This is a genomic window from Streptomyces sp. NPDC030820, from assembly GCF_055572075.1.
The window spans coordinates 485907-541082 of record NZ_JBVIEB010000004.1 but is presented as its reverse complement, the minus strand read 5'-3'; the positions used below and the strand labels follow the sequence as shown (position 1 = coordinate 541082).

Here is a 55176-nt window from a genome sequence, read left to right as displayed (position 1 = left end):
GCGCCCGGTCGCCGGCGCCTACGACGAACGCCCCTACCCGGGCGCCGCCTTCGAGCCGTACGAGAGCCACGACGGCTACGACGGCCACGGCCAGTACGGCGAGTACGGCGACTACGACGACTACGCCGACCCTTCCGACCCCGACGCCCCGCGCAGCGCCCGCCGCCACGGGGAGGACCCGGCCCGGCACGCCTACTACCCCGGCCGCCGGATGAACCTGGGCGTCGTCCTCCTCCCGCTCCGCATCTTCCTGGGCTTCATCTCCATCTACGCCGGCATGGGCAAGCTGTGCGACCCCGTCTACTTCGACGGCGGAAAGCGCGGCTCGATGGTCAAGTGGCTCAACACCCTGCACCCCTGGGACGTCGCCGAGCCACTGCGCCAGTTCGCCCTGCACCACCCGGTCGGCTCCGGCCTGGTCATCGCCTTCCTCCAGGTGGTCGTCGGCGTCCTGACCGTCCTCGGCTGCTGGCAGCGCGTCGCCGCGGTCGTGGGGGCACTGCTGTCCGCCGCCCTGATCGTCACCGTCAGCTGGAAGACGGTCCCCGCCTACGACGCCCCCGACATCATCTACCTGGCCGCCTGGTCGCCGCTGATCATCGCCGGTGCCCCCGTCTACTCCGTGGACGGCCGCCTCGCCGCGGGCGCCTGGCGCCGCCTCGGCCCCCGCGCCGACATCTGGGACCTGCGCCGCTACGTCCTGCGCCGCGGCGCCCTGATCACGGTCGTCACCGTCGGCGTCACCCTGCTCGTCGGCTCCCTGCTCGGCGGCGCCGTACGCGACTCCAGCCGCGTCATCGTCCCCGGCCCGGGCGACGCCCCCCGCAACAACCTCCCGGGCTCCCCGCTCCCCCAGCAGCCCGGCCAGCGGCACAAGAAGAACCCGGCCGCCTCCACCTCGCCCTCGGGCGGCGCCACGGCCGGTGCGAGCCCCTCCGGCGCGGCGACCCCGGGCGCCACCCGCAGCGTCGGCGGTACGACCACGACCCCCAGCCAGACCCAGGGCACGTCGGGCCAGATTCCGCCCCGCCAGTCCTCACCGACTGGCGGCGCCCCGAGCACGACGGCCGGCCCGACCAGCTCCGGCGGCGCATCCACCTCCGGCGGCTCGTCCGGCTCCGGCGGTTCCAGCAGCTCGGGCGGTTCTTCGTCCAGCGGACAGCCGGGCTTGGTGGGCGGCCTGCTGGGCTAGCTCATCCAGCAAGCAGAGGGCCCCGTACCGCGAAAGGTACGGGGCCTTCGGTTACCGACCCAACGAGGCGAGCTCCTTGGCCGCTTCCGTCAGATCCTTGGCCGTGTCGATGGCCCGCCAGTACGCCCCCTGCGGAATGGGGAACCCGGCGAGCTTCCGCTCACGAGCCAGCCCGGGAAACGTGGTCCGCTCGTGATCCCCACGCTCCGGCAGCAGCGAGGCGAACTCGGGCGAGAAGACATACACACCCGCGTTGATCTCGAACGTCGACGGCGGCGCCTCGATGAAGTCGGTGATGTGCCCGAACCCGTCGGTCTTCACCGCTCCCCAGGGGATCCGCGGCCGAGCCAGGGCCAGGGTCGCGACGGCGTCCCGCTCGGTGTGGAAGTCGGCCATCTCCCGCAGGGAGAAGCGGGTCCAGATGTCGCCGTTGGTGGCGTACCAGGGCCGGTCCGGGCGGGGGAGATGCGCGGCGGCGTACTTGAGGCCGCCGCCACGGCCGAGGGGCTCGGTCTCCACGACGGTGGTGACCGAGAGGGGCAGGTCGACGGAGTCCAGCCACTTCTGCAGGACGTCGGCGAGGTGGCCGCAGGAGACCACCACGTCGGTCACGCCTTCCTCGGCGAGCCAGGTGAGCTGATGGCCGATGATCGGAGTGCCCGTGCCGGGGATCTCGACCATCGGCTTGGGCCGGTCGTCGGTGTAGGGACGCAGCCGGGAGCCCTGGCCACCGGCCAGGACCACGGCCTGAGTGGGGCGCGACGCGGCGTTGGGATGGGTCATGACCGCACTGTACGTGGCGCGCCCCTGAGGCCGGCCGACGGCGGCGCGCTCCTTGCGGAGCCGTCACCGGCGTCCCGGCGCACCCGGCGTCAGCTGTGCGCGGCGAGCACGCCCGAGGCGAACGCCGTGTCGCAGACCGGGCGGGCGTAGGACTGGGCGCGCGAGGCGCCGTAGATGCGCACCGCGGCCTGGCCCAGCGCGCGGGCGATGGCGGAGCAGTGCCGGGCCAGCGCGGGGTGTCCGTTGACGGCCTGCTGGAGGTGGGTGAGGACGACCCCGGGGTTCTTGTCCTGCAGCTCGCCCATCAGCTGGTCGCGGAGCACGTCCTGCGGGGCCCGGGAGACCGTCCTGGTGGAGACCTCGGCCGAGGAGATGTCCGAGGCGGCCAGCACCGAGCTGGAGGGGCTTCCCGTCCAGTTGACCCGGGTGACCGCGAGGGTTCCGGAGAGCACCAGGACGACGGGCAGGACGAGGGCGAGAGTGCGGCCGATCCGGCGGGCAGGGCCGCCCCGGTGGCCGCGTCGCATCTGAGAGGTGGTGGAGTGCTTCACGCGTGTGAGGGTAGCGCGGGGTAATGATTTGGCGACATTTAGTCACCCCTTCGGGGGATGAGGTGGCGCCATTTTCTGGGTAGGGGGTTGACCTGCCTCGCCCGAAATGATGGCTGTGCCGGGGTATTTCCGGGCGCGCGGACGGCACGCAAGGGGCCCTGCGGCACTCCGCAGGGCCCCTTTTCGTCAACTCGGCGCAAACGCGCAGCTCAGTCGGCGTGCACGTGCTCAGTCGGAGAGACGCTCACCCGTGGACGTCGAGAACACGTGGGTCTCGCCCGGCCGCGGCACCACGTGCAGCGTGGAGCCCTTCTCCGGGACCTGGCGGCCGTTGACGCGGACGACCAGGTCCTTGACCTCGCCGCCGACCTCGGCGGTGCCGTAGACGTAGCCATCGGCGCCGAGCTCCTCGACGACGTTCACGGAGACGGCGAGACCGGCCGGCGCGTCGGCGCTGTCCTTCGTCAGGGCGGCGGCCGCACCGCCGCCCAGCTCGACCACGTCGAAGTGCTCGGGCCGGACGCCCACGGTCACCGTGCGGTCACCCTTGTCGCCGGCGGCTTTGAGCGCATCCCGGTTGACCGGGACGACGCTGTTGCCGAACTTCACGCCGCCGTCGGTGATCGGGACCTCGACCAGGTTCATGGCCGGGGAGCCGATGAAGCCGGCGACGAAGAGGTTCGCGGGCTTGTCGTACATGTTCCGCGGCGAGTCGACCTGCTGGAGGATGCCGTCCTTGAGCACGGCCACCCGGTCGCCCATCGTCATGGCCTCGACCTGGTCGTGGGTGACGTAGACGGTGGTGATGCCGAGGCGGCGCTGCAGTGACGCGATCTGCGTACGGGTCGAGACACGGAGCTTGGCGTCCAGGTTGGACAGCGGCTCGTCCATGAGGAAGACCTGCGGCTCACGCACGATGGCGCGGCCCATGGCGACACGCTGGCGCTGACCGCCGGAGAGCGCCTTCGGCTTGCGGTCCAGGTACTCGGTGAGGTCGAGGATCTTCGCGGCCTCCTCGACCTTCTGCCGGATCTCCGCCTTGTTGACGCCCGCGATCTTGAGCGCGAAGCCCATGTTGTCGGCGACCGTCATGTGCGGGTAGAGGGCGTAGTTCTGGAACACCATGGCGATGTCCCGGTCCTTGGGCGGCAGGTGGGTGACGTCGCGGTCACCGATGCGGATGGCGCCGCCGTTGACGTCCTCCAGGCCCGCGAGCATCCGCAGCGAGGTGGACTTTCCGCAACCCGACGGGCCGACCAGGACGAGGAACTCGCCGTCCTCGATCGCGATGTCGAGACCGTCGACGGCGGGCTTGGTGGAACCCGGGTAGATCCGGGTCGCCTTGTCGAACGTGACAGTGGCCATGGTGAATGGGCCCCCTTCTACCGGCAGGAACGTGCCGGACGATCCGTTGTAGGAAGGTGGTTGGTGTAGTCCACGCGAGTGAACTGGCTCAGGACGGTACCTGGCGTTCACCGGGTCTGTCAGTACCTCGACGACTGTGAACTTCGCGGAAATTTTCGACGGGACCCGCCGTGGACCTGGGTACACTGCACGAGCACCCAGGTGCACGCCTCCTTAGCTCAGCTGGTCAGAGCGCCGCTCTTGTAAAGCGAAGGTCGTCGGTTCGAATCCGACAGGGGGCTCTGGCTCCACCTGCACCAACGTCCTCACGACCCATGATCGTGAGGACGTTGACGGCAGTCTTTGACGGCAGTCCCGCCTAGCGGCGTCGTCTGAGCAGGCGATCCATGTGTCCCATGGCCTCCCGCCGGTCGCCATCGCTGACGTGCGTGTAGACGTTCATCGTCACCGCGATCTGCGAGTGACCCAAGATCTCCATGACGGTCCGGGGCGCGACCCCGGCAGCGAACAGCAACGACGCGCACCCGTGGCGAGTGTCGTGCAAGCGGATCTGCGGCAGGCCGGCGGAGGACGCGATCCGGAGGAACGACCGGTACAGGTTCCGCGGCTCGATCGGTCGACCACTGCGCGTGGTGAACACGTGATCACTCGGCGAGCAGGGACTCAGCCAGGGGATAGGCCCACTCCGTCAACTTCGGCAAGCTACGAACGCCCCTCTCGCGTCGGCACTGCGCGGACTGTCCGCACCCTGCCCTGTCCGCCCCCCGCCAGCACGCCGGCGGCTTCCAGTTTCTCCAGCGCCTTCGTCACCGTGGGACGTGAGACGCCGAACCGCTCGGCAAGCGCCGAAGCACTCGGGAAGGCTTCCCCTGCTTCGAGCCCGTCAGCCGTGATGACGTCCGCGATCCGCTGGTGCAGTGGACGCCGGTCGACTTGCGTGCCCGAGCGCACGACGCGCCACCGCTCGCCCGGTGCCGGTTCGGCAACGCCTTCCTGCTTCAGCACGCCGAACGCGCGGACAGCGACGCCACGCGAAACCTTCTGGTCGCGCACGACCTCGGTCAGTGACGGCAGCACCGTCATGTCCGGGTCCCCTTCAAGCCGCGTCTTCAGCGCATCAGCGACCTTCAGAAAGGTCCCCCGAGGGTTGGCCTGCTGCGACACCCGGCCAAAGTCGTTCCGCCGACCTTGCGGGCCCATGTGCAGGTAGTCATGCCGCCCTGGGCCGTGGGTGCCATTCACCGCAAGCCAGCCAGGTAAATGGTGTCATATCGCAAGAAATGACTTGTCCGTGCATAAGCTGACGCCTGGTCACAATGGTGACAGCGGCTTGCTTTCGGCGCCATCGGCGCGCTGAGGCAAGCCGTACTAATGTGCGAAAGAGGTGCCGGTGATCAGGCGCGAGAGAAAACAGAGTGGGCCGTATCGAGGTCCGGGGCCCGAGAAGAACGAGCTTCGACTCTTGCCGTGGGCGTGGGTGCGGGCCTGCATGGCGGGGCTGGCCATGCTGGCGGGGCTGGCCCTGCCGGCCGTTGCGCCGACTCCGGCGCGGGCCGCCACGTCCACAACCGCCTACGTCAGCAACCAGACCGACAACACGGTGTCGGCGATCGACACCGCAACCAACACCGTCACCGCCACCATCCCCGTGGGCACGAGGCCGTTTGGCGTCGCGGTCACTCCGGACGGCGAGCACGCCTACGTCGCCAACGAGGGCTCGGACAGCGTGTCGGTGATCGACACCGCCACCAACGCCGTCACCACCACAATCCCCCTCGCCCCCGGCGCCGGTCCGAATGGTGTGGCGATTACCCCCGACGGCACGCACGCCTACGTCGCCAACACAGGCAACCCCTTTTCACCCAGCCCGGGTAACACGGTGTCGGTGATCGACACCGCCACCAACACCGTCACCACCACCATCACCAACACCGTCAGCGCTCCGTTCGCTGTGGCGATCACCCCGGATGGCGCACGCGCCTACGTCACCGGTTACCAAAACACCGGCGCCGTATCGGTGATCGACACCGCCACCAACGCCGTCACCGCCACCATCACCAACGGCATCGGCAACTTCCCGGCCGCTGTGGCGATCACTCCGGACGGTAGTCGCGCCTACATCGTCAACCAGGGCAACTCGCACAATGTGTCGGTGGTCGACACCGCCACCAACACGGTCACCACCGCCATCCTCGTCAGTACCGCACCGTCCGGCATCGCGATCACCCCCGACGGCTCGCGCGCGTACGTACCGGGGGACTCCGGGGTGGACGTGATCGACACCACCACGAACACGGTCACCGACCACGTGGGCACCAACTCCGCTGTCGGGGTGGCGATCACCCAGGACGGCACGCGAGCCTACGTCGCCGTTCCCGGGGGCCCCAGAGCCGTCGACGTGATCGATACGGCCACCAATGCGGTCATCGCCACCATCGCCGTGGGCAACAGTCCGCAACAGGTCGCCATCGCCCCCGCCGCCCCTCCGAGCGGGCCTTCCTTGACCATCAACAAGACCCACACCGGGACCTTCACACCCGGCAGGCAGGGCACCTACACCATCACCGTCGGCAACAACGGGACCGCTCCGACCGATGGCACCACGGTCACCGTGCACGACACCCTCCCAGCACAACTCACCGCCATCCGACTCGCCGGCTCCGGCTGGAACTGCGTCCGGTCCACCCTGACCTGCACCCGCAGCGACGTTGTCAACCCCGGGAACAGCTACCCGGCCATCACCCTGAGGGTTCGCGTCGCCCGTAACACCCCGGCCCAGGTCGTCACCAACACCGTCACCGTCACCGGAGGCGGTGACACCACCACACACACCGCCACCGACCCCACCACCATCGACCCGAATTGGTGCCACCACGAGCCGGGCCACCACGAGACCCACGACAAGAAGTCACCCGCACCGAACATGCCCCCTACCTGCGGTTCCGCCGCAAGTAGGTAGTTGACATCAGCGACGCCGGACAGGGGCGTACACCAGCGTCTCTGTCCGACCGTCGGACCAGTCGACGGCAGCAGCTATCAACAGCCGAGCCTGCCGTAGACAACCGCAACTTCCCAAGCCGAGAGCGCGAGTCGGTGATCGCTTGTCGCGCGCCGGATTCGTGCCAGATGGCTGATCGTCGGGGTCGGCAGGCTTCGCTTCTGGCACTGCCGCAGCTTTCCGGCGTGCCTAGCGGACGACGGCGTCCAGTCGGGCTGCAACCTCCTGCTGACCGTCGTCGTCGGACTGCAAGTCCACGATCGCCGCTATCGGCTCCGTGCTGCGGCCCTCCGCCCGGCGGACGGCGTCCCGCAACCGGTCGTGCAACTCGGCCGCCAGGACCGTAGTGCGCCAGCGGACGAAGAAGGCGTAGACCCGCGGCCAGGGCGGGAAGTCCGTCGGCATCGCCCGCTACCTGATGCCGTTGTCGACGAGGCAGCGCACGGCGTCGATCGTCTGCCGGTGGCAGTAGCCCTCCGGACGCCCGCCCCGCCCGCCAGCCACCCCGGCACCAGCAGCAGATCCCGCACCAGCGCCCACTCGGCATCACTCATGTCCGAGCCGTACCGGGGCCGACGCTCCGGCCTCCGTTCGCGTGGTCGGTCCAATTCGGAACGGAGTGCTGGATCGGGAGAGTTGGATGGTCGGAGGCATGACGGAAGGGCCTCTTGGTAGCTCGCGGTTGTCAGATCCAGCGACAACTTTGGGGCGAGCCTTGAAGATCACGACCCCAACGGAGCTCCTGACCAAAGTCGTTCCGCCGACGTTGCAGGGCAATGTGCAGGTGGGTCGTGCGCCCTTGGGCCGTGGGCGAGGCTCCATACGAAACAGGATAAATCGTGTCATGTAGCACGAAATGATCTATCAGTGCCTAAGCTGACGCGTGGTCACAGTCGGTGATCCCGCGGCTTGTTGTCGATGCCATCGGTGCATGGCCGGCGGAGGCCGCCCTTATGCGCGAGTCGGAGGTGCCGGTGATCAGGCGCGAGAGAAGACCGAATGGGCCGTACCGCGGTCCGGAGCCCGAGGAGAGCGGGCGTCGACCACGACCATGGGTGTGGGTGCGGGCGTGCTTGGCGGGGCTGGCCATGGTGGCGGGACTGGCCTTGCCGGCCGTCACCCCGTCCCCGGCCTGGGCCGCCTCACCCCCGAACGTCTACGTCGCCAACCTCAGCTCGAACACCGTGTCGGTGATCGATTCCACCACCAACACGGTCACCGCCACCATCCCGGTCGGCGGCGGCCCGTGGGGTGCCGCGGTCACTCCGGACGGTCTGCGGGTCTACGTCGCCAACTCGGGCTCGAACACGGTGTCGGTGATCGACACCGCCACCAACACGGTCACCGCCACCATCACCGGCTTCACCGCGCCGAGAGGTGTGGCGATCACTCCGGACGGTCTGCACGTCTACGTCACCAACTCGGGCGCGGGCACTGTGTCGGTGATCGACACCGCCACCAACACGGTCACCGCCACCGTCACCGTCCAAGCCGACCCGTCCGCCGACGCGATGGCCCCGGATGGTCTGCACGTCTACGTCACCAACGATCTCTCGAACAGTGTGTCGGTGATCGATACCGCCACCAACACGGTCACCGCCACCATCCCCGTCGGCGTCAACCCGATCGGTGTGGCGGTCACCCCAGACAGCGCGCACGTCTACGTCGGCAACGACAACTCGAACAACGTGTCGGTGATCGATGCCGCTACCAACACGATCACCGCCACCGTCCCCGTCGGCACCAATCCGTTCGCTGTGGCGATTGCCCCGGACGGCGCGCACGCCTACGTCGCCAACAACTCGAACCCCGGCAGTGTGTCGGTGATCGACACCGCCACCAACACGGTCACCGCCACCGTCCCCGTCGGCGTCAACCCGGCCGGTGTGGCGGTCACCCCGGACAGCGCGCACGCCTACGTCGCCAACTTCAATTCGGCCAACGTGTCGGTGATCGACACCGCCACCAACACGGTCACCACCACCGTCGGCGTCGGCTTCAACCCGCTCGGTGTCGCGATCATCCCGGCCCCCTCGGTTCCCAAGCCTTCCTTGACCATTTCCAAGACCCACACCGGGAACTTCGCACCCGGCAGACAGGGCACGTACACCATTACCGTCGGCAACAACGGGACCGCTCCGACCGACGGCACCACGGTCACCGTGCACGACACCCTCCCGGCGCAACTCACCGCCCTCAGCATCACGGGCCGCGGATGGAGCTGCACCCAGTCCACCCTCACCTGCACCCGCAGCAACGTGCTGGCGGTAGGCAGCAGCTACCCGCCCATCACCCTGAGGGTCCGCGTCCCCCGTAACACGCCAACCCAGGTCGTCACGAACACAGTCACCGTCACCGGCGGCGGCGACACCACCACCCACACCGCCACCGACCCCACCACCATCGACCCCGATCCGCCTCACCACAAGCCGCCTCACCACAAGCCGCACCACCACAAGCCGGCTCACCACAAGCCGCACCGCCACAAGCCGGCTCACCACAAGCCGCACCACCACAAGCCGGGCAAGAAGTAACCCGCAATGAAGAAGCCCCCTCCCTGCCGTTCCGCCGCAAGGAGGGGGCCTTTCAGCGGGCTGGGCCCAGCTCTGGGCAGGCAGCTGATTGATCGGACCGTCCGGCGACAGGGGCCAGAGAGTCCGGTGCCAGCGGCTATCTGAACCTCTGCCTACTTCTCCCGCATCGTGGAGATCTGTACAGCAGCGAAGTACAGCAACCACCGCGACCACAGGTAGCCATCAACGGCTGCCGATGACCGCACGACCAGCGCCCTGGACCGCAATGGCCGCCCGGCCGAGAGTTCGGGACGAAGAGGTCACCGTATCGGTTGTGGCGGGTGGGCAGTCCGGCCCTAGCCACGGCGGTTGGCGGGACCCGGTTGGCCTCCCATGGCCATCTGACGGCAGTTCTTGACGGCAACAGCGATGGACGGCTGCCGTACCCGAAGACACAGCCCCGTCCTTCGCAGGTCCGACAAGCTAGCCGTGATCCTGGCTTGGCCCGTCGCGGAAGGATCTTGTAAAGCGAAGGTCGTCGGTTCGAATCCGACAGGGGGCTCTGACGCTGAACAGCACGAACGCCCCGGCCGATGATCGGTCCGGCGCGTTCGACATCCACGGGTGACATCAACCGGGGCGGTCACTCACGATCGACACGGTGCCTGAGCAGGCGGACCATGTGACTGATGGCCTCGCGCTGTGTGTCCGACGTCACGTGCACCCTGCCCCTGATCACCATGACCCGGCAGCTCAGGGATCTTCACCTCCCCTGGGGGAGCCAGGCAAGAGCGAGTGCGAGGAAGCGAATGCCTAGCCGGGGACCGTGGCGGTAGCGGGGCACCCTTGAGCCCCTGGAGTAGCTGAACACGATGGTGGACCAGCTGTCGTGGTGTCGGCATCCGGGTGCACGAGGAACGCTTCCTCTAGATCAGCGGTTCGATGGACTGGCTGCTGGGGATGGCCGTGGTGTTGTGATCTCACTGACCCACGATCCTGCCAGCGTGGTGCCCAGCGCGGTCATCACCGCTACAAGGACGGTTGAGACCGGGAGCGCCACAGAGGAAAGGCGTCTCATGTCCCGGACTTGACTCCATTGGAGCCCGGCCGCCCGAGCTAGGCGTGCCTCCCAAGACAAACCCAGACCGAGAGAGAGCACGAAGCATTGCCCCGCCGTCACAGCGGCAAGTACGGCAACGCCTGTCCGACGGTCTGTACCAAGCCATGCCGTGGCTGAAGGGTCGAGTAGCGATGCAACCAACGGCAGTTCCGCAATGGGAACAATCAGGATAAGCATCCATGCAGCTTTACCTACGGGACTATTTCCCCGGATCCATGTATAGGCATAGCCAAAAATAAATCCAAACAGGACCCAAACGAGTAGCGCGGCCACGAGATCGTAGAGGGAGTGAAGGTTGACCAGATCACGAAGGGTTAGGCGCTCACTTCCCCATTGCACGTACAGTACCCAAGGGAGGGACAGCAGTCCGGCCGCACGCGCACCAGCAATCGCGTTTCTCGTCGCAGACGTTCCACCGGAGGATCCTAGGGCGGCCAGTCTCAGTTTCTCCAGCCGAGTGCCTGGATCACTACCTCCGATCCAACCACCCAATCTCGACCACCTCTTGTCCCATTGCCTGACGGTCAGTTTACCTTCCGCAAATTCGGCGGCTGTGCTCCGGAGCAATGCATTCTGGCCGTGACGTAGCACTTGTGCACGTACCAGGCGGCGCATTCGACCCGCATGCTCTGCACGGCTAACCCTGTGCAGCTCCTCCGCCTTCGCTTTGTTTTTGGCCGGTAGCAGGACGGTGGTGGCTATCGCTGCGACAAGAGCCGCCAGGACCGGCCCCCACTCTTTCAGATTTTCCAGGTAGGAGTCGAGAAAAAGGGTGGCAGCGTACCAGCCCAAAAGAATGCAACAGGAGCGAACCTCGAAGAACCACTGCCCGATTTTTCCGCCAGCCCTCAGCATCCGCGCCAACACAACGACTAGGACACCGATCCGAACCAGAAGGATGGGATTGGCGGGGTCTTCAGTGAACTGCAAGCCCCAAGTCCAGTCCGATAGCGGCAGCAGCAAGATCAGGAATGCAGCCCAGGCAGCGAACTGCCACCACAGACGCCTAGCAATTGATGGATGTGGTAGTAGCGCGGAAAGAGAGGACATCCAAGGCCAACTGGCGACCAGGATTGCAAATAGGAGTGCAATCCCGGAGCGGGCTGGGAATAGGCAAACGAGTCCGATGAAGAACGCGCCGGCCGCAATGGAAATAACCACTGACCAGCGCTTCCCCGCGCTGCCAAGAACCCCACGACTCAGCAGGAACCAGGTAAATGCGATCAATGCTGCCGACGCAATCGGCAGCATAACGCCAACCAGGAACAAACCGTGAGTGAGTGCCGCGATTACGCTCACGAGGACCAGCGCGGGCAGAGCGGCTGCCACCGCAGCCAGATCGAAGTCCTTGATATTCGGAGGCCGATCATTCCTTACGCGATAGGCGGTTGCTGCCACCAAAACAGGAAGAAGAAGCCAGAGCCATGCGGTAAGCAGTTCCGGGTATAGGCCGAAGGGAGAAGATGGTCCAAGCCACCAGAGGAACGATGTCACTATCACGCATGCGACCGCCAGCGCGGCCCATCGGTGACGACTTTCGCCGGGAAAGAAACCGCGCACGGGTGGCAGTAGAACAAAAAGCGCACTTGCCCCAAGAAGTGAGATGAGAAAGATGTAAGGAGCCCTTTGCTCGCGCGGGCTGAATCTCGCGGGCTCGCCTTGCACGAGCGTTACTGAATAATTCGAAAAAGGGCTGGGCGGTGGAGGCAGGGTCAACTCGACAGATTCTTTGTCCTGTTTGAGCACCTTTCCTCCGGTCACCTGGACGAGATTCCATCCAGGCGCCGTGATTGAGATCTTCCAGTTTTGGAATATCTCTCCGCCTTCGGATTGATCGCTGTAGACGCGCAGCGAAGAACTCTTTGCCTGGGTCGCGTCCATGATGTCAACACGGCTTCCGTGTACGTACACGTCGGACGTTGCACCAGCTTGCTCGATGACCGCCCTGGTCGAGGGCCCACTAAATGGATAGAGGAAGCTGCAGTAGGGCGCATCCGCTGTTTTTTGGTCAATCTTGGTCGGGCATGCAAACTTGAAAATTCCTGGCCTTACTCCGAATACGCCTGCGTCTGCTTGGCCAGACCGCAACTTCGTGGTGAGGTTGTCGCTGGCATGTAGGTGTAATCCCACTGTTGTTGTGATCTTCCAATCCCCGTTGCCCTCTTTAGTGAGTTTGATTGACGTTTCCCCTGTGCGATCCAGAACCTTTGGCGTTTCGTTGCCGTTCTTGTGCCGTCCCGGGAAGGGTTCTGAGGTCGCCTTGCCTTGGTCTTTTAGTTCGTTCTCTCCCCACTCGCGATCCCACCAATTGCGAAAGAAATGCCCGCCAATCAAAATCGCGACGGCCCATGTCAGCGCCAGTGCCGTGCGCAGTGGCAACTTCCAATTCACTCTGCGTTTCCCTCGGCATGTGATCCGTAGGCTAGGTGCCGGCTGGGCAGCCTGACCCGATGGTGGAACTATTTTGCAACGGTGAGTTCCGGTAACGCTCGTAGTGCTGCGGTAATTGGGTGATTGGTTGAATCCTGAATTCGGCTGGCGAATCCGACAGGGGACTCCAGACAACCGGGCCGACCTGGGGTTTCCCTCAGGTCGGCCCGCTCTCGTCGGCCTGCTCGGTGCCAGCCCAGCAAACCTCAGCGATCGTCGTGCCTGTAGTGGTTGCTGTTTTTGTTATGAATGTGCAGGCGGATGTGGTTGTTGTTGTAATTGTTGTTGCGGTTATGGGTGTGCAGGCGGATGTGGCCGTTCCCGCCCGAGCCGTTGCCCTGGTTGCCGTTGCCCTGGCCGCCACCCCAGCTGTTGCCCTGGCCGCCACCCCAGCTGTTGCCCTGGCCGCCACCCGGGCTGTTGCCCTGGTCGCCCCCCGAGCTGTTGCCGGATTGGTCGCAACCCGAGCCGCTGCCTTGCTCACCGCCCATGCCGTTGCCGGATTGGTCGCAGGCAGGCTGCGAGGCGACCGCTGGCACAGACACCGGTGACGTGGACGAGGGATAGTCAGCCGCGCTTGATGCGCCGGTGCCGGCTGCCATTGCGAGGATGGGCGCCGCGCACACGGCAGCGAGCATTGAGCCCTTCCCGGCCTTCTTTGCAAGCATGCCGACACCCCCTAAGGGGTTTTCAAACGATCTCTTTGAATCGACTGTTTGTCCTGGCGTCCGACGTAGATAGGGCCGGACGGCCCACAGCGTGCGGGGCGATTGGGCACAATGTCCGCGCACCGGCGGGCCGCTCAGTGCCGTCCCGCCACCCGGTCCGCAATCTTCGCCAGCCGTGCGGACTCCGTCCCCGGGCGGAGGCGTTCCCGCTGGTCGGCGGTGCGGCAGGTGGCGTACATGCCGTGGACGCCGAGCCAGCGCAGGGGTTCGGGTTCCCACTTGCGGACCTTGTGATTCACCCAGGGCAGGTCCGTCAGCTCGGTGCGGCCGCCCTGGCCGGAGTCCTGCTGGACCAGGTCGCGCAGGGTGCGGGCGGCCAGGTTGGTGGTGGCGACGCCGGAGCCGACGTACCCGCCGGCCCAGCCGAGGCCCGTCGAGCGGTCGAGGGTCACCGTGGCGCACCAGTCGCGGGGTACGCCGAGGACGCCCGACCAGGCGTGCGTCACGCGGACGCCGGCCAGGGCCGGGAAGAAGCGGGTCAGGATCTCGTGGAGGGCCTCGATGGTGGCCGCCTGGGTGCGGCCGTCGTTGTCCGTCCTCGATCCGAAGCGGTAGGGGACCCCGCGGCCGCCGAGTGCGATGCGGCCGTCGGCGGTGCGCTGGGCGTACATGTAGGCGTGGGCCATGTCGCCGAGGGTTTCGCGGCCGTCCCAGCCGATGGACGCCCACTGGTCATCGGTCAGCGGTTCGGTGGCGATCATCGAGGAGTTCATGGGGAGCCAGGTGCGCTTCTGGCCCTTCAGGGACGCGGTGAAGCCCTCGGTGCAGCGCAGGATGTAGGGGGCGCGGACCGTGCCGTAGGGGGTGACGGCGTGCTTGGGGCGGATCTCGGTGACCGGGGTCGACTCGTGGATGGTGACGCCGAGGGCCTCGACCGCCGCCGCGAGGCCCTTGACCAGCTTCGCCGGGTGCAGTCGGGCGCCGTGCGGGGTCCAGGTGGAGCCGACCGCGTCGGCGATGCGGATGCGTTCGGCGGTCTGGCGGGCGCCGTACAGTTCCCGGTCCTTCTCGCCGTACGACAGCTCGTGTTCGTGGAAGGCCCTGAGGCGGGCCAGTTGGGCGGGTGTGGTGGCCACCTCGAGGACGCCGCCCCGGTGGATGTCGGCGTCGATGCCCTCCGCCTCGGCCGCCGCGATCACCTCGGCGACGGTGTCGTTCATCGCCTTCTGCAGGCGTACGGCGGCTTCGCGGCCGTGCAGCCTGGCGTACCGTTCGCGGCCGGCGATGCCGTTGTAGAGCCAGCCGCCGTTGCGGCCGGAGGCGCCGTAGCCGCAGAACTTCTGTTCCAGGACGGTGATGCGGAGGAACGGGGCGGCCTTCTTCAGGTAGTACGCGGTCCACAGGCCGGTGTAGCCGCCGCCGATGATCGCGACGTCGGCGGTCGCGTCCCCGGGCAGGGGCTCGCGTACCGCGGGGAGGCCGTCGTCCGCGTACCAGAAGGAGATCCCGCCGTTGACGACACTGCTTGCCGTGCTGCTCATGGCCGGGACGTTAACCCCTTGGAGCGGCCAGTGTCTCCTTCGGATTCCATGCTTTTCCGCGGCCTCTGGTCAGGGGGTAACAGGCCAGTCCGATCAGTACGGAGACGAAGTGGCCGAGTTCGGTGAAGGTGCGTCCCGCGGCCAGGGGCAGGGTGAAGACGACCAGGATGACCAGGAGATACGCGTACCGCCAGGGGGCCGCGATGCGGTAGGCGAGGACGCCGATGACCCCGGCCAGGGCGTAACTGACGCCGATGTCGAGGGTGTTGACGGCCGAGTGCGGGGCCATGCCGTCCCGGATGGCCTTGAGCAGGGCGCCCTCGCTGATGAGGGTGGCCAGGACGTGCGCCAGGGCGCACACCGCGAGCCAGCGGGCCGTGCCGAGCCAGCGTTCGGCGGGCGCCTGGAACACGGTGTACAGCAGGACATAGGGAAGCCAGTGGCCGCTGTCGATCCACATCGCGCTGGCCACCAGGACCCGTACGGGATTGCGGGACAGTTCGTGGATGTTGGTCGACCGCTGCCGCAGGAAGTGCTGCTCGAACTCCGGCGACATCTGGTGCAGCGCGACGGTCGTCACGAACAGGACCGCCAGCCACACATACGTGCCGGGAGCACTGCGGATGTACGCCCACACATGGCCGAGGCCCCGGATGATTCGCATGAGGCGATTCACGCACGGCAGTATCGTCCGGTCCGTGATTGACATTCCCGGCGATCTCGCACGGGCCCAGGAGACGTACAACGGTGCGGCGGGGCGGGCGTTCGTCGCCGGGCTGCCGGACCTTGCGGCGGCCTTTCTGGACCGCTGGCGGCTGCGGCTCGACGGGCCTTCGATGAACGGCGTCAGCGCTCTGGTCCTGCCGGTCGTCCGGGCCGACGGCGGCCGCGCCGTGGTCAAGCTCCAGCTGCCGGACGAGGAGAACGAGGGCGAGCCGGTCGCGCTGCGGCTGTGGGACGGCGACGCGGCCGTACGGCTGCTGGACCACGATCCGGCGACGGGCACCATGCTCCTGGAGCGGCTGGACGAGTCGCGGGTGCTGTGCGCCGTGGCCGACACGCGTGCGGCCGTCGTGGTCATCGCCCGGCTGCTGGCCCGGCTGACGTCCGTCCCGGCCCCGCCGGGCATGCGCCGGCTCGGTGACATCGCCGAGGCCATGCTGGAGCGGACGCCCTGGGCGCTGGAGCGCATCCCCGACCTCCGGGTGCGCCGGACGGTCGCCGACTGCGCGGCCGCGGTGCGGGAGGTCGTCGCGGAGCCCGGTGACCGGCTGCTGCACTGGGATCTGCACTTCGAGAACGTGCTGGCCGCCGCTCGCGCCGAGTGGCTGGCCATCGACCCGAAGCCGCTCGCCGGCGATCCGGGCTTCGAGCTGTGGCCGGCGCTGGACAACCGTTTCGAGGCGGCCGAGGTGCGCCGGCGCTTCGACGCGATGACGGAGGTGCTCGGTCTGGACCGGGAGCGGGCGCGCGCCTGGACGCTGGGCCGGCTGCTGCAGAGGGCCCTGTGGGACGTGGCGGACGGCCGGCCGATCGAGGAGCGGCAGCTGGAGATCGCGCGCCGGCTCAGCGATTAGCCTCACCGCATGATTCGTACCGCGACACCCGCCGACCTTCCCGTCATCCGCGCCCTGATCCGTGAGCTGGCCGAGTACGAGAAGGCCCCGCACGAGGCGAGGGCGACGCAGGAACAACTCCGGGAGGCGCTGTTCGGTGAGCGGCCGGCGGCGTTCGTCCACATGGCTGTGGACGACGCCACCGGTCAGGCCGTGGGGTTCGCGCTGTGGTTCCTGAACTTCTCGACCTGGCGCGGGGTGCACGGCATCCATCTGGAGGACCTGTACGTCCGGCCGAGTGCCCGTGGCGGCGGGCACGGCCGGGCGCTGCTGACGGAGCTGGCGCGGATCTGTGCGGAGCGCGGGTACGAGCGCCTGGAGTGGTCGGTGCTCGACTGGAATCAGCCCGCGATCGGCTTCTACGAGGCGCTGGGTGCCCGTCCGCAGGACGAGTGGACGGTGTACCGGCTGACGGACGGGCCGCTCGCGCGGTTGGCGTCAGATCACTGACTCGGGTACCGGGGCGTCGGCCGGCACCCCGTGCTTCGGCGCCCTGGCCGTGACCATCAGGCCGGCGGTCAGGCCCGCCAGGAGCATCACGCCGGCCGCCCACCAGATGGCGACGGTGTAGCCGTGGACGACTCCGGCCGGGACCACGAGGGCCTTGGGTGCGCCGACGCGCAGGTGGGCGGTGATGTAGGCGGTGCTGGTGGTGGTGGCGATGGTGTTGAGCAGCGCCGTACCGATCGAGCCGCCCACCTGCTGTGAGGTGTTGACGGTCGCGGAGGTGACGCCGGAGTCGCGGGGCGCGACACCGGCGGTCGCGGTCGCGAACACGGGCATGAAGGTCAGGCCCATGCCGAGGCCCATGAGGATGAGGGCGGGCAGGATGTCCGTGGTGTAGGAGGAGTGGACCGTGATGCGGGTGAGGAGCGCCATGCCGCCCGCGGCGATGACCATGCCGGGAGCCATGAGCATGCGCGGGGCCACATGCTGCAGCAGCCGCGCGGAGATCTGCGTGGCGCCGGTGATGATCGCGGCGGTCAGCGGCAGGTAGGCGAGGCCCGTCCTGACCGGCGAGTAGCCGAGGATGATCTGCAGGTAGTAGGTCATGAACAGGAACAGCCCGAACATGCCGATCGTCGCGAGCATCATGGTCAGGAAGCAGCCGGCGCGGCTGCGGTCCTTGATGATGTGCAGCGGGAGCAGGGGGCTCGGGGCGCGGTTCTGCCACCAGACGAACGCGGTGAGCAGGAGCAGCCCGCTCGCGAACAGGGCGAGCACCAGGGAGTCGCTCCAGCCGCGGGGCTGCGCCTCGCTGAAGCCGTAGACGATCGCGACGAGTCCGCCGCAGCCGAGCAGGGCGCCGGGTACGTCGAGGCGGGACTCGCGGTGGCCGGGGCGGTCGTGCAGGAGGGCGAAGGCGCCGATCACGGCGAGCACGGCGATGGGCACGTTGACGTACAGGCACCAGCGCCAGTTGAGGTACTCGGTCAGCAGGCCGCCGACGATGAACCCGATCGCCGAGCCGCTGCCGGCGAGGGCGCCGTACACGCCGAAGGCCTTGCCGCGTTCGCGGGGGTCGGTGAAGGTCGTGGTCAGCAGGGAGAGCGCCGAGGGTGCGAGGACGGCGGCGAAGGCGCCCTGGAGCGCGCGGGCGCCGAAGAGCATGCCGGAGCTGGTGGCGGCGCCGCCGATCGCGGAGGCGACGGCGAAGCCGATGAGCCCGAAGACGAAGGTGCGTTTGCGTCCGACGATGTCGGCGACGCGGCCGCCGAGCAGCAGCAGGCCGCCGAAGGCGAGGGTGTAGGCGGTGATCACCCACTGCCGGTTGCCGTCGGACATGTGCAGGGCGTGCTGGGCGGAGGGGAGCGCGATGTTCACGATCGTCGCGTCCAGGACGACCATCAGCTGGGCGAGGGCGATGACGACGAGGGCCCACCAGCGGTGCGGGTCGGTCCCCTCCGGGGCCTCTCGGGGGGTTCCGGTCGCACCCGTTCGGCCGATACTCATCTGGCCAGAAGACCATGAATCGGGGCGTATCGCATCCGTCTGTGCGTTGCGGCCGCTCGGAGCGTTTCGTATGGCTTTCGGTGCGCGTTTCATGGTTCGAGTACCACCTTTCCGATCGTGCCGCGGTTCTCCAGTGCGCGGTGGGCGGCGGCCGCCTGTGCGAGGGGGAAGCGGGTGACGGCGGGGCGCAGCCGGCCATGGGCCGCTTCGGCGAGCGCGCGCAGTTCGAGCGCGCGCAGGCCACCGGCCCTGCGGAGCATGTCGGGGCCGAGCACGGACCGGGGGACGCCCTCGACGAAGTGCCCCGCGCCCGCCCCGACGCCCTCCGCCGACCAGCCGAAGACCAGGTGCCGCCCGCCGGGTCCGAGGAGGGCGACGGACTGCCGGGCCGCCTCGCCGCCGACGCCGTCGTAGACGATCGAGGCCTGCCTCGCCCCGAGGCCGGCCCGGACCTTCGCGGGCCAGGCGCTGTCGGTGTAGTCGACGGCGGGATCGGCGCCGTTCGCCCGGGCCCGGGCCGTCTTCTCCGGGCCGCCCGCGAGTCCGATCACGGTGGCGCCGGCGTTCTTGGCGTACTGCACGAGCAGGGTGCCGATGCCTCCGGCGGCGGCCGGTACGACGACCACGTCGTCCGGCCCCGGCTCGGCGAACCGCACGATCCCGAGCGCCGTTCGCCCCGTACCGATCATGGCGACGGCGGCGGCGAAGTCCAGGTTCCGCGGGATCTCGTGCACGCGGTCGACCTCGGTGACAGCGAGTTCGGCGTACCCTCCGGGCGCGAAACCGAGATGGGCCACGACCCGCTTGCCGAGCCACAGCCCGTCGACGCCGTCGCCGAGCGCGTCCACGACCCCGGCGACCTCGCGGCCGGGCACGGTCGGCAGGGCGGGCCGCTCGGGCAGCGGGCCCCGGTGCCCGGCGCGCAGGGCGGCGTCGAGCAGGTGCACCCCGGCCGCGGTGACCGCGATCCGCACCTGGCCCGGCCCGGGGACCGGGTCCGGGGCCTGCTCGTAGCTGAGATTCTCGGCGGGACCGAAGGCGTACAGACGGACGGCGTGCATGGAGGCCCCCCAGGAGGACGGCTGTGTCAACGGGACCACGCTCCGACCTCAAGCGCGCTTGAGGTCAAGGACGGGGCGGCCGAGGATCAGGGACACCGCGGTGACCGCGCTGTTGAAGGACACCTCCGACAGCACACCCGGCGCCGCCACCTGGTCGCCGACCAGGTAGACCCCGTCACCGCGGTCCACGGCGGGCCGGTCCCGCCAGCTGCTCCCGGGCAGGTCCACGGCCCCGGTACGGCCGTCCGCCACCGCCTCCCGGCGCCAGGTCAGCCGCTCCCGCCAGCCCGGGAAGCCCAGGTCGAGAAGTTCCTCGGCGCGGGCGAGACCGTCGGCACGGGACTCGCCCGGCCCGATCGGGAACTGCCCCTGGATCAGCTGCTCCCCGGCCGGGGCGAGCGAGCGGTCCTGTGCCGTGAACCGCTCGATCCAGCCGGGCGCGTCCAGGTCGGAGACGGCGAAGGCGTCCCCGCGCCGGGTGCGTACGGCGAGGTCGAGCAGGACGGTACGGCCGCTCGGCCAGGTCAGCGAGTCGTCGCCGAGCAGCCGGCGGGCGGCGGCCAGCGAGGTGGCGACGACCACGGGGCTGTCGGTGGGCAGTGTGTCGACGCGGGACAGCGTCTCGATCCGCACGCCCAGCTTCCAGGCCCGGGTGGCCATCCGGTCGATCAGGGAGGCCCAGCCGCCGACCGGGTAGTGCGCCTCCGGCGGCAGCTTGGTGGCCCGGCGCAGCCGTTCCTGCACGAACGCGGCGGACAGGGCGCCGGGGTCGTGGTGGAACAGGGCGACGGCCGCGTAGTGCGCGGCGGCGCGGGCGCCCTCCTCGCCGGCTACACCGGTCGCCCAGCTCAGGAAGTCGGTGTCGACGGGCGCCTGCCGGATGCCGGGGCGCAGCAGCTTCAGCATCCCGAAGGGCGGGGTGCGGCGCAGCGCGCCGTGGTGCCGCAGCCGCAGCCGGGCGGCCTCCAGGGCCGGGATCGGGGCGAGCGGTCCGATCAGGTTCCGCTGCCTGAGCCAGGCCCAGTGCGGGCCGCCGTTGTACAGGGCGTGCGGGCCCTCGTTGGTGCGGTACGGCCCCTCGGCGGTGCGGGCCCGGCCGCCCAGGGTGTGATGCGCCTCGTACACGGTGACCGTGGCGCCTGCCTCGGCGGCGGTGATCGCGGCGGTGAGTCCGGCGAACCCGCCGCCGACGACGGTGATGCGGTGCATGGGGCGGTGCATGAGGTGGGCCCTCCCTCGGATCGGTACACCTGGTCCGTGCGTACGGCTGTCGGTCCGTAACTAGGACTGTTCGGCAGGGCCGGAATGTGACATCGCCGGGGTATGCGCAGGTCGGACGGACTGTCAGTGGTGGGGTGCAGCATGGGGGGCATGGCGAGGAGAGCGACGGGCGGCCGTGCGGCGGGCCGGGCAGCGGTGAAGGGCGCGCGACGGCCGGAGCTGCGGCTGCCGCCCCTGGAGCCGTGGTCCGACGGCGAGTTGGCGCCGGACGGGGACTATGACGGGCTGGAGTTCCGGGACGCCGACCTGACCGGGCAGGACGGCGTGGGCGCCCGGTTCATGGACTGCGCGCTGACCGGCTGCGTGGTGGAGGATGCGGCGCTGGGCCGGGCCAGAGTCCTGGACTCGGTCCTGACCGGACTGCGCGGGGTGGGCACGCATCTGGCCGAGTCCACGTTCCGGGACGTCGAGCTGATCGACCCCCGGCTGGGCGGCACGCAGCTGCACGGCGCCGTCCTGGAGCGGGTCGTGGTCCGCGGCGGCAAGATCGATTACTTGAATCTGCGTGAGGCGCGCCTCAAGGACGTGGTCTTCGAGTCCTGCGTGCTGGTCGAGCCGGACTTCGCGGGCGCGAGCCTGGAGCGGGTGGAGTTCGTCGACTGCGCGCTGAGAGAGGCCGACTTCGGCAGCGCGACACTCAAGGACGTGGACCTGCGCGGCGCGGCTCCGCTGGAGATCGTGCGGGGGCTGGACCGGCTGTCGGGGGCGGTGATCAGCACGGGGCAACTGCTGGACCTGGCACCGGCGCTGGCGGCGGAGCTGGGGATCCGGGTGGAATAGGCCTTACGGCAGCCGCGGAAAGCGGGCCTGGAGGGTCCAGATGGCCGGGTTCTCCGCCAGGTCCTCATGGAGGTCGGTCAGGTCGGCGATCAGGTCGTGCAGGAAGTCGCGGGCCTCGCGGCGCAGTTCGGCGTGGGAGAAGGACAGCGGGGACTCCTCGGCCGGCACCCAGTCGGCGGTGATGTCCACCCAGCCGAAGCGGCGCTCGAACAGCATCCGGTCGGTGGACTCGGTGAAGTCCAGCTCCGCCCGCTGCGGCCGGGCCGCGCGGGAGCCCATCGGGTCCCGGTCCAGCCGCTCCACGATGTCGCACAGCGCCCACGCGAAGTCCAGCACCGGCACCCATCCCCAGGCCGTGGACAGCTCCCGGTCCGTCTTCGTGTCCGCGAGATACACATCACCGCAGAACAGATCGTGCCGCAGCGCGTGCACGTCCGCGCGGCGGTAGTCGGTCTGCGGGGGGTCCGGGAACCGGTTGGAGAGGGCGTAGCCGATGTCGAGCACGGGAGAGATGGTGTCACGCCTCGACAGCAGCCCCGGACACTCGGATCACTCGAACCCCGGCACTTAAGATCACTGACATGTCCAGATCCGTACGCCTTGTGCCGGCCGCCGCGGCCCTGCTCGCCCTCGCCCTGACCGGCACCGCGTGCGACGGCGGTGTGCACGGCACCCCCGGCGGCTCCGGCGTACGCGACCCCTACTTCCCGAAGGCCGGCAACGGCGGCTACGACGTCGCGCACTACGACCTCACCCTCGACTACACCCCCGCCACCCGCCATCTCACCGGCACGGCGGTCATCACCGCCCGCGCCACCCAGGATCTGTCCGCCTTCGACCTCGACCTCGCCGGGCTGCACGTCGACTCGGTCACCGTCGAGGGCAGGAAGGCCCGCTTCAACCGGGCCGGCCAGGAACTCACCGTCCGCCCGCACGACGACCTGAGCAGCGGCGAGACCTTCCGCACCACCGTCCGCTACTCGGGCACCCCGCACACCCTCACCGACCCCGACGGCTCGCAGGAGGGCTGGCTGCCCACCGCCGACGGCGCCCTCGGCCTCGGCGAACCCGTCGGCTCCATGGCCTGGTTCCCCGGCAACGACCACCCCTCCGACAAGGCCTCCTACGACCTCACCGTCACCGTCCCCCAGGGCCTCCAGGCCGTCTCCAACGGCGAGTTGACGGACCAGTCCACCAAGGGCGGCCGTACGACCTACCACTGGCACACCGCCCAGCCCATGGCGAGCTACCTCGCCACGGTCGCCGTCGGCCACTTCGACCTCACCCGCAGCACCGGCCCGCACGGACTGCCGATCCTCAACGCCGTCGACCCGACCCAGGCGAAGGCGAGCGAGAAGGTGCTCGCGCAGCTCCCCGAGATCATCAAGTGGGAGGAGATCAACTTCGGGCCGTACCCCTTCTCATCCACCGGCGCGATCGTCGACCGCCCCGATGACGCCGGCTACGCCCTGGAGACCCAGAACCGTCCCGTCTTCCCCGGCGCCCCGGACACCGGCACCCTGGTGCACGAACTCGCCCACCAGTGGTACGGCGACTCGGTGACCCCGAAGTCCTGGCAGGACATGTGGCTCAACGAGGGCTTCGCCACCTACGCGGAGTGGCTGTGGCGGGAGGACCACGGCGGCGAGAGCGCCCAGCAGACCTTCCTGGACTACTACAACGGCGACGACAAGGCCATCTGGGCCTACCCGCCCGCGAAGCCGTCGAGCGCCGCGCACATCTCCGACAGCCCGGTCTACGAGCGTGGCGCGATGGTCCTCCAGAAGATCCGGCAGAAGGTCGGCGACGACACGTTCTACGACATCATCCAGGGCTGGGCCGCCGCCCACCGCAACGGCAGCGTGAGCACCGCCGACTTCACCGCGTACGTGGAGAAGAAGGCCCCGCACAAGGACTTCACCGAGATCTGGAAGGACTGGCTGTACGGCGAGGGCAAACCGGCCCACCCGTGACATCCGTGACGGGCTGGGCGCCGCGTGGGCGCGACCGGCTACGACGAACCCGCAGTCGCCCACGCGTCCAGCAGTCCCGCGAGTCCCGGCGGCCACACCGGCTCGGGTGCCTCGGCCAGTTCCCACCTTGTCCACCAGCGCCGGCTGAGGATGCCCTCGGCCGCGTGTGCGGCGGCGAGCTGGTGGCCGGCCGGGTCCCGGCGCGGGCCGCGGGTGACGTAGATGTGCTCGTGCTGGCGGACGGGGATGCCCGCGCGCGTGAAGTCGTGCTCCCAGGTGCACAGCAGTTGGCCCGGCTCCAGGTCGGTCCAGCCGGTCTCCTCGGCCAGCTCCCGCAGGGCGCCCTCGCTCGGGGACTCGCCGGGCTCCAGGCCACCGCCGGGCAGGGCCCAGTGGAAGCCGACCTCGTCGTTGTCGTACTGGAACAGGAAGACCGCGCCGTCCGGGTCCACGACAGCGATCCGGGCCGCCCTCCTCGGGGTGCGCGACTCCTCGCCCAGCACCTTGCGCAGCACGGCGCAGGGGCGGCCGAGGGCGCGGTCGGGGCGGTGGTCGATCACCTCGTAGCCCAGGGCGGTCCAGAAGGCCAGGGCCTTGGGGTTGTTGGCGAGGACGGCGAGCCGTACGGCGCTGCGGCGGCCCTGAGCGCGGAAACGGTCCTCGACGAGGCCCGCGAGGGCACGGCCGTGGCCCTTTCCGTGCTCGGCCGCGTCCACCATCAGCAGCCCGATCCAGGGGTCCGGGTCGGCGGGGTCGGGGTGGTGGGCGCGTGTGCCCGCGAGTCCGACGAGCCGTCCCTCCTCCGTGCGGGCGAGCAGCACCTCGGCCCCCGGCCCGGCCAGGTCCTCGGCCACGGTGGCCGCGACCTGCTCGGGACGTATGTCGTCCGGGTCGGGGAAGTCGCCGCTGAGCCGGTGGAACTCGCGGTTGGACGCGTAGAGCGCGGTGAGCTCGGCCAGCAGCGGCGGCGGCAAGTCCCGGCCGGGGGACAGAGGTTCGAGAATCACGCAGGCAAGCTATCCCCGAGGAGCCGCTGCCCACCCCCGGTTTCCTGTCACCCGGGGATCCGCAAGCCCCGACCGGCCCGGCCGGGGCTCAGCGCAGCGTCCGGCTGTGTCCGTCAGACGTTCACACCGAAGTCCTGGGCGATGCCGACCAGGCCCGAGGCGTAACCCTGGCCCACCGCGCGGAACTTCCACTCCGCGCCGTTGCGGTACAGCTCGCCGAAGACCATGGCCGTCTCGGTGGCGGCGTCCTCGGAGAGGTCGTAGCGGGCGATCTCGGCGCCGCCGGCCTGGTTGACGATGCGGATGTAGGCGTTGCGGACCTGGCCGAAGTTCTGGCCGCGGTTCTCGGCGTCGTAGATGGAGACCGGGAAGACGACCTTGTCGATGTCGGCCGGGAGCGCGGCCAGGTTGACGTTGATCGCCTCGTCGTCGCCGGCGCCCTCGCCGGTGCGGTTGTCACCGGTGTGGACGATGGAGTTGTCCGGGGTCTGCTTGTTGTTGAAGAAGACGAAGTGCGCGTCCGAGTAGACCTTGCCCTGGCCGTTGACCGCGATGGCGGAGGCGTCCAGGTCGAAGTCCGTGCCGGTGGTGGTGCGGACGTCCCAGCCGAGGCCCACGGTGACGGCGGTCAGGCCCGGAGCCTCCTTGGTGAGCGAGACGTTGCCACCCTTGGACAGGCTTACAGCCATGTTGGGAGTCCCTTCCTTGGATATGTGTGGTGCAGTGCCGTTGAAGCTACCGTCACCGGGGAGAACGTCGAGGGGGGTACCGGTGGTTCCGGGTCCCTTTACCTTTTTTACCGAGCGGGGGATCCGGAAATCCAGGTGACGCGGACCGGGCACGGCCGGGAACATGGAGGGCATGTCCGGTCCTTACGTCATTCGCGGCTCCGTCTCCCTTCCCGAGGCCGAGCTGATGTGGCGTTTCTCCAGGTCGTCCGGGCCCGGCGGACAGCACGTCAACACCAGTGACTCGCAGGTCGAGCTGCGCTTCGACCTCGCCCGCACCGAGGCGCTGCCCGCGGTCTGGAAGGAGCGCGCGCTGCAGCGGCTCGCGGGCCGGCTCGTCGACGGCGTGGTGAGCGTACGGGCCTCCGAGCACCGCTCCCAGTGGCGCAACCGCGAGGCCGCCGCCGTACGCCTCGCCGCCCTCCTCGCGGAGGCCAGCGCGCCCCCGCCCAGGCCGCGCAGACCGACCCGGATCCCGCGCGGCATCAACGAACGCCGGCTGCGGGAGAAGAAGCAGCGCTCGGAGACGAAGCGGGGCCGCTCGGGCCGGGACTGGGCGTGAGCCCGGCGGGCGCGGGGTGGCGCTCGTCACCCGCACGGCCCGCCGCCGCGCCGCCGAGCGGTCACATTCGCCGCCTGCCGTTCGTCAGTGAGTCAGTGAGTCAGTGAGTCGGTGGGTCGGTGGGTCAGCGGACCACCAGGCGACGGAAAGGCCGGGCACCCCCATGAGCGACGACGAGCGGCAGCATCGCGACGACGAGTTTCTCGCCGAGCGGTTCGAGGCGTACCGGGGGCATCTGCGGGCCGTCGCCTACCGGATGCTGGGCTCGGCCGCGGAGTCCGAGGACGCGGTGCAGGAGGCGTGGTTCCGGCTGAGCCGGTCCGACACCAGTGAGGTGGACAACCTCGGGGGCTGGCTGACGACCGTCGTCGGCCGGGTCTGCCTCGACATGCTCCGCTCCCGCCGCTCGCGGGGCGAGGAGCCCCTGGACACCTGGCATCCCGGAGCCTCCGCCGAGCCGGACCCCGTGCAGGACGCCGTGCTCGCGGACTCGGTCGGGGTGGCGCTGCTGGTCGTCCTCGACACGCTCTCGCCGGCCGAGCGGCTGGCGTTCGTGCTGCACGATCTGTTCGGTGTGCCGTTCGAGGAGGTCGGCGGGATCCTCGGGCGCAGCCCGGCCGCCGCGCGGCAACTGGCCAGCCGGGCGCGGCGCCGGGTGCGGGGCGCGGAGACGCCGGAGGCCGACCTGGCGCGGCAGCGGGAGGTGGTCGACGCGTTCCTGGCGGCCGCGCGGGAGGGGGACTTCGACGGCCTGCTGGAAGTGCTCGACCCGGACGTGGTGGCGCGCAGCGAGGCGGGTGTGACCGCCGGTGCGGTGGGGGTCGCCTCCGGTGCGAAGAGCTTCGCCCATCTGGCCCGCGTGGCGCGTCCCGCGCTGGTCGACGGGGCGACGGGGCTGGTCGTGTACGCCGACGGTCGCCTCGAGCGCGTCCTGACGTTCACCTTCGTCGCCGACCGCATCACGACCATCGACATCGTGACGAACCCGGAGGACCTGTCGCAGCTGACCGTCGAGCCGGTGTAGCGGAGCCGCCGGGTCACCCCAACTGCCGGTACCGGCCCCGGAAGTACAGCAGCGGGCCGCCCTCCGCGCTCGGGACGTGCGCGGTCAGGACGCGGCCGATGACGAGGGTGTGGTCGCCGGCCGTCACCCGCTGCTCGGTGCGGCACTCCAGCGTGGCCAGCGCGCCGCCGACCAGCGGGGCGCCGGTGGCCTCGCCGCGGACGTAGGGGATGTCCTCGAAGAGCAGCCGGTCGCTGATGCGGCCCTTCATGGCGAAGCGGCCCGCGATGTGCCGCTGGCTCTCGGTGAGGACCGACACCGCCCACAGGGGCTGTTCGTCGAGCAGGTCGTCCATGCGGGCGCCCGTACGCAGGCTGACCAGGACCAGCGGCGGGTCGAGGGAGACGGACATGAAGGCGGTGGCGGTCATGCCGACGTCCTCCATGCCCGGCGCGTCCGGGTCGTCGGGGTCCAGCGGCGGCTCCTGCGCGGTCACCAGGACCACTCCGGCGGCCAGCCGGGACATCGCGGCCCGGAACTCGTCGTTGCTCACCCCCTCAGCATGCCCGGAAGCGGCGGGGGCGGTGGGTGAGGGAATCTTCAGCACGCCCGAAACGCTAGTCTTCGCCCCGCACGGGCCGCATCGGGCCTTCGCCCGAGCCGGGTCCTAGGACCAACGGACGTCCGCTGTGTGCACCTTCTGAACAGTCCCCAAAAGCTTGCGTTCAGTAAACGGACGCGGAAAATGCAGAAACTCCACTCAATTGTTCATGTTCACCTGTGACTTGAGTCACAAGGGCCAGGAATTGTTGACCCTGTGTACCGAGTGGGCAGCGCGCTGTGATTCAGTGGCGGGGAAACTGGAAGCACCATAAGAGGCACCCTTAAGAAGCGCCGAAGACAACCCTTGATTCGCTGCGAGGTCTCGGGGGGAGGGCGAGCATGGACACCGAGTCGGAGCCGTATGTCCGTCTTGCGTCCCTGCGGCAGCTGCACCAGGTCATGGCCGACATGAACACGGCACGCAGCCTGGCGGACACACTGCAGACCGTCGCCGACGGCGCCGTACAGGCCCTCGGGTACGAGATGGCGTGCGTGAACCTCGTACGCCCCGACGGCGATCTCGTCGTCGCCGCGTTCGCCGGGAACTCCGCCGCCGAGGCCCTGATCACCGGCCGGGTCGGCTCCCGCGAGTCCTGGGACCGCCGGCTGAACATGGGCGAGCGCTGGGGCGACCTGATCTTCATACCGCACACCGAGGGCTGGGTGCTGGACGACGACGACGTCCCCCAGTGGTTCACGGACGGGCCCGCGCCGCGCTTCGAGGACGAGTGGCACCCCTCCGACCGGCTCTTCGCCCCCATGTACACGCCGGGCGTCTCGGGCGGCTCACGCGGCGAGCTGCTCGGGGTCATCTCGGTCGACCGGCCGCGCAACGGCCGCCACCCCGGCGCCTGGGGCCGCGAGGCCCTGCAGATGTACGCCTTCCAGGCCGCCATCGCGATCAGCAACGCCCGGCTGCGCGCCAACATGCAGCGCGCCCTGGTCCGCCTGGAGCGCGAGCAGCAGGCGCTGCGGGCGAGTGAGGAAAGCTTCAGGCAGGCCTTCGAGTACGCCCCCTCCGGCATGGCCATCGCCGAGATGGGCGGCGACCAGCACGGCCGCATCCTGCGCACCAACGACGCCCTGTGCCGTCTCCTCGGCCGCCCGGCCTCCGCGATGCGCCGCTACTCCTTCTCCGACCTCGTCCATCCCGAGGACATCGGCACGCTGCTGCGGACCTCGGCGGAGGGCGGCCGTGCGGAACTCCGCCTGGGGCGCCGCGACGGCACGTACGTCTGGGTGAGCCTGCGCAACAGTGTCGTCGCGGACGCCGCCGACGGCCCTCGTTTCCTCCTCACCCACGTCGAGGACATAGAGGAACGCAAGCGCCGCGAGCTGCAGCTCGCCCACCGCGCCTCCCACGACTCGCTCACCGGCCTGCCGAACTCCGCCGAGCTGCGCTCCCGCCTGTCCGCCCGGCTGTGCCGGCGCCCGTCCCACACCGGCGAGCTGGAATCCCTGGACGCGGCCTACGGCCACCCCGCCTTCGACGCCGCCGTCAGTCACGGCTTCGACTTCAGGCCGGGCGCGGACCCGTACGACACCTTCGACCACCACGTCCACACCGTCGCCCCCGAGGACGGCCGCGACGACGGCACCAAGGGCCTCGCGGTGCTCTTCTGCGACCTCGACGGCTTCAAGTCGATCAACGACCGCTTCGGCCACAACGCGGGCGACGCGGTCCTCATCGAGGTCGCGCGAAGGCTCAGCAGGGGCGTCCGCGACGGTGACACGGTCGCCCGCCTCGGCGGCGACGAGTTCGTGATCCTCGCCGACGGCCTCGGCCGGGCCGACGCCCAGGACCTCGCCGTACGGCTGCGCAACGAGATCATCCAGCCGATCCGGGCCGAGGGCCGGGCCGTCCGGGTGGGCGCGAGCTTCGGCATCGGGTGGGCACACTGCGGCATGACGGCGGACGAAGTGTTGAAGTCAGCCGACGAGCGGATGTACGTAGAGAAACGATCTCGTCCCAAACAACACCGGCGCGCCGGATGACCCGCAGGTCAGGGACTTGATGCGATTCGAGTCACCCGTTTGGCACAGGCGGAGCGGGTAGGCTCGCCATTCAGACCTGTACCGCATCCGCTCGCACCCGCTGAGGAGACCTAGGGATGACGCCCGGCGAAAACGGCCCGAGCACGCCCGAGGACGACGACCCGTTCGGCTATCTGTACGCCGACGGCCAGGCCAGAGGGGCCCAGCCGCCGTCCGGCGGTTACGGCTACCCGAACTCGGTCAGCAGGGTGCGGGCGGTCGGCGAGCGGCAGTACGGCCAGCAGCAGGCCGCCTACGGCCAGGGGGTGCCGCAGCAACAGGCCGGCTACGGCCAGCCGAACGCCTACTACCAGGCCCCCGAGACCCTGCCCGGCGGCGCCCCGCCCAGCAGCCCCCGTTCCGCGCCGCCCGCCCCCGGCCGCCGCGGCCCGAACACCAAGGGCCTGCTGATCGGCGCGATCGCGGTGGTCGCGGCGGTCGTCATCGGCATCAGCGTGTCGATGCTCACCGACAACTCGGACGACGGCAAGACCGGCAACCAGGCGGGCGGCACCCCGAGCCAGTCGCAGACCAGCGAGCCGAGCCCGTCGAGCAGCAACTCGGCGGCGAGCGGCGACCTGCCGAAGGTCGACGCCGCGAGCAGCTCCGTACAGCTGGCCGGAGGCGCCGCCGTGGCGTCGGACGTCAAGGGTGCCCAGGGTGCGGGCGGCAAGTATGTGGGTGGCCTGAGCACGGTGGGCGCCTCGGTGACGTGGACCGTGGACAACATCCCCGAGGAAGGCACCTACACCCTGCTCGCGCGGTACGACAACCCAGGTGAGGACCAGAAGATGACCCTCACCGTCAACGGCGAGAAGTTCGGCAGCGGTTTCAACTTCGCCAACTGGACGCACCTGTCCGACCCGACGCAGGCATGGACCGAGAGCTATGCGTTCCCCACGCTGAACAAGGGCTCGAACACGATCTCGCTCTCCTGTCAGCCCGGCGACAAGTGCAACGTCCTCTTGGACAAGCTCTCGCTGAAGAAGGGCAAGGTGGGACGGAACTGAGCCGCTTGGCGGTTGTCAGATTGGCCTGTGGGTGGCTTTGCGCCAACCTAGGCTGCGCTGACCACCCCGGTCACCGTCACCCGCCCCCGCAGCTCCTCGTACACCGCAGGGTCGAACTCGCCCGCGGCCGGGGCCCGTACCGTCGCCGCCGACAAGGCGACCGCGCGGGCCAGGCGCTCTGGCCACGGCAGGCGCTCGACGAGGCCCGACAGCAGGCCGGCCACCACCGAGTCGCCCGCGCCCGTCGGGTTGCCGTGGACGCGGGCCGGTGGGGTGGCCCGCCAGCGGCCCTCGGGGGTGACGGCCAGTAGGCCCTGTGGGCCGAGAGAGGCGACCACTGCGTGGGCGCCGCGGCGGCGGGCGTCCTGGGTGGCGCGCAACGGTTCGTGGGAGCCCGTCAGTTCGGCCAGTTCGTCGGCGTTGGGTTTGATGAGGTCGGGGCGGGCGGCCACCCCGCGGCGGAGCGGTTCGCCGCTGGTGTCCAGCAACACGAAAACGCCGTGGGCCCGTGCCACGCGGACCAGGTTCGCGTACGCCCCCACCGGTACCCCCGGCGGCAGGCTGCCGCACAGGGCCACCGCCGAGGCGGACGGCAGCAGTTCCTCGTAGCGGTCGAGGAAGGCGCCCCACTCGGCCGGCGCTGTCGCGGGGCCCGGCTCGTTCAACTGGGTGGTGTCACCCGAGAGTTCGTCCACGACCGCGATCGTGCGCCGGGTCGCCCCAGCGACCGGCACCAGCGCGTCCGTCAGCCGGGGGATCCCGGCCAGCCGGCCGCGTATCGCCCGCCCGGTGCCGCCGCCCGCGAACCCCGTGACCGTCACCTCGTGCCCGAGCGCGGCCAGCACCCGGGCGACGTTCACGCCCTTGCCGCCCGGCCGCTCGACGACCTCCGAGACCCGGTGCGAGGCGTGCGGACGCAGCGACCGTACCCGATAGGTCAGGTCGAGAGCGGTGTTCAGCGTGACCGTGAGGATCACCCGGGCCGACCTCCCTCGAAGTCCATGCGCCTGTCATCGGTTCCGGGGGCACGATCATGCCAAACAGACGGCGGCCGGCCCAGTCGCGAGTCGGCCGCCGTCCAGGGAAAAGACGGGCAGATCAGGCCAGTTGGGGCGGGACCACCAGCCACTCGCCCCGCCGCATCACGCCCTTGAGGTCGAAGTCGGCGTCCAGCACCAGCAGGTCGGCGTCCTTGCCCGGCTCCAGCGAGCCGATGCGGTCGGAAAGGCCCAGGAGGCGGGCCGGGTTGACGGACAGGGCCTGTACGGCGTCCTCGACCGACAGCTGATCGACGGTCACCGCCCGCTTGAACGCGCGGTCCAGGGTGAGCGTGGAGCCCGCGATCGAGCCGCCCTCCACCAGCCGGGCCACCCCCTCGCTGACCTCCACCTCCAGCGGGCCGAGCATGTAACGGCCGTCGCCGATCCCGGCCGCGTCCATCGCGTCCGTGATGAACGCGACCCGGTCCGCCCCCGCGCGGTGGAAGGCCAGCTCCAGCGCGGCCGGGTGGAGGTGCGTGCCGTCGTTGATCAGCTCGACCGTGACCCGCTCGTCCTCCAGCAGGGCGGCGACGGGACCGGGCGCGCGGTGGCCGAGGGCGGGCATGGCGTTGAACAGGTGCGTGGCGACCGTGGCGCCCGCCTCGATGGCCTCGACCGTCTGCTCGTACGTGGCGTCCGTGTGCCCGATCGCCGCGATCACGCCGTGCTCGGCGAGCAGCCGTACGGAGTCGATGCCGCCCGGCAGCTCGGTCGCGAGCGTGACCATCATCGCCCTGCCGCGCGCGGCGTCGATCAGCTTGCGCACCTCGGCCGGGTCCGGGTCGCGCAGCAGCGACTCGGAGTGCGCGCCCTTGCGGCACGGCGAGATGAACGGCCCCTCGAAGTGGATACCGGCGATCTCGCCCTGCTCGGCCAGCTCGCTCAGCAGCCCGGCCTGCGTCGCCAGAAGGTCCATCTCGTCGGTGACGGTGGAGGCGACGAGGGTGGTGGTGCCATGCAGGCGGTGGGCGCGGATGGCTTTCATGATGTCGTCCGGGGTGCCGGAGAAGGAGGCTCCGCCGCCGCCGTGGTTGTGGATGTCGACGAAGCCCGGTACCAGCCAGTGGCCGGTGAGGTCGAGCGTCTCGGCGCTCTCGGCCGTCCCCGCCACGATCTTCGTACCCTCGACGGAAACGCGCCCGTCGTCCACCACTCCGCCGGGCAGCACCACCCGAGCACCTGTGAGAACCAAGCTGCGAGCCATCAGGCGCTTACCTCCGGAGTCGTAGAAGTGGTTGTCGTGGCCAGCAGGTCGCGGGCCAGCAGGCCCGCGCCCAGACAGCCGGCGGTGTCGCCGAGGGCGGCGGGGACGATGGTCGGGAGCTTCTGGAAGGTGACCCGGCGCCGGACGGCGTCGCGCAGCGGTGGGAACAACACTTCCCCCGCCTCGGCGAGACCGCCACCGATGATCACGGTGCGCGGGTCCAGCAGGGTGACCGCGGTGACCAGGCCGTCGGCGAGCGCGTCGACCGCCTGCTGCCAGACCCGGACGGCGTTCGGGTCGCCGGACGCGACGGCCTTGGCGCAGTCGACAGCGTCCGCTTCCGGGTCCCCGCAGGCCGCCGCCCAGGCCTCGCTGACGGCGGACGCGGAGGCGTACCGCTCCAGACAGCCGCGCTGCCCACAGGGGCACGCGATCCCGCCGGGCCGTACGACGACATGCCCGATCTCCCCGGCGAAGCCGTGCGCGCCCGCCTCCACCCGGCCGTCGATGCCGATGGCGCCCGCGATCCCGGTGCCGAGCGGCACGAACAGAAACCGGTCGGCGCCCCTGCCCGCGCCGATCCGGCCCTCGGCGAGACCGCCGGTGCGCACGTCGTGGCCGAGGGCGACGGGAATGCCGAGCCGCTCGGTGAGCAGGGCGCGCAGCGGTACGTCCCGCCAGCCGAGGTTGGCCGCGTAGGCGGCGATGCCCTGCTCCTCGTCGACGATGCCGGGGACCGCGAGGCCGGCAGCGGCGGCGGCCTCGCCGTAGTGCTCCGCGCCGTACGTGTGCAGCTCGGCGGCGAAGTCGAGGATCGCCCCGACCACCGCGTCCGGGCCGCGCTCGCGTCCGGTGGCGCGGCGGGCGCGGTGGAGCAGCTCGCCGTCGTCGCCGACGAGGGCGGCCTTCATCCCGGTACCGCCCACGTCCAGGGCGATGACATGTCTCACCACGGGCCCTAGTGTGGCCCTCGCACCCGCGAGAGGTCTAGTCCACTCACGTGGTGTAGACCTTATGTGTCCATATGTTGAACGGTCAGACGGCAGGGTTGGGGTTTTGAGGGTGCGTCGGTGTACGGCAGGAACGATCGCGGTGGTGTCCGCACTGGGCATGACGGCGGTCCTCGGCGGCTGCGGGAGTACGGGCTCCTCCGACGTGACCCTGAGACTCGTCGCCGCCGACTACGGCGACTCCGCCGCCAACAGCTCGAAGAAGTACTGGGACACCCTGGTCAAGGAGTACGAGTCCAAGCACCCCGGTGTGAAGATCGACGTCAGCGTGTACTCATGGAACGACGTCGACGCCAAGGTCAAGGACATGGTCGCCGCCGGCCACGCCCCGGACCTCGCCCAGATCGGCTCCTACGCCGACTACGCGGCCGACGAGCTGCTCTACCCGGCCTCCGACCTGCTTTCCATCCGCACCCAGGCCGACTTCCTCTCCCCGCTCTCCGACGCCGGCCAGTGGAACCACACGCAGTACGGCATACCCTTCGCCGCCTCCACGCGCGTGCTCTTCTACAACAAGACCCTGTTCGCCAAGGCCGGCATCACCCCGCCCACCACCTGGGACGAGCTGGCCGCCGACGCCAGGGCGCTCAAGGACAAGGGCGTGAAGTACCCCATCGCGCTGCCGCTCGGCCCCGAGGAGGCCCAGGCCGAGACGATGCAGTGGCTGCTCAGCGGCAGCAACGGCGGCAGCGGCGGCAACGGCTACACCGACGACATCGGCACCTACACCATCGACTCCGCGCCGAACGTCCGGACCTTCACCTGGCTCAAGGACGAACTGGTCGACAAGGGCCTGACCGGGCCGGTCGCGCCCGGCAAGCTCAACCGCGCGGACGCCTTCGCCGCCTTCGCCGACGGCCAGGTCGGCATGCTCAACGGGCACCCCACGCTGATCCAGCAGGCCGAGAAGAAGGGCGTGAAGTTCGGCATGGTGCCGCTGCCGGGGCGCACCGGCACGGCCAGGGCCTCCATGGGCGTCGCCGACTGGATGATGGCCTTCAAGCAGAACGGTCACCGCGACCGGATCGGCGACTTCCTCAACTTCGTCTACAGCGAGAAGAACGTCCTGGCCTTCTCCCGCGAGTACGGCCTGCTGCCGGTCACCGGCTCCGCCTCCAACACCATGAGCGCCTCGGACGCCCCGACCGACAGCCCCCTGCACCCCTTCCTCGACCAGCTGCCGACCTCCGAGCTGTACCCCGTCGGCAAGACCTCCTGGGCGACGGTCAGCGCGGCCGTGAAGCAGAACATCGGCCAGGCCGTCGCCCCCGGCGGCGACCCCGCCGGCGTCCTGACCCGCCTCCAGGCGACGGCGACGGCGGCGGACAGCAGCGCCAAGAACTGAGCGCGCCTGTCAGTGCCCACCGCTACGGTGACTGCATGGAACTCGCCCCCCGCGAACAAGCCATCCTCGCCCTGGAGCGCCGCGGCTTCCCCGGCCCCGGCGCGAAGGAGCGTGCGATACGCGAGGAACTGGGTCTGTCGCCGGTCCGCTACTACCAACTCCTGAACGCGCTGCTGGACGACGAGCGCGCACTGGCGGCGGACCCGGTGACGGTGAACCGCCTGCGGAGGGTGCGGGAGACCCGGCGCACGGAACGCTGACGGGTGGGTGGAAACGGGGTCCAGGGGCGGAGTCCCAGGAGTGAGTCCGGCCGAGCCTGGATAGTGTCGCTCCATGGACCCTCTGCCGACCCCGCAGACCCAGCCCGGCCGCGACGGACTCGCCGCACTCCTGGCGAAGCCGTCCGCAGCGATCGTCGGCCTGGACTTCGACGGCACGCTGGCCCCCATCGTCGCCGACCCGGAGCAGGCCCGCGCCCACCCCGAGGCCGTACCGGCCCTCGCCGCACTCGCTCCGAAGGTCGCCTCCGTCGCCGTGATCACCGGCCGCCCCGCCGGAGTCGCGGTCCGCTACGGCGGCTTCGCCGGCGTCCCCGGCCTGGAGCATCTGACCGTCCTCGGCCACTACGGCGCCGAACGCTGGGACGCGGTCACCGCCACCGTCACCGCCCCGCCCCCGCACCCCGGCGTCGCCGCGGCCCGCGCCGAGCTGCCGGGCGTGCTGGACCGTGCCGGCGCCTGGCGCGGCACCTGGATCGAGGAGAAGGGCCGGGCGGTCGCGGTGCACACCCGCCGTGCCGACGACCCGCAGGCCGCGTTCGAGGCCCTGCGCGGCCCCCTCACCGACCTCGCAGCCCGCCACGGCCTGATCGTCGAACCCGGCCGCCTGGTCCTGGAACTGCGCCCGCCGGGCATGGACAAGGGCGTGGCCCTCGCCGACCACGTCCGCAGGACCGGCGCCGAGTCCGTCCTCTACGCCGGCGACGACCTCGGCGACCTCCCCGCCTTCGCCGCCGTCGACGAACTCCGCGCCGACGGCGTCCCCGGCCTCCTGGTCTGCAGCGGCAGCACGGAGGTCACGGAGCTGGCGGAACGCGCGGACGTGGTGGTGGACGGCCCGCCCGGGGTCGTCCGCCTGCTGCGGACCCTCGCGGCTCAGCTGGACTGAAGCTCCTCCAGCGCCTGCAGCTGATCCATGAACCACTGGGCCGGAGGAAGCGCGGTGGCCGCCGCGGCCAGCCTCTTGGTGCGGTCCGCCCGCTCCTCCGGCGGCAGGGACAGCGCCTCGTGCAGGGCGCGCGCGGTCTCCAGCACGTCGTAGGGGTTCACCACGAACGCGTTGCCGCCCAGTTCCTCGTACGCCCCCGCCTCCCGCGACAGCACCAGCGCACACCCCTCGTCGGAGACGACCGGCACCTCCTTGGCGACCAGGTTCATGCCGTCCCGGATGGGGTTGACCAGCGCCACGTCGGCCAGCCGGTAGGCGGCCAGGGAGCGCGCGAAGTCGTCATGGACGTGGAGGACGACCGGCGTCCAACCGGGCGTGCCGTAAGCCGAGTTGATCTCCTCGGCCATCCGCTGCACCGCCGCCGTGTAGTCCCGGTACACGGCGAGGTCCTGCCGCGACGGATACGCGAACGCGAGGTGCACCACCCGCTCCCGCCACTCGGGGTGCTCCTCCAGCAGCTGCCGGAAGGCGAGCAGGCCGCGCACGATGTTCTTCGACAGCTCCGTGCGGTCGACGCGGACGACGGCCTTGCGGCCCGCGCCGATCTCCGCCCGCAGGGCCGCCATCCGCTCCTCGACGTCCGGCTCGTGCGCGCGGGCCCGCAGGAAGTCGGCGTCGGCGCCGAGGGAGTGCACGCCGAGGTACGTACGACGACGCCCCTCGCGCAGGTGCTCCACGTATCGAGGGGTGCCCGAGGGCCGGCCCACCAGGTAGCGCTCGGGATCCAGGTCCTCGGTGCACCTCTGGAAGGCCGTCGCCCACCGCCAGGTCAAAAACGCCACCCGGTCCGCCCCGAGCATGCCCGCCATCAGCTGCTCTCGGATGTCCTGCGGAAGCAGCCCGAAGTAGTCGGGGGGCGCCCACGGGGTGTGCGAGAAATGGCCGATCCGCAGGTCGGGGCGGAGTTCGCGGAGCATCCCGGGCACCAGGCACAGGTGGTAGTCCTGCACCAGCACCGCCGCCCCCTCGGCCGCCTCCTCGGCCAGCGCCTCGGCGAACGCCCGGTTGTAGGCCTCGTACGACGCCCACTGCCGCCGGAACTCCGCGTCGAAGGCCGGCTCCAGCGGGGTCTGGTAGAGCATGTGGTGCACGAACCACAGCACCGAGTTGGCGACGCCGTTGTAGGCGTCGGAGTGCACGCTCGCGTCGATGTCGAGCATCCGCACCCGCTGCCCGCCGGTGTCCTCGTCCGGCAGCAGCCCGCCGCCCGCACGGCGTACGGCCTCCCGGTCCCCGTCGCCGAGCGCCGAGCACACCCACAGCGAGTCCGCGTCCGATCCGATGGCCGACAGCCCCGAGACCAGCCCGCCGCCGCCCCGCTTGGCGCGCAGCGAGCCGGCCCCCTCGTCGTCCACCGTGTACGAAACCGGGCCGCGGTTGGACGCGACCAGTACCTGAGCCTTCTCGGCAGCACCCTGCGTGGAAGCCATGGTCCTCAACCTAGCCCGGCCCGGAAACGCTCAAACGTACGGCCACGCCGGGTGTCGCGGCCGTATACCAACTCAGGCCACCCGGCGCTCGGCGTACTCGGCGATCTCCACCATCGGCGGCCGTTCCTCGGTGTCCACCGAGTAGGTGCGCGGCTCGAAGCCGTCCTCGCCCCGCTCGAACTGGGTGAGGGCGGGACGGATCAGATGGCCGCGGGCCAGCCTCAGCTGGGCCGTACGGTAGATCGCCGCGGCCATCCGGCCCAGCGCCTGCCCGTCCTGGTGGCGGTGCTTGCGCACGCCCACGTCCACCTGTGCCAGCGCGTCGAGACCCACCAGGTGCAGGGCGTCCACCAGCATGCCCAGCTCCACGCCGTACCCGACCGGGAACGGCAGCTGTTCCAGCAGCGAGCGCCGGGCCGCGTACTCGCCGCCCAGCGGCTGTACGAATCCGGCGAGCTGCGGCCAGTGCATGTTCAGCAGCGGGCGGGCCATCAGCTCGGTGACCCGGCCGCCCTGGCCGGCCGTTCCGGCGAGCGGACGGTCGTACATCGCCTTGACCAGGTCCACGTCCGGCTCGGTGAGCAGCGGGCCGACGATCCCGGTGACGAAGTCGGGGGAGAACTCCTTCAGGTCCGCGTCGACGAAACAGACGATGTCCCCACTGGTCACCAGCAGGGAGCGCCACAGCACCTCACCCTTTCCGGGGACGGCGGGGATGCGCGGCAGGATCTCGTCCCGGTGAACGACCCGGGCGCCCGCGGCGGCGGCGACCTCGGAGGTGCGGTCGGTGGAGCCGGAGTCGACCACCACGATCTCGTCGACGAGCGGGACCCGCTCCACCAGGTCGTGGCGGATGATCGCGACGATGTCGCCGACGGTCTCCTCCTCGTTGAGCGCGGGCAGCACGACGGACACCGACTGGCCCGTACGCTGCTTGGCGGCCAAGATCTTGTGCAGGGGGCGATCGGTCACGGACCAGGAGCGGGTGCTCAGCCAGCGCTCGACTTCTTCCAGCACGGTCGGCGGCTCCTCACTGTTGTCTCGCGGTTCGGACGACTCTCTCAACTGTCTTGGCCTTCGGTTACAGTCTTGAACAACGCTGGTGACCATCGCATGTCGGGGGTCAGCCAGGCGCTCACAACCGCATACCGCTCATCCAGAGGGGCAGAGGGACACGGCCCGATGAAGCCCCGGCAACCCCCCTGAGCCGCACTCGTTCACGCGAGGCTCCCGGCCAGGGAAGGTGCCAAATCCGTCTCACGGCGAGATGCGTCGTGAGGAAGATGAGGAGAAAGGGCCTCGCCTCCATGGCTGTGCAGACAGTTGCAAGCTCCACCGATTCCACCGTCGACCTCGGTCCCGCCGCGGCCCTGAGCTGTCGCGAGTGCGGTCACCGCGTCCCGCTCGGCCCGGTGTTCGCCTGCGAGGAGTGTTTCGGCCCGCTGGAGATCGCCTACGACTTCTCCGCCTACGACACCGAAGAGCTGCGCCGCCGGATCGAGTCCGGCCCCGCGAACATCTGGCGGTACGCGCCGCTGCTGCCGGTCCCGGCCGACGTGGCCGACAAGCCGAACCTGAACCCGGGCTGGACCAAGCTCGTCAAGGCCGACAACCTCGCCCGTGAACTCGGCGTCACCGGCGGCCTGTTCGTCAAGGACGACTCCGGCAACCCGACGCACTCCTTCAAGGACCGCGTGGTGGCCCAGGCCCTGGAGGCCGCCCGCGCCTTCGGCTTCACCACCCTGTCCTGCTCCTCCACCGGCAACCTCGCCGGTGCCGTCGGCGCCGCCGCCGCCCGGGCCGGCTTCCGCTCGTGCGTGTTCATCCCGCACGACCTGGAGCAGGGCAAGGTCGTCATGGCCGCGATCTACGGCGGTGACCTCGTCGGCATCGAGGGCAACTACGACGACGTGAACCGCTTCTGCTCCGAGCTGATCGGCGACCCGGCCGGCGAGGGCTGGGGCTTCGTCAACGTCAACCTGCGGCCGTACTACGCCGAGGGCTCCAAGACCCTCGCGTACGAGATCTGCGAGCAGCTCGGCTGGCGGCTGCCCGACCAGATCGTGGTCCCGATCGCCTCCGGCTCCCAGCTCACGAAGATCGACAAGGGTCTGCAGGAGCTGATCAAGCTGGGGCTCGTCGAGGACAAGCCGTACAAGATCTTCGGTGCGCAGGCCGAGGGCTGCTCGCCGGTGTCGACCGCCTTCAAGGCCGGCCACGACGTGGTCCGTCCCCAGAAGCCGAACACCATCGCCAAGTCCCTCGCCATCGGCAACCCGGCCGACGGCCCGTACGTCCTGGACATCGCGCGCCGCACGGGTGGTGCCGTGGAGGACGTGACGGACGAGGAAGTCGTCGACGCCATCAAGCTGCTGGCCCGCACGGAGGGCATCTTCGCGGAGACGGCGGGCGGTGTGACCGTCGGCGTCACCCGCAAGCTGATCAAGGACGGCGTCCTGGACCCGACGAAGACCACGGTGGTGCTCAACACCGGTGACGGCCTGAAGACCCTTGACGCGGTGGCCGGGACCGGCCTGACCGCCACCATCCGACCGACCCTGGACTCCTTCCGAGAGGCTGGCCTCGCATGAGCGTGACCGTTCGCATCCCCACCATCCTGCGCACCTACACCGGCGGGCAGGCCGAAGTGGCCGCCGAAGGTGCCACCCTCGCCGAGGTCATCGCCGACCTGGAGAAGAACCACACCGGCATCGCCGCGCGCGTGCTGGACGACCAGGGCAAGCTGCGCCGGTTCGTGAACGTCTACGTCAACGACGACGACGTGCGCTTCGAGCAGGGCCTGGAGACCGCGACCCCGGACGGCGCCGGTGTCTCCATCATTCCGGCCGTCGCCGGCGGCTGATCGTTACCTTGGGTAACTTCAGTTACGCATTGTTCATCGAATTGCCCCCTCCGTGAGAGAAGCGGAGGGGGCAATTCTGTGTGATTGAGCGCGGTAGAGTTGGGGAACACGCTCCCGGACCGCCGGTCGGGGACCCTGTATTGATGCCGCAGACCCGACAAGAAGTAGCCAAACTGCGCGGGTTCTATGCGGCTTTTGTGGCGGTTCATGGAGCCCGACTTGCCCTGAAGTCAGGTGAATTCTCCCCACATTCCGGACCGTTCCCGTCCAGAATTCTCGTCCGATTGACCTGTTGCAGACGGCAGTTGGACAGATACATTCAGCCGCGGTCGACGCGTTCCGGCGCACGCCCCCGACCGATGGGGGGTGAGGTCTGACCCGGGTCCGCGAAGTGTGGATCTGTGCAAGGGCCAGTAATAGGGGAGTTAGGCATGGCTCAGGGCACCGTCAAGTGGTTCAACGCGGAGAAGGGGTACGGCTTCATCGCGGTCGACGGTGGTGCGGATGTTTTCGTCCACTACAGCGCGATCCAGATGGACGGTTACCGCACCCTGGAAGAGGGGCAGCGGGTCGACTTCGAGATCTCGCAGGGCCAGAAGGGCCCGCAGGCGGACATGGTCCGGCTGGCGACCAGCTGAAGCACGCGTCGACTGTCAGCGACGTTCTTCGTTCATCTTCGCAGGGCCCGCACCTCGCTCGGGGTGTGGGCCCTTCGTCGTGCCCGGGTGACGGTGTTCGCGGGCGGCTGACGGGGGTGCCGTACCCCGTAGGGCGCTTGCACTCGACCATGCCGAGTGCTAATCATTGGCGTTAGCACTCTGAAGGTGAGAGTGACAGTGAAGGACCGGGTCGGTGAGGCCCGCAGGCCAAGTGGGGCAAGGAACCACGCGGCCGGCGAGCCGTCCGTCGCGGGCGCGGGCGCGGTCCGAAGGAATCACCCCCAGTCCTGGAGGGACCACTTCACATGGCCAAGATCATCGCGTTCGACGAGGAGGCGCGGCGCGGCCTCGAGCGCGGCATGAACCAGCTCGCGGACGCCGTGAAGGTGACGCTCGGCCCCAAGGGTCGCAACGTCGTCCTCGAGAAGAAGTGGGGCGCCCCCACGATCACCAACGATGGTGTCTCCATCGCCAAGGAGATCGAGCTCGAGGACCCGTACGAGAAGATCGGCGCCGAGCTGGTCAAGGAAGTCGCCAAGAAGACGGACGACGTCGCCGGTGACGGTACGACCACCGCGACCGTGCTCGCCCAGGCCCTGGTCAAGGAGGGCCTGCGCAACGTCGCCGCCGGTGCCAACCCGATGGCCCTCAAGCGCGGTATCGAGAAGGCCGTCGAGGCCGTCTCCGCCGCCCTGCTGGAGCAGGCGAAGGACGTCGAGACCAAGGAGCAGATCGCCTCCACCGCGTCCATCTCCGCCGCCGACACCCAGATCGGCGAGCTGATCGCCGAGGCCATGGACAAGGTCGGCAAGGAAGGCGTCATCACCGTCGAGGAGAGCAACACCTTCGGCCTGGAGCTCGAGCTCACCGAGGGCATGCGCTTCGACAAGGGCTACATCTCCGCCTACTTCGCGACCGACATGGAGCGCATGGAGGCGGTGCTGGAGGACCCGTACATCCTCATCGCCAACTCCAAGATCTCCTCGGTCAAGGACCTGCTCCCGCTCCTGGAGAAGGTCATGCAGTCGGGCAAGCCGCTGCTGATCATCGCCGAGGACGTCGAGGGCGAGGCCCTGTCGACCCTGGTCGTCAACAAGATCCGCGGCACCTTCAAGTCCGTCGCCGTCAAGGCCCCGGGCTTCGGTGACCGCCGCAAGGCCATGCTCGGCGACATCGCCATCCTCACGGGCGGCGAGGTCATCTCCGAGGAGGTCGGCCTCAAGCTGGAGAACGCGACCCTGGACCTCCTGGGCCGCGCCCGCAAGGTCGTCATCACCAAGGACGAGACCACCATCGTCGACGGTGCCGGCTCCTCGGAGCAGGTCAACGGCCGGGTCAACCAGATCCGCGCCGAGATCGAGAACAGCGACTCGGACTACGACCGCGAGAAGCTGCAGGAGCGCCTGGCGAAGCTCGCCGGTGGTGTCGCGGTCATCAAGGCCGGTGCCGCCACCGAGGTGGAGCTCAAGGAGCGCAAGCACCGCATCGAGGACGCCGTCCGCAACGCCAAGGCGGCCGTCGAGGAGGGCATCGTCGCCGGTGGTGGCGTGGCGCTCATCCAGGCCTCCTCGGTCTTCGAGAAGCTGGACCTGGAAGGTGACGAGGCGACCGGCGCCAACGCCGTGCGCATCGCCCTGGAGGCCCCGCTGAAGCAGATCGCCGTCAACGCCGGCCTCGAGGGCGGTGTCGTGGTGGAGAAGGTGCGCAACCTGACCCCGGGCCACGGCCTGAACGCCGCGACCGGTGAGTACGTCGACCTGGTCGCCGAGGGCATCATCGACCCGGCGAAGGTGACCCGCTCTGCCCTGCAGAACGCCGCCTCCATCGCCGCGCTCTTCCTCACCACCGAGGCCGTCATCGCCGACAAGCCGGAGAAGGCCGCCGCGCCGGCCGGCGGCGGCATGCCGGGCGGTGACATGGACTTCTGATCCTTCCCGGATCACCTGTCCTTTCCGAGGGCGGCATCCCCAGCTTCCGGCTGGGGGTGCCGCCCTCGGGCGTTTGCCGGGGCTAGGTCCTCGGCGTGACCGCCACCGACAGCGTGTCGCCCGGCTTCAGCCTGTTGTAGAGCCATACGGCGTCCTTCGTGTCGAGGCCGATCCAGGTGCCGGTTCTGGGGGCGCAGGCGAGTGAGCCGACGTAGAGGCTGGACCTGTCGCTGCCGCGGAGTTCGACCACATACGGCTCCGCCACCTTGCAGGTGGACTTGGCGAGTTCGTCGACCGTGTCCCGGGTGAGGTCGAGTTTCGCCGAGACGGTCAGCAGGTCGGCGGGGGTGCGGGTCGGGTAGCCCGAGGTGATGGGCATGACCCGGCCGCCGACGGTCAGGGCCCGCTTCGCGAAGTTCACCACGCCGGTGACCGGGGAGGCGAGGGGGGAGGGGGTGGGGGACGCCGGGAGCCGGGGAGCGGTGGCCGCCGGGGCCTGGCGGTGGCCGGGGGCGGCGCCGCCCGAGTTCAGCGTCAGCGCGAAGGCCGCCAGGGCGAGGGCCGCGGCGCCCGCGCCGAGGGCGAGGGCCGTGCGACGACGGCGACCGCGGCGGACGGCGCGGCGTCGGATCCCGGGGGCGGCGACGGATGGCGGGGTCTCGTTCGCCGTCGCCAACGCGCGGAGTGCACCGGCCAGTTCATCCATGGTGGGGTCATCCGACACGGCCGCCCTCCTTCCGTACCGGCTCATCGGCCTCGTCCGTGCCCAGCTGCTTCGCCAGTGCCGCCCGGCCCCGGGACAACCGGGCCTTGACCGTGCCCACGGGCGCGCCGGTCTCGGAGGCTACCTGCTCGACACTCAAGTCGCACAGATGGTGCAGGACGATCGCCAACCGCTGTGCCTGGGGCAATTGGCGCAACGCGGCCACCAGTGCCGTGTGTTCGGGGCCGGGCCCCGGCGTCGACTCGGGCGGGGCGTGCCGCCGTACCAGTTCCAGCCAGCGCCTGGCACGCCGCCAGCGGCTGACCGCCAGCCGTACGGCGACCGTGCGGATCCAGGCCTCCGGGGCACTGTCGGCCAGGAAGGACTTCCGCCGGTCCCAGGCGCGTACGAACGCCTCCTGCACCACGTCCTGGGCCTCGCCGTGGTCTCCGGTGAAGGCGTAGAGCTGCCCGGTCAGACGGGGGAAGGCGGCCGCGTAGAAAGCGTCGAACTCGTCCTCGGTCATGCCCTCCGCCGGAGTCTTGCCGCGTCTTGCTGAGTCTTGCTGCGTCTCTCTGGGTCTTTCGTTTCCCGTGCAACCCACCTGCCCCGCCCGTGCGTACAGGTCCCGTGGGCCGCGTGCGCGGCGTACATCGAAACACGTGACCCCAAGGAGAAGACGATGCGGACGCGTGCCCGGATCCATGACGACTTCGCCGCCTACGCGCGCACCTGCTGGCCCCGGCTCCTCGTCACCGCGCGGCTGCTCACCGAGGACCTGCCCGAGGCGGACGAACTGGCCCGGCGGACGCTGATACGGGTGTACGCGCGCTGGCGCCGGGTCCCGCGCAACGACGTGGACTTCCACGTACGGCGTCAGCTCGTGCGCAGCTGGTTGCGGCGGCCGTGGCCGCTGGCGCGGCCCGCCGCCCGCCGGCGGGCCGTGCTGGTGCTGCGGTACGGGGAGGGCCTGCCGGACGCGCAGATAGGCCAGTTGCTCGGCGTCTCCAAGGGCGCGGTACGCCACTTCGCCCGGCGTGGGACGAAGGCGGCCGGGGGCGATGAACAGCGGCTGCGCGAGGCCTACGCCGCCGCGGCCCGTGACGTGGTCCCCGGCCCGCCTCCGCTGGACACGGTGACCGCGCGGGGGCGGGCGTGGCGGCGGCGCCGGGCCGCGGTGGTCGCCGGTGGCTGTGCGGTGGCGCTGGTGGCCGGGGGTTTCGTCGCCGTCGGCCGGGTCGCCGGAAGCGGCCAGGGTGACTCGTCCGGTACGGCGGTCGGCCGGGCGGTGGGTTCCATACGGATCGTGGCGCCCGGGGAGCGGGTGCAGGCGGCGCCCGGCGTGGAGATGTGGCTGACCGCGGACGGCAGCCACTGGTCGACGCCGGAACAGGCCGACCAGTTCCGCGGGTTGGACGGCTACCCACGCCACGAGCCGGGGGTGTCCCTGCAGGCGGAGCCGGTCAAGGGCAGGTACTTCCTGTCCGGCCTGTACTACGGCGTCTCCGGGGACCCGGGACGCGTCGAGCTGAGCACCGGTCACGGCGAGGTCGCCGCCAAGGTGCTCACCCTGGCGGGCAGCCCCGGCTGGGGCGTCTGGTACGCGAGTACGTCGCTGTCCGCGCGGGACACCAAGACGCTCTTCGTCGAGGGGATGGCGATGCCGCGGAGCGTCGGGAGCGCCGAGGGCGGTGCGGGCGGTGCTGGCGGTGTGGGTGTCACGGTGTACGACGCCGCGGGCGCCGTCGTGGCACAGCTGCGGAACGGGGGGTGGCGGGCATGACCCCGGAGCTGAAGGAGGAGTCCAAGGAGACGCCGAAGCCTGCGAGTTCGCGCCGCATCCCGCTCCGCGTCCGTCTGCGCCGCAACCGGGGCCGTATCGCGCGCCGACTGCTGGCCGCCTTCCTGCTCCTGCTCGCCCTGCTGGTCGGTGCGGTCGTCGTCGCGTACAAGCTCACCGTCATTCCCGAGCCGCACCCGGACACGGTCGTCCAGAGCACCGTCTTCCTCGACGAGAAGGGTGCCTACCTGGGCCGCCGGGGCCCGGTGGACCGTCAGGAAGTGCCGCTGTCGCAGGTGCCGAGGTATGTGCAGGACGCGGTGATCGCCGCGGAGAACCGTTCCTTCCGGACCGACTCCGGAGTCTCCCCGAAGGCCATCGTCCGCGCCGTCGGGGCGGCGCTGACCGGCGGCGAACGGCAGGGCGGCTCCACCATCACCCAGCAGTACGTCAAGAACGCGCTGCTCAGCCCCGAGCAGTCACTGTCCCGCAAGGCGCGCGAGGCGCTGATCGCGGTCAAGCTGGACCGCACCCGCTCCAAGGACGAGATCCTGGAGGGCTACCTCAACACCGTGTACTTCGGCCGGGGCGCCGCCGGCATCCAGTCGGCCGCGCGCAACTACTTCGACGTCGACACCAAGGACCTCACCGTCTCCCAGGGCGCGGCCCTGGCCGCCATCATCAACCTCCCCTCCTACTACGAGAAGGCCGGCTCGGACCCGAAGGTCACGGCGACGCTCCAGCGCCGCTGGGCGTGGGTACTGGACGCCATGGCGGCGAGCGGGAACATCACGGCGAAACAGCGGGCCGAGGCCCGTTTCCCGGCGTTCCGGTTCTATCCGCCCGGGGCCACCGACGGACAGCGGCAGTACCTGATCGACATCGCGGCGAAAGAGGCCGCCGACCGGCTCGGCATCACCGAGGACCAGCTGGCGCGCGGCGGTTACACCGTGCACACCACCTTCGACCTCCCGCTGCAGGACTCCACGGCGGAACAGGTCAAGGGCCTCAAGTCCGCCAAGAGCGGCGTACGCCTGCACACCGCGGTCGTCGGCATCGAGCCCGGCGACGGTGCGGTGCGGGTGCTGTACGGCGGATCGGACTACGCCCGGCAACCCTTCAACGACGCGGTGAGCGGCGCGGTGGAGGCGGGTACGGCGATGACGCCGCTGGCGGACCAGCGGTTCGGGGCGCCGCTCACCGGGCTCCCGAAGACAGCCGCACCCACACCGCTGAAGCTCACGTCGGCGTACGCGGCGGTCGCGGCCGCCGGCATGTACGCCGCGCCGTACACCGTCGCCCGCATCACCCACGGCGGCCGGACCGTCTACTCCGCGCACCCCGACCGGCACCGGGTCCTGCCCGAGAAGGCCGCCCGCGTGGTGGCCGCGCCGGTCGCCGGCGCTCCGGCGAACCTGTTCACGGCGGGCGCGGGCGGCGGCAGCACCCGCCGCACGGTGTGGACCGTCGCCTACGACGGCCGGTTCACCCTGACCGTCGCCCTCTTCGCCGACCAGCCGGGCAAGAAGAAGGACACGACGGTGCCCGCGCAACTGCCGACAGATCCCTCACCGACGCAGTTCACGGAAGAGACGGCGACTCAGCTCTGGGGGCGCTTGAGGTGATCGACGAACGCGGACCAGGCCGAGGGCAGGAACACGAGCTTTGGGCCTTGGGGGGTTTTGGAGTCGCGGACGGGGACGAGGGCGGGGTGGCCGTCGGCTACTTCCAGGCAGTCGTTGCCGCCGCCCCCGCTGTAGCTGGACTTGCGCCAGGTGGCCGTGCTCAGCTCGTAGTCAGGGCTGTTCCTCATGGTCGTAATCCTGCGCCATCGCCTCGACGAGGGCTAGAGAGTTCTCCGGCGAGAGGGCGGAGGCCGTGAGGAGTTCGAAGGTGAACCTCAGCTGGGCAACCGTCGCCGGATCGTCTTCCAGCCGTCCGGTGCCAGGCCCTTCGAAGTAGACCAGCGGAGGAGCGTCCTCGAAGTCCATCAGCTTCAGTGGACCGTCCATCGCCTTGTGCGCTCCCGCGCTGAACGGCAGTACCTGCGCGATGATCCGGCCCCGACGGGCCAGGGTCGCGACATGGCGCAGGGCCTCCGCCATCACCGCTCGGCCACCGGTCTCCCTGCGCAGCGCCGCCTCGTCAAGCACTGCCCACAACATCGGCTTTGTTGGGTCGTTGAGCAGACGGGTCCGCGCCACCCGGCCTTCCACCCACTCATCGATCGTCTCCTCCGGTGCCGTCGGTGCGTACGCCCGGTTCACTGCCCGTGCGTACGCGGGCGTCTGGAGCAACCCGGGGATCAGCATCGGCGCGTAGTGGCGGATGGCTGTGGCGATCGACTCCGCCTCCGCTGCCTCCGCGAAGTGCTCGGGGTAGCGGGACTTGGCCGCCGCCCCGCAGTTCCGCTGGAAGAAGGTGCCCGTGCCCAACACCTCATCCAGCATCCGCGCGAAGTCCATCTGCATCCGCCGAGTCCCCGCCTCCAACTGCCCGATGAACGACCCGCTCACGAACAGCCGTTGGCCCAACTGCTCCTGACTCAGCCCCTTCCGCTCCCGAGCGTGCCGTAACTCGGCGCCCAGCAGGGCGCGCGGCGATGACGACGGATCGAGGCTCTTCGGTCCTGCCATGGCAACTCCTGGTCTGACAGCAGAGGTTGTTGGGGCGCCCTCTCTGGCCAGGTTAGAGCGCTGACGGCCACTCTGTGTGGTGAACGCGAACACTCAGCGTGGAGGAATTGGCCCAATGGAGATGAAGGAAACGGCGGCGGACGAGCGGCCCGCCCGTACGCCCGTGTACTTCGTGGATCTGCGGAACGGGCGGATCGGCGAGGTCATGGGGCGTGTGGGAGGTTACGTGCAGCTCAGGCCGATCGGCGGTGGCCGGGAGTGGGACTGTCCGCCGGACTCGGTCGAGCCGGCGCCGCCGGACGAGGTGCTGCGGGAGCGGGTGCGGCGGCTGAATCGGGACAGTGTGAGCGGTGTCACATAAGGGCGCTTCTGGGGTCGGAATGTGTGGCAGCGCATAGGCGATTACTTAAGGAGCTGCAACAATGCGTGCACACATACCGTCCGGTTAACCCCGTCACTCACGAGGAGCCCCCACGTGACCGTCACGACGCCCGCCTCCCGCGCGGCCCAGGTCCTGTCCCGCCCGATCGCGCTCAACGGTCTCACCGTCCCCAACCGGATCGTGATGGCGCCGATGACCCGCATGTTCTCCCCGGGCGGCATCCCCGGCGAGGACGTGCGCTCGTACTACTCCCGCCGGGCCGCCGCCGGGGTCGGCCTCATCGTCACCGAGGGCACGTACGTGGGCCATGAGTCGGCCGGCAACAGCGCGCGCGTTCCCCGGTTCCACGGGGAGGAGCAGCTCGCGGGCTGGGCGAAGGTCGCCGAGGACGTGCACGCGGCGGGCGGCACGATCGTCCCGCAGCTGTGGCACATCGGCATGGTCCGCAAGGACGGCGAGGCTCCCTTCCCGGAGGCCCCCGCGATGGGCCCGTCCGGCCTGGTCGCGGCGGACGCCGAGCCGACCGGCAAGGCGATGACGCAGGCCGACCTGGACGACGTCGTCGCCGCGTTCGCCAAGGCTGCCGCGGATGCCGAGCGCATCGGCTTCGACGGCGTGGAGCTCCACGGCGCCCACGGCTACCTCCTCGACCAGTTCCTGTGGGAGGGCACCAACCGCCGTACCGACGCCTACGGCGGCGACCCGGTGGCCCGCACCAAGTTCTCCGCGGAGATCGTTGCCGCGGTCCGCGCGGCGGTCTCCCCCGAGTTCCCGGTCATCTTCCGCTACTCGCAGTGGAAGCAGCAGGACTACACGGCCCGGCTCGCCGAGACCCCCGAGGAGCTGGAGGCGATCCTCACCCCGCTCGCCGCGGCCGGCGTCGACGTCTTCCACGCCTCCACCCGCCGCTACTGGCTGCCGGAGTTCGACGGCTCGGACCTGAACCTGGCCGGCTGGACGAAGAAGCTCACGGGCAAGCAGGTCATCACCGTCGGCTCGGTGGGCCTCGACGGCGAGTTCCTGGGCGCTTTCCAGGGCCAGGGCTCCGAGGTCAAGGGCATCGACAACCTCCTCGACCGCATGGAGGCCGACGAGTTCGACATGGTCGCCGTGGGCCGCGCGCTGCTCCAGGACCCGGAGTGGGCGGCCAAGGTGCTCTCCGACCGCCTCGACGAGCTGAAGCCGTACGACGCGGCGTCGCTGAAGACGCTCAGCTGAGACGCCTGAGGCCTACAGGTTGCCCATCGGCTCGATGTCGACGTGCACGGGGGTACCCCACACCCGCAGCACCTCGTAGTCGGTGAACTCGTGCACGAGCCGGTAGGCCATGGCGGGCCGCGATCCGCGCCGCTGAGCGGCGAGGTACGCCTCTGCCTCGTGCCGGTCCCTCCTCGGTGTCCCGCACAACTGCCACTCGTGCCCGTTCCACGCCTCCGGCAACCAGCGCTGCTGCGGCTGGGGCCGGTCGCCCCGGACCCCGTAACGGGAGGGTGCGGTGGCGGTGGGTGCAGGTCCGGTCCGCCCACCCTGGAACTCCGACCGCCGGGCGGCCCGGCGGCGGGTCTCACAGAGCAGACACAGATCGGGCGCGCTCTCGTCGACGGGGCCCTGCGGATGCTCGGGGCAGCGGGTGCTGGGCGCGCCGCTCCCGACGCTCTCCTCCACCAGGTCGAGTGCCCGGCGCAGGTCGGCCTTGATCTCGTGCAGCCGGGCGTCCGGGGTGTCGGAGGTCAGCGCCTCCCCGTGCTCCCCGAGAAGCCGCAGGGCCCTTCCCAGGGCGGCGAGCTGGACGTGGTTCATGTCAGCCAAGGGTACGAGAGCGGCTGCTCGGGCCGGTGTCGTGCTTCCGGTGTCGATCGGTTGCCGTGAGCGCCGTTCCTCAGCGGCCGTGATGGATCAGGCTGCCCCGGCCGCACCTGGGCAAGGGGTTGCCCAGCGGTAGCGGGGACACGGACTTGACCGCCGGGACGACGAGGCTGCCGACACAGGTCGCGGTGTCCGTGTCCGTGGCCGTGGCCAGGAGCTTCGTCTTCTTCATGCCGGGGCAACGACCCGCCCCGGCCGGTCGTCACGCCGGTGCCGCCGGCCGTGGGCGGCGCGGAAAGCCGAAGAGGTAGGTCGCCGTGAAGCCGACCGCGTAACCGGTGAGGAGGCCGCCCGCGTAGATCGCCGCCGCCGCTCCCACACCCCTGTTCCCCGTCAGCAGCGGGAACAGCGCCCAGCCCGAGGGGCCGATCGCCGTCGCGCCCACCTTCGTGCCGAGCATCGCGAAGAAGCCGACGAACGCCCCGCCCGCCGCCCCGCCCGCGCAGGCGGTCAGGAACGGGCGGCCCAGCGGCAGGGACACCCCGTAGATCAGCGGCTCGCCGACGCCCAGCAGCCCGGCCGGGAGCGCCGAGCGGATCGTCGTACGCAGGGAGGCCGTGGGGACGGAGACGTCGTGGCGCGTGCGGACGTACACCGCGAGCGCCGCGCCCACCTGGCCCGCGCCCGCCATGGCCAGCAGGGGGAGCAGGACGGTGTAGCCCTGTTGCTCGATGAGGGTGGTGTGGATGGGGATGAGGGCCTGGTGCAGTCCCAGCATGACCAAGGGGAGGAAGAGGCCCCCGAGGAGCAGTCCGGCGGCCGCGCCGGCGGTGGCCAGCAGCCAGTTGGCCGCCGTGCCGATCGCCGTCGCCACCGTGCCGGCCGCGTACATCAGGCCGTACAGCGTCACCAGGCCCGGGACGAGGACGGTGACCGTGGGGGTGAGGAGGACGTCGAGCGCGCCCGGCACCCGGCCCCGGACCCACTTCTCCACGCGGGTCGCCAGCAGCGCCGCCGCGAGTGCGCCGAGCACCCCGCCCTGGCCGGGGGCGAGATGGGTGCCGAACACCGTCACCTTCGCCACGCCCGGGTACACGACCACGGCCGCCACCGCGCCGCCCAGCACGGGCGTGCCGCCGAACTCCTTCGCCGTGTTGTGGCCGACGAACACCGCGATCAGTGCCAGGAAGGCGGAGGCGACGGAGGAGAGGGCCGGGGTCAGGGCCGGTAGCCAACCGGTGTTCAGCAGCAGGCCGTTCAGTCCGGCCAGGACGCCGCAGCCGATCAGGGCGGGGATGAGCGGGACGAAGACGTTCGCGACCCGGCGCAGGGCCGTCTTGAGGGGGGCCGCCTCCTTCTTCGACCCGGGGCCGGCAAAGGGCCGTTGGCCGGTGGTCACCCGCGCCTCCACCTCTGCCGTGACCTCGTCGACCACCCCGGGGCCGAGCACGAGCTGGCAGGTCGGGCCGTCGGACACCAGCCCGAGCACACCGGGCAGGGCCCGCAGCCCCTCCTCGTCCACCGCCGTCGGGTCGGCGAGGGTCAGCCGGAGGCGGGTCATGCAGTGGGCCACGGAGATGATGTTGGCCGGGCCGCCGACCCGGGTGAGGAGGGCGGTCGCGGTGGAGGCGGGGTCGTTGCGCACGCCCCGAGCGTGCGGGTCAGCGGGCCGAGTGCGCCAGCGCGGCACGCAGATGGCCGCCGGACTCCTCCAGAAGGCGGGCGGCCGTCGGGCCGTCGACACCGGCGAGCAGGGCGAGGATCGCGTTCTTCACCTCGCCGCCGGACTCGATGAGGGCCTTCTCGACCTCCTCGTCGGAGGCGCCCGTGGCCAGCGAGACGATACGGCGGGAGCGGGCGCGGAGTTTGTCGTTGGACGCGCGGACGTCGACCATCAGGTTCCCGTAGGTCTTGCCCAGCCGGATCATCGTGATCGTCGAGAGCATGTTCAGGACCAGCTTCTGGGCCGTGCCCGCCTTCAGGCGGGTGGAGCCGGTGATCAGTTCGGGGCCGACCACGACCTCGATGCCGTGCTCGGCCGCCGCCGCGAGCGCGCTGTGCTCGTTGCAGGCCAGGCCGACGGTCAGCGCGCCCAGAGCGCGGGCGTGCTCGACGGCGCCGATCGCGTAGGGGGTACGGCCGGAGGCGGAGACGCCGACCACGGTGTCGGCGGGGGTGAGCCCCAGCGCGTCCAGGTCGCGGCGGGCCAGTTCCGCGGAGTCCTCGGCGCCCTCGACCGAGGTGACCATCGCCTCCGGGCCGCCCGCGATCAGGCCGACGACCTGCGCGGGGTCGGTGTTGAAGGTGGGCGGGCACTCGGAGGCGTCCAGCACGCCGAGCCGGCCGGCGGTGCCGGCACCGGCGTAGATCAGCCGTCCGCCGCGGGCCATGCGCTCGGCGACGGCGTCGATGGCGGCGGCGATCCGGGGCAACTGGGCGGCGACGGCGGTGGGCACTTTGGCGTCCTCGCCGTTCATGAGCCGGGCGATGTCGAGGGTGGGAAGGCGGTCGATCCCGGCGAGCTCGGGCCGGAAGGCTTCGGTGGTCAGGGAAGCCAACTGCTGACGCAGGTCATGGGAGGTCATGGGGGGTGGCTCTCTCAGGTCTGGGTGCCGTTGTGCGTGCTGTTGCTCACCCGGGGCCGGTCACCTGGGGTCGGTCACCTCGGTCGGTCACCTGCGGCTGGTGCGATGCCGGTGAGCGAGCGCCTCGTACGACGCGGCCAGAGCGGGCGCCGCCGTCTCGTACGTACGCTGGGCCACTCCCACGAACAGGCAGTCCACCACGAGCAGTTGACTCGTCCGCGAGGACATCGCGGCGGGTCGCAGCTCGCTCTCCCGTGAGGTGGACGTGGTCAGTACGTGGTCGGCGTACTGGGTGACCGGCGAGTCCGGCCGGCCGGTGATGGCCACGGTCGTGGCCCCGTGCTCGAAGGCGACCCGCAGCGGCTCGATGACGTCCCCCGTCGAGCCGCTGTGGGTGATCGCGATCGCCACGTCACCCGAGCGGAGCTGCACCGCGTTGGTCACGGCGAGGTGCGGATCGCTGTGGGCGTGGGCTATGAGGCCTATGCGGAGCAGCTTCTGGGTGAGGTCCTGGGCGACGAGCCCCGAGGCCCCTATGCCGTACACATCGGTGCGCCGGGCCCCGGCCAGCGCACCCACGGCGGCCCCGAGCTGGACGGTGTCGAGCCCGGCGGCCGTGTCGGCGAGCGTCTGCTGCTCCTCGTAGGCGAGTTTGGTGACGACGTCGGCGATGGGGTCGTCCACCGCGATGTCGGTCGTGATCGCGGGCGCCCGGCCCGACTGCTGTTGCGCGGCGAGCCCGGCGAGGGCGAGCCGCAGGTCGCGGTAGCCGGGGTAGCCGAGGAGCCGGGCGGTGCGGACGACCGTGGCCTCGCTGGTGCCGGTGAGCTCGGCGAGGCCGGTGACCGTGAGGGCGGCGCAGCCGGCCGGGTCGCTCGCGACGGCCTCCGCGACGCGCTGCATGGAGCGGGTCATGGACGGTGCGAGGGTGCGCACCTTGGCGGCGAGGGAACCGCCCGGACTGCCGAAAATTTCCTTCACGTCCTGGGTCACAGATGAAAGATATTTTCGGTTCGGCGTCGGGGTCAAGAGTGCGCACAATGGGTTCTATGGAGCCCATTACCCCCCTTGAGCAGGCCCTGCATGCCGCCCGAGCCCTCGTGCTCGCCGATCTGGTCGCCGGTGAGGTCGCGGAGGCGGACGTGGTCTCGCTCGTCGAGGACTCCGTCGCGGAGCGCCGCTGGTGGGTCGAGCAGTGGCCGGACGGCGCGACCTATGTCGCCGGGCTGGTCGCGCAGGACGTACAGGACGCACTGCTGGACCGGTACGGCCGCTGGCCGCTGTGCCCGGTGTGCGGCTCCGGCGATCCGCACGCGCTGGACGTGGAGCCCGAACTGGGTCCCGATCCGCACTGGGTGTGCCACAAGGTGGGCGTGAAGGTCGCGGCGGTGGGTTCGCTGGGCTCGGCCACGGGCGGAATGGCCTCTTCGTGACCCTCTACATCGACCCGCCGACCTGGCCGGGGCACGGCCGCATGTGGTCGCACCTGGTCAGCGATGCGTCGTACGACGAACTCCATGCGTTCGCCGAGCGGCTGGGCGTGCCGCGGCGCGCCTTCGAGCGCGACCACTACGACCTTCCGGCGCACCGGTACGCGGAGGCGGTGGCGGCCGGCGCGGTGGAGGTCGGCAGCCGCGAGGTGGTGCGGCTGCTGCACGCCTCGGGTCTGCGCCGGCGCAAGGGGCTCGTTCAGCGGCGCAGTTCGTAGGCGAACTCGTCACCCTCGTCGCTGACCTTTGTGAACCCGACCCGGGTGACCACCGCCTGCGAGGCGGTGTTGTCCCGTTCGACGGTCGCCAAGAGGGA

At 70.2% G+C, this 55176-nt stretch carries 55 protein-coding genes, 1 tRNA gene, 1 pseudogene and 1 riboswitch (2 of these 58 running past the window's edge); of the genes and pseudogenes, 25 read left to right on the top strand and 32 right to left on the bottom strand.

The genetic code is table 11. The features are described 5' to 3' along the window. On the top strand, positions 1–1192 hold the 3' portion of the coding sequence (locus tag ACZ418_RS14315) for a DoxX family membrane protein (RefSeq protein ID WP_468362089.1). 533 nt of this gene lie to the left of the window's left edge; the window shows 1192 of its 1725 coding nt (coding positions 534–1725); the start codon falls outside the window, past its left edge; its stop codon occupies positions 1190–1192. 51 nt (positions 1193–1243) lie between these two features. On the opposite strand, the gene ACZ418_RS14310 is transcribed toward ACZ418_RS14315, so the two are convergent. The 3 genes from ACZ418_RS14310 to msiK form a co-directional block, all read right to left on the bottom strand. Beyond that, positions 1244–1975 (bottom strand): nucleotidyltransferase family protein, encoded by a 732-nt coding sequence (locus tag ACZ418_RS14310; protein ID WP_468362087.1) that lies wholly within the window; start codon positions 1973–1975, stop codon positions 1244–1246. Between the two features lie 89 nt (positions 1976–2064). Continuing rightward, on the bottom strand, positions 2065–2526 hold the full coding sequence (locus ACZ418_RS14305) for a hypothetical protein (protein WP_468362085.1): 462 nt from the start codon (positions 2524–2526) through the stop codon (positions 2065–2067). Positions 2527–2754: 228 nt separating this feature from the next. Further along, positions 2755–3891 carry a diacetylchitobiose ABC transporter ATP-binding protein MsiK gene (gene msiK / locus ACZ418_RS14300; protein WP_468362083.1) on the bottom strand — a complete coding sequence of 379 codons (1137 nt, stop codon included), beginning with the start codon at positions 3889–3891 and terminating at the stop codon, positions 2755–2757. 207 nt (positions 3892–4098) lie between these two features. Here msiK and ACZ418_RS14295 point away from each other — a divergent pair. Next, positions 4099–4172, top strand: a tRNA-Thr gene (locus tag ACZ418_RS14295). Positions 4173–4249: 77 nt separating this feature from the next. Here the strand turns inward: ACZ418_RS14295 and ACZ418_RS14290 are convergent. Both ACZ418_RS14290 and ACZ418_RS14285 read right to left on the bottom strand, forming a co-directional pair. Continuing rightward, a pseudogene (locus ACZ418_RS14290) lies at positions 4250–4546 on the bottom strand (tyrosine-type recombinase/integrase); the annotation flags it as partial. 47 nt (positions 4547–4593) lie between these two features. Beyond that, positions 4594–5055, bottom strand: coding sequence for a GntR family transcriptional regulator (locus tag ACZ418_RS14285; RefSeq protein WP_468362081.1), 462 nt, complete (start codon positions 5053–5055; stop codon positions 4594–4596). 325 nt (positions 5056–5380) lie between these two features. Between ACZ418_RS14285 and ACZ418_RS14280 the strand changes: the two genes are divergently transcribed. Next, the gene (locus tag ACZ418_RS14280) at positions 5381–6850 is read left to right on the top strand and encodes a beta-propeller fold lactonase family protein (RefSeq protein WP_468362079.1); all 1470 of its coding nucleotides are present in this window, start codon (positions 5381–5383) and stop codon (positions 6848–6850) included. Between the two features lie 228 nt (positions 6851–7078). Here the strand turns inward: ACZ418_RS14280 and ACZ418_RS14275 are convergent, their stop codons facing one another. Beyond that, positions 7079–7294: a hypothetical protein gene (locus tag ACZ418_RS14275; protein ID WP_468362077.1), complete on the bottom strand. Its 216-nt coding sequence runs from the start codon at positions 7292–7294 to the stop codon at positions 7079–7081. Positions 7295–7950: 656 nt separating this feature from the next. On the opposite strand from ACZ418_RS14275, the gene ACZ418_RS14270 reads away from it, so the two are divergent. Next, the gene (locus ACZ418_RS14270) at positions 7951–9423 is read left to right on the top strand and encodes a YVTN family beta-propeller repeat protein (protein ID WP_468362075.1); all 1473 of its coding nucleotides are present in this window, start codon (positions 7951–7953) and stop codon (positions 9421–9423) included. A gap of 910 nt (positions 9424–10333) precedes the next feature. Here ACZ418_RS14270 and ACZ418_RS14265 read toward each other — a convergent pair. The 4 genes from ACZ418_RS14265 to ACZ418_RS14250 all read right to left on the bottom strand — a co-directional run bounded on the left by ACZ418_RS14265 (position 10334) and on the right by ACZ418_RS14250 (position 15825). Then, entirely contained in the window at positions 10334–12913 is a 2580-nt protein-coding gene (locus tag ACZ418_RS14265; RefSeq protein WP_468362073.1) for a hypothetical protein, read from the bottom strand. A gap of 245 nt (positions 12914–13158) precedes the next feature. Beyond that, positions 13159–13620, bottom strand: coding sequence for a hypothetical protein (locus tag ACZ418_RS14260; protein WP_468362071.1), 462 nt, complete (start codon positions 13618–13620; stop codon positions 13159–13161). A 134-nt stretch (positions 13621–13754) separates the two neighbouring features. Then, on the bottom strand, positions 13755–15161 hold the full coding sequence (locus ACZ418_RS14255) for an NAD(P)/FAD-dependent oxidoreductase (protein WP_468362069.1): 1407 nt from the start codon (positions 15159–15161) through the stop codon (positions 13755–13757). Between the two features lie 10 nt (positions 15162–15171). Beyond that, positions 15172–15825: a rhomboid-like protein gene (locus ACZ418_RS14250; RefSeq protein ID WP_468362067.1), complete on the bottom strand. Its 654-nt coding sequence runs from the start codon at positions 15823–15825 to the stop codon at positions 15172–15174. Between ACZ418_RS14250 and ACZ418_RS14245 the strand changes: the two genes are divergently transcribed. Both ACZ418_RS14245 and ACZ418_RS14240 read left to right on the top strand, forming a co-directional pair. Beyond that, the gene (locus ACZ418_RS14245; protein ID WP_468362065.1) at positions 15824–16738 is read left to right on the top strand and encodes an aminoglycoside phosphotransferase family protein; all 915 of its coding nucleotides are present in this window, start codon (positions 15824–15826) and stop codon (positions 16736–16738) included. The two genes, ACZ418_RS14250 and ACZ418_RS14245, sit on opposite strands and share 2 nt — an antisense overlap. 9 nt (positions 16739–16747) lie before the next feature. Then, the gene (locus ACZ418_RS14240; RefSeq protein WP_468362063.1) at positions 16748–17227 is read left to right on the top strand and encodes a GNAT family N-acetyltransferase; all 480 of its coding nucleotides are present in this window, start codon (positions 16748–16750) and stop codon (positions 17225–17227) included. On the opposite strand, the gene ACZ418_RS14235 is transcribed toward ACZ418_RS14240, so the two are convergent. The 3 genes from ACZ418_RS14235 to ACZ418_RS14225 form a co-directional block, all read right to left on the bottom strand. Further along, positions 17216–18730 carry an MFS transporter gene (locus ACZ418_RS14235; protein WP_468362061.1) on the bottom strand — a complete coding sequence of 505 codons (1515 nt, stop codon included), beginning with the start codon at positions 18728–18730 and terminating at the stop codon, positions 17216–17218. The two genes, ACZ418_RS14240 and ACZ418_RS14235, sit on opposite strands and share 12 nt — an antisense overlap. An 89-nt stretch (positions 18731–18819) precedes the next feature. Then, the gene (locus ACZ418_RS14230; RefSeq protein ID WP_468362059.1) at positions 18820–19791 is read right to left on the bottom strand and encodes a zinc-binding dehydrogenase; all 972 of its coding nucleotides are present in this window, start codon (positions 19789–19791) and stop codon (positions 18820–18822) included. Positions 19792–19839: 48 nt separating this feature from the next. Next, positions 19840–21000 carry an NAD(P)-binding protein gene (locus ACZ418_RS14225; RefSeq protein WP_468362335.1) on the bottom strand — a complete coding sequence of 387 codons (1161 nt, stop codon included), beginning with the start codon at positions 20998–21000 and terminating at the stop codon, positions 19840–19842. Positions 21001–21162: 162 nt separating this feature from the next. On the opposite strand from ACZ418_RS14225, the gene ACZ418_RS14220 reads away from it, so the two are divergent. Next, a complete protein-coding gene (locus tag ACZ418_RS14220) occupies positions 21163–21852 on the top strand; it encodes a pentapeptide repeat-containing protein (protein WP_468362057.1) in 690 nt (229 codons plus the stop codon). Positions 21853–21855: 3 nt separating this feature from the next. Here the strand turns inward: ACZ418_RS14220 and ACZ418_RS14215 are convergent, their stop codons facing one another. Beyond that, complete coding sequence (locus ACZ418_RS14215; RefSeq protein ID WP_450983080.1) at positions 21856–22356, bottom strand: hypothetical protein; 501 nt, start codon at positions 22354–22356, stop codon at positions 21856–21858. A gap of 77 nt (positions 22357–22433) precedes the next feature. On the opposite strand from ACZ418_RS14215, the gene ACZ418_RS14210 reads away from it, so the two are divergent. After that, a complete protein-coding gene (locus ACZ418_RS14210; protein ID WP_468362055.1) occupies positions 22434–23825 on the top strand; it encodes a M1 family metallopeptidase in 1392 nt (463 codons plus the stop codon). A 38-nt stretch (positions 23826–23863) separates the two neighbouring features. Here the strand turns inward: ACZ418_RS14210 and ACZ418_RS14205 are convergent, their stop codons facing one another. Then, the gene (locus ACZ418_RS14205) at positions 23864–24832 is read right to left on the bottom strand and encodes a bifunctional GNAT family N-acetyltransferase/NUDIX hydrolase (RefSeq protein ID WP_468362053.1); all 969 of its coding nucleotides are present in this window, start codon (positions 24830–24832) and stop codon (positions 23864–23866) included. A gap of 113 nt (positions 24833–24945) precedes the next feature. Beyond that, positions 24946–25521, bottom strand: a complete 576-nt coding sequence (locus tag ACZ418_RS14200; protein ID WP_208900159.1) for a TerD family protein — start codon at positions 25519–25521, stop codon at positions 24946–24948. Positions 25522–25684: 163 nt separating this feature from the next. Here ACZ418_RS14200 and arfB point away from each other — a divergent pair, with 163 nt between their 5' ends. Both arfB and ACZ418_RS14190 read left to right on the top strand, forming a co-directional pair. Continuing rightward, the gene (gene arfB, locus ACZ418_RS14195) at positions 25685–26122 is read left to right on the top strand and encodes an alternative ribosome rescue aminoacyl-tRNA hydrolase ArfB (protein ID WP_468362050.1); all 438 of its coding nucleotides are present in this window, start codon (positions 25685–25687) and stop codon (positions 26120–26122) included. A 163-nt stretch (positions 26123–26285) separates the two neighbouring features. After that, positions 26286–27146, top strand: a complete 861-nt coding sequence (locus ACZ418_RS14190; protein ID WP_468362048.1) for a sigma-70 family RNA polymerase sigma factor — start codon at positions 26286–26288, stop codon at positions 27144–27146. 13 nt (positions 27147–27159) lie between these two features. Here the strand turns inward: ACZ418_RS14190 and ACZ418_RS14185 are convergent, their stop codons facing one another. Continuing rightward, positions 27160–27651, bottom strand: coding sequence for a flavin reductase family protein (locus ACZ418_RS14185; protein WP_468362333.1), 492 nt, complete (start codon positions 27649–27651; stop codon positions 27160–27162). A gap of 416 nt (positions 27652–28067) precedes the next feature. On the opposite strand from ACZ418_RS14185, the gene cdgB reads away from it, so the two are divergent. Together cdgB and ACZ418_RS14175 are read left to right on the top strand one after the other, a co-directional pair. Then, positions 28068–29723 (top strand): diguanylate cyclase CdgB, encoded by a 1656-nt coding sequence (gene cdgB / locus ACZ418_RS14180; protein ID WP_468362046.1) that lies wholly within the window; start codon positions 28068–28070, stop codon positions 29721–29723. Between the two features lie 116 nt (positions 29724–29839). Next, entirely contained in the window at positions 29840–30772 is a 933-nt protein-coding gene (locus ACZ418_RS14175) for a CBM35 domain-containing protein (RefSeq protein WP_468362044.1), read from the top strand. 47 nt (positions 30773–30819) lie between these two features. On the opposite strand, the gene ACZ418_RS14170 is transcribed toward ACZ418_RS14175, so the two are convergent. The 3 genes from ACZ418_RS14170 to ACZ418_RS14160 form a co-directional block, all read right to left on the bottom strand. After that, positions 30820–31749 carry a 1-phosphofructokinase family hexose kinase gene (locus ACZ418_RS14170; RefSeq protein WP_468362042.1) on the bottom strand — a complete coding sequence of 310 codons (930 nt, stop codon included), beginning with the start codon at positions 31747–31749 and terminating at the stop codon, positions 30820–30822. A gap of 121 nt (positions 31750–31870) precedes the next feature. Continuing rightward, positions 31871–33016 (bottom strand): N-acetylglucosamine-6-phosphate deacetylase, encoded by a 1146-nt coding sequence (gene nagA, locus ACZ418_RS14165; protein WP_468362040.1) that lies wholly within the window; start codon positions 33014–33016, stop codon positions 31871–31873. Further along, positions 33016–33966 (bottom strand): ROK family protein, encoded by a 951-nt coding sequence (locus ACZ418_RS14160; protein ID WP_468362331.1) that lies wholly within the window; start codon positions 33964–33966, stop codon positions 33016–33018. Before ACZ418_RS14160 ends, nagA begins: the two co-directional genes overlap by 1 nt. A 160-nt stretch (positions 33967–34126) precedes the next feature. Between ACZ418_RS14160 and ACZ418_RS14155 the strand changes: the two genes are divergently transcribed. The 3 genes from ACZ418_RS14155 to otsB all read left to right on the top strand — a co-directional run bounded on the left by ACZ418_RS14155 (position 34127) and on the right by otsB (position 36538). Then, positions 34127–35371 carry an extracellular solute-binding protein gene (locus tag ACZ418_RS14155; RefSeq protein WP_468362329.1) on the top strand — a complete coding sequence of 415 codons (1245 nt, stop codon included), beginning with the start codon at positions 34127–34129 and terminating at the stop codon, positions 35369–35371. A gap of 35 nt (positions 35372–35406) precedes the next feature. After that, positions 35407–35631 carry a DUF3263 domain-containing protein gene (locus ACZ418_RS14150; protein ID WP_468362038.1) on the top strand — a complete coding sequence of 75 codons (225 nt, stop codon included), beginning with the start codon at positions 35407–35409 and terminating at the stop codon, positions 35629–35631. 73 nt (positions 35632–35704) lie between these two features. Continuing rightward, on the top strand, positions 35705–36538 hold the full coding sequence (gene otsB, locus ACZ418_RS14145) for a trehalose-phosphatase (RefSeq protein WP_468362036.1): 834 nt from the start codon (positions 35705–35707) through the stop codon (positions 36536–36538). On the opposite strand, the gene ACZ418_RS14140 is transcribed toward otsB, so the two are convergent. Together ACZ418_RS14140 and ACZ418_RS14135 are read right to left on the bottom strand one after the other, a co-directional pair. After that, positions 36526–38028 (bottom strand): alpha,alpha-trehalose-phosphate synthase (UDP-forming), encoded by a 1503-nt coding sequence (locus tag ACZ418_RS14140; protein WP_468362034.1) that lies wholly within the window; start codon positions 38026–38028, stop codon positions 36526–36528. The two genes, otsB and ACZ418_RS14140, sit on opposite strands and share 13 nt — an antisense overlap. Before the next feature lie 72 nt (positions 38029–38100). Then, positions 38101–39045 (bottom strand): glucosyl-3-phosphoglycerate synthase, encoded by a 945-nt coding sequence (locus ACZ418_RS14135; protein ID WP_468362032.1) that lies wholly within the window; start codon positions 39043–39045, stop codon positions 38101–38103. 132 nt (positions 39046–39177) lie between these two features. After that, positions 39178–39318, top strand: a riboswitch (SAM riboswitch). A gap of 17 nt (positions 39319–39335) precedes the next feature. On the opposite strand from ACZ418_RS14135, the gene thrC reads away from it, so the two are divergent. From thrC to groL, 4 genes are all read left to right on the top strand, one after another. Then, on the top strand, positions 39336–40619 hold the full coding sequence (thrC, locus tag ACZ418_RS14130) for a threonine synthase (protein ID WP_468362030.1): 1284 nt from the start codon (positions 39336–39338) through the stop codon (positions 40617–40619). Further along, positions 40616–40891, top strand: a complete 276-nt coding sequence (locus ACZ418_RS14125) for a MoaD/ThiS family protein (protein ID WP_004000249.1) — start codon at positions 40616–40618, stop codon at positions 40889–40891. Before thrC ends, ACZ418_RS14125 begins: the two co-directional genes overlap by 4 nt. A gap of 431 nt (positions 40892–41322) precedes the next feature. Beyond that, positions 41323–41529: a cold-shock protein gene (locus ACZ418_RS14120; RefSeq protein WP_019057200.1), complete on the top strand. Its 207-nt coding sequence runs from the start codon at positions 41323–41325 to the stop codon at positions 41527–41529. Between the two features lie 326 nt (positions 41530–41855). Further along, positions 41856–43478: a chaperonin GroEL gene (groL, locus tag ACZ418_RS14115; protein WP_468362028.1), complete on the top strand. Its 1623-nt coding sequence runs from the start codon at positions 41856–41858 to the stop codon at positions 43476–43478. Positions 43479–43560: 82 nt separating this feature from the next. Here the strand turns inward: groL and ACZ418_RS14110 are convergent, their stop codons facing one another. Both ACZ418_RS14110 and ACZ418_RS14105 read right to left on the bottom strand, forming a co-directional pair. Beyond that, complete coding sequence (locus tag ACZ418_RS14110; RefSeq protein ID WP_468362026.1) at positions 43561–44202, bottom strand: hypothetical protein; 642 nt, start codon at positions 44200–44202, stop codon at positions 43561–43563. Then, on the bottom strand, positions 44192–44707 hold the full coding sequence (locus ACZ418_RS14105) for a SigE family RNA polymerase sigma factor (protein WP_468362024.1): 516 nt from the start codon (positions 44705–44707) through the stop codon (positions 44192–44194). Before ACZ418_RS14105 ends, ACZ418_RS14110 begins: the two co-directional genes overlap by 11 nt. A gap of 156 nt (positions 44708–44863) precedes the next feature. Here ACZ418_RS14105 and ACZ418_RS14100 point away from each other — a divergent pair, with 156 nt between their 5' ends. Both ACZ418_RS14100 and ACZ418_RS14095 read left to right on the top strand, forming a co-directional pair. Then, positions 44864–45964, top strand: coding sequence for a sigma factor-like helix-turn-helix DNA-binding protein (locus tag ACZ418_RS14100; protein WP_468362022.1), 1101 nt, complete (start codon positions 44864–44866; stop codon positions 45962–45964). Then, entirely contained in the window at positions 45961–47586 is a 1626-nt protein-coding gene (locus ACZ418_RS14095; protein ID WP_468362020.1) for a transglycosylase domain-containing protein, read from the top strand. Before ACZ418_RS14100 ends, ACZ418_RS14095 begins: the two co-directional genes overlap by 4 nt. Here the strand turns inward: ACZ418_RS14095 and ACZ418_RS14090 are convergent. Next, complete coding sequence (locus tag ACZ418_RS14090; protein WP_468362018.1) at positions 47562–47774, bottom strand: DUF397 domain-containing protein; 213 nt, start codon at positions 47772–47774, stop codon at positions 47562–47564. The genes ACZ418_RS14095 and ACZ418_RS14090 overlap by 25 nt on opposite strands. Continuing rightward, complete coding sequence (locus ACZ418_RS14085) at positions 47758–48597, bottom strand: helix-turn-helix domain-containing protein (RefSeq protein ID WP_468362016.1); 840 nt, start codon at positions 48595–48597, stop codon at positions 47758–47760. Before ACZ418_RS14085 ends, ACZ418_RS14090 begins: the two co-directional genes overlap by 17 nt. Before the next feature lie 115 nt (positions 48598–48712). Here ACZ418_RS14085 and ACZ418_RS14080 point away from each other — a divergent pair, with 115 nt between their 5' ends. Both ACZ418_RS14080 and ACZ418_RS14075 read left to right on the top strand, forming a co-directional pair. Continuing rightward, positions 48713–48958 (top strand): hypothetical protein, encoded by a 246-nt coding sequence (locus tag ACZ418_RS14080; protein WP_468362014.1) that lies wholly within the window; start codon positions 48713–48715, stop codon positions 48956–48958. Between the two features lie 114 nt (positions 48959–49072). Beyond that, positions 49073–50197 (top strand): NADH:flavin oxidoreductase, encoded by a 1125-nt coding sequence (locus tag ACZ418_RS14075; protein ID WP_468362012.1) that lies wholly within the window; start codon positions 49073–49075, stop codon positions 50195–50197. A 12-nt stretch (positions 50198–50209) separates the two neighbouring features. On the opposite strand, the gene ACZ418_RS14070 is transcribed toward ACZ418_RS14075, so the two are convergent. The 5 genes from ACZ418_RS14070 to ACZ418_RS14050 form a co-directional block, all read right to left on the bottom strand. Continuing rightward, positions 50210–50779: a hypothetical protein gene (locus tag ACZ418_RS14070; protein WP_468362010.1), complete on the bottom strand. Its 570-nt coding sequence runs from the start codon at positions 50777–50779 to the stop codon at positions 50210–50212. A gap of 79 nt (positions 50780–50858) precedes the next feature. Next, positions 50859–51017 carry a hypothetical protein gene (locus tag ACZ418_RS14065; RefSeq protein ID WP_468362008.1) on the bottom strand — a complete coding sequence of 53 codons (159 nt, stop codon included), beginning with the start codon at positions 51015–51017 and terminating at the stop codon, positions 50859–50861. 30 nt (positions 51018–51047) lie between these two features. Next, positions 51048–52430, bottom strand: a complete 1383-nt coding sequence (locus tag ACZ418_RS14060; RefSeq protein WP_468362006.1) for a PTS transporter subunit EIIC — start codon at positions 52428–52430, stop codon at positions 51048–51050. 16 nt (positions 52431–52446) lie between these two features. Then, positions 52447–53370: an N-acetylmuramic acid 6-phosphate etherase gene (gene murQ / locus ACZ418_RS14055; protein WP_468362004.1), complete on the bottom strand. Its 924-nt coding sequence runs from the start codon at positions 53368–53370 to the stop codon at positions 52447–52449. An 87-nt stretch (positions 53371–53457) separates the two neighbouring features. Then, positions 53458–54363 (bottom strand): MurR/RpiR family transcriptional regulator, encoded by a 906-nt coding sequence (locus ACZ418_RS14050; RefSeq protein WP_468362002.1) that lies wholly within the window; start codon positions 54361–54363, stop codon positions 53458–53460. Between the two features lie 56 nt (positions 54364–54419). Between ACZ418_RS14050 and ACZ418_RS14045 the strand changes: the two genes are divergently transcribed. Both ACZ418_RS14045 and ACZ418_RS14040 read left to right on the top strand, forming a co-directional pair. Continuing rightward, entirely contained in the window at positions 54420–54803 is a 384-nt protein-coding gene (locus ACZ418_RS14045) for a hypothetical protein (protein WP_468362000.1), read from the top strand. Beyond that, a complete protein-coding gene (locus ACZ418_RS14040; RefSeq protein ID WP_468361998.1) occupies positions 54800–55078 on the top strand; it encodes a DUF4031 domain-containing protein in 279 nt (92 codons plus the stop codon). Before ACZ418_RS14045 ends, ACZ418_RS14040 begins: the two co-directional genes overlap by 4 nt. Here the strand turns inward: ACZ418_RS14040 and ACZ418_RS14035 are convergent. After that, positions 55060–55176, bottom strand: the 3' end of a protein-coding gene (locus ACZ418_RS14035; RefSeq protein WP_468361996.1) for a GNAT family N-acetyltransferase. The gene runs 951 nt beyond the window's last position; only the last 117 of its 1068 coding nucleotides appear in the window; the start codon falls outside the window, past its right edge — the gene reads right to left on this strand; the stop codon is at positions 55060–55062. The two genes, ACZ418_RS14040 and ACZ418_RS14035, sit on opposite strands and share 19 nt — an antisense overlap.

Bases quoted from the DNA above. Each gene is read 5' to 3' on its own strand.
- ACZ418_RS14230 (WP_468362059.1), bottom strand. From the start codon at position 19,791: ATGCACGCCGTCCGTCTGTACGCCTTCGGTCCCGCCGAGAATCTCAGC.
- ACZ418_RS14255 (WP_468362069.1), bottom strand. From the start codon at position 15,161: ATGAGCAGCACGGCAAGCAGTGTCGTCAACGGCGGGATCTCCTTCTGG.
- ACZ418_RS14100 (WP_468362022.1), top strand. From the start codon at position 44,864: ATGCGGACGCGTGCCCGGATCCATGACGACTTCGCCGCCTACGCGCGC.
- ACZ418_RS14090 (WP_468362018.1), bottom strand. From the start codon at position 47,774: ATGAGGAACAGCCCTGACTACGAGCTGAGCACGGCCACCTGGCGCAAG.
- ACZ418_RS14275 (WP_468362077.1), bottom strand. From the start codon at position 7,294: ATGCCGACGGACTTCCCGCCCTGGCCGCGGGTCTACGCCTTCTTCGTC.
- otsB (WP_468362036.1), top strand. From the start codon at position 35,705: ATGGACCCTCTGCCGACCCCGCAGACCCAGCCCGGCCGCGACGGACTC.
- ACZ418_RS14140 (WP_468362034.1), bottom strand. From the start codon at position 38,028: ATGGCTTCCACGCAGGGTGCTGCCGAGAAGGCTCAGGTACTGGTCGCG.
- ACZ418_RS14235 (WP_468362061.1), bottom strand. From the start codon at position 18,730: ATGAGTATCGGCCGAACGGGTGCGACCGGAACCCCCCGAGAGGCCCCG.
- ACZ418_RS14105 (WP_468362024.1), bottom strand. From the start codon at position 44,707: ATGACCGAGGACGAGTTCGACGCTTTCTACGCGGCCGCCTTCCCCCGT.
- ACZ418_RS14155 (WP_468362329.1), top strand. From the start codon at position 34,127: ATGACGGCGGTCCTCGGCGGCTGCGGGAGTACGGGCTCCTCCGACGTG.
- ACZ418_RS14150 (WP_468362038.1), top strand. From the start codon at position 35,407: ATGGAACTCGCCCCCCGCGAACAAGCCATCCTCGCCCTGGAGCGCCGC.
- thrC (WP_468362030.1), top strand. From the start codon at position 39,336: ATGGCTGTGCAGACAGTTGCAAGCTCCACCGATTCCACCGTCGACCTC.
- ACZ418_RS14250 (WP_468362067.1), bottom strand. From the start codon at position 15,825: ATGCGAATCATCCGGGGCCTCGGCCATGTGTGGGCGTACATCCGCAGT.
- ACZ418_RS14085 (WP_468362016.1), bottom strand. From the start codon at position 48,597: ATGGCAGGACCGAAGAGCCTCGATCCGTCGTCATCGCCGCGCGCCCTG.
- murQ (WP_468362004.1), bottom strand. From the start codon at position 53,370: ATGACCTCCCATGACCTGCGTCAGCAGTTGGCTTCCCTGACCACCGAA.
- ACZ418_RS14280 (WP_468362079.1), top strand. From the start codon at position 5,381: ATGGCGGGGCTGGCCATGCTGGCGGGGCTGGCCCTGCCGGCCGTTGCG.
- ACZ418_RS14225 (WP_468362335.1), bottom strand. From the start codon at position 21,000: ATGCACCGCATCACCGTCGTCGGCGGCGGGTTCGCCGGACTCACCGCC.
- ACZ418_RS14260 (WP_468362071.1), bottom strand. From the start codon at position 13,620: ATGCTTGCAAAGAAGGCCGGGAAGGGCTCAATGCTCGCTGCCGTGTGC.
- ACZ418_RS14190 (WP_468362048.1), top strand. From the start codon at position 26,286: ATGAGCGACGACGAGCGGCAGCATCGCGACGACGAGTTTCTCGCCGAG.
- ACZ418_RS14120 (WP_019057200.1), top strand. From the start codon at position 41,323: ATGGCTCAGGGCACCGTCAAGTGGTTCAACGCGGAGAAGGGGTACGGC.
- ACZ418_RS14240 (WP_468362063.1), top strand. From the start codon at position 16,748: ATGATTCGTACCGCGACACCCGCCGACCTTCCCGTCATCCGCGCCCTG.
- ACZ418_RS14175 (WP_468362044.1), top strand. From the start codon at position 29,840: ATGACGCCCGGCGAAAACGGCCCGAGCACGCCCGAGGACGACGACCCG.
- ACZ418_RS14210 (WP_468362055.1), top strand. From the start codon at position 22,434: ATGTCCAGATCCGTACGCCTTGTGCCGGCCGCCGCGGCCCTGCTCGCC.
- ACZ418_RS14045 (WP_468362000.1), top strand. From the start codon at position 54,420: ATGGAGCCCATTACCCCCCTTGAGCAGGCCCTGCATGCCGCCCGAGCC.
- ACZ418_RS14185 (WP_468362333.1), bottom strand. From the start codon at position 27,651: ATGTCCCGGCTGGCCGCCGGAGTGGTCCTGGTGACCGCGCAGGAGCCG.
- cdgB (WP_468362046.1), top strand. From the start codon at position 28,068: ATGGACACCGAGTCGGAGCCGTATGTCCGTCTTGCGTCCCTGCGGCAG.
- ACZ418_RS14310 (WP_468362087.1), bottom strand. From the start codon at position 1,975: ATGACCCATCCCAACGCCGCGTCGCGCCCCACTCAGGCCGTGGTCCTG.
- ACZ418_RS14220 (WP_468362057.1), top strand. From the start codon at position 21,163: ATGGCGAGGAGAGCGACGGGCGGCCGTGCGGCGGGCCGGGCAGCGGTG.
- ACZ418_RS14070 (WP_468362010.1), bottom strand. From the start codon at position 50,779: ATGAACCACGTCCAGCTCGCCGCCCTGGGAAGGGCCCTGCGGCTTCTC.
- msiK (WP_468362083.1), bottom strand. From the start codon at position 3,891: ATGGCCACTGTCACGTTCGACAAGGCGACCCGGATCTACCCGGGTTCC.
- nagA (WP_468362040.1), bottom strand. From the start codon at position 33,016: ATGGCTCGCAGCTTGGTTCTCACAGGTGCTCGGGTGGTGCTGCCCGGC.
- ACZ418_RS14065 (WP_468362008.1), bottom strand. From the start codon at position 51,017: ATGAAGAAGACGAAGCTCCTGGCCACGGCCACGGACACGGACACCGCG.
- ACZ418_RS14125 (WP_004000249.1), top strand. From the start codon at position 40,616: ATGAGCGTGACCGTTCGCATCCCCACCATCCTGCGCACCTACACCGGC.
- ACZ418_RS14080 (WP_468362014.1), top strand. From the start codon at position 48,713: ATGGAGATGAAGGAAACGGCGGCGGACGAGCGGCCCGCCCGTACGCCC.
- arfB (WP_468362050.1), top strand. From the start codon at position 25,685: ATGGAGGGCATGTCCGGTCCTTACGTCATTCGCGGCTCCGTCTCCCTT.
- ACZ418_RS14095 (WP_468362020.1), top strand. From the start codon at position 45,961: ATGACCCCGGAGCTGAAGGAGGAGTCCAAGGAGACGCCGAAGCCTGCG.
- ACZ418_RS14200 (WP_208900159.1), bottom strand. From the start codon at position 25,521: ATGGCTGTAAGCCTGTCCAAGGGTGGCAACGTCTCGCTCACCAAGGAG.
- groL (WP_468362028.1), top strand. From the start codon at position 41,856: ATGGCCAAGATCATCGCGTTCGACGAGGAGGCGCGGCGCGGCCTCGAG.
- ACZ418_RS14245 (WP_468362065.1), top strand. From the start codon at position 15,824: ATGAGGCGATTCACGCACGGCAGTATCGTCCGGTCCGTGATTGACATT.